Raw genomic sequence first — 50,930 nt, 5'->3', positions numbered from 1 at the left:
GCTGCAGCGAGACCTGAACAAATGGATCCAGTTCTACAACTACGAACGCCCCCACCGCGGGTATCGCAACATGGGCAAAAGGCCTGCAGATACCATGGGAGTGTTAGACATGAAGGTTAGCTGAACAGATGAGGTTCGTACGGATGCGCATAATACTGGCCGCTTCTGGCCTCGCCGCTCTGGCGACGTTTGCCATGCTGCTTTCAGGTTGTCGCAAGCATGAATCCGAATCCGTCGCCGAGGAAAATTCACCGCCGCCGCCGCATTTCAATACTCCGCCGAGCTACGTAGACGCGGTGGTTGTCGCTGAAGACGTCGAATTGATTAAAGACGCTCGTACAGCAATGCTAGATGAGGCCAAAGTCGACTATCAAACTCCATTGCGTCAGGAGATCATTCCCCAGCTTCGGAAGTTGGACATTGCGATGCACTCCGGGGATTTGCAGCAGGTGATTGGCTGCATATCTCCCGACGACCTTGCAGATATTACTGGGACCGCGGATCCGACGGAGCAAGCAGCGATATTAATGCCGCTCCTTCCGCAGCAGGAAAGCCTCGGTCCCGCCAAAAAACTTTCCAATCTATGGGCGTTGCGGACGCGCCTTAACGAGCGCCCGCTTCGCTGGTCGGTTTCGCCGTGGCCAGAGGGTAGACCGTCGACTCTGAAGGCGTTTGTCGTCTCCATGCGCATCGTGGAGAGCGATGCCGTACCCTGGCCGCCCTTAGCGCTGACTCTGGTCTATACCAGGCAAAGCAACGGTGAATACCGGATCACTCTGGACTACTCGGTGGAGAACCAACTGGAGGGGATTTGATTGCCGCGCCGGGCGGTGAGCGCACTGCTCAGCAACTCAAGGCCGCATCGACAAGCGCGGCCAGCTCTTGAGGATCATTAGCCGCCGTAGATTCATGCGGCGACAGACCGTGAAGCTGACCATGCGGCTGCCCGCTGCGGTTGGCGGCTTCGGCCATGGCGTTTATGACCGCACTTCCGCGGCAGGGATGCGCAGCATTGCAAGCGCCAGCGCAGCAAGACCCGCACGCAGGACTGACCAGGCGCAGGGGAGATTCTGGATTATCACAAAGTAATTTCAGAGTGCTCTGCGCGCGGGGCCGAAGCGAGAGCGGAGTGCGCAGCAGCCCGGCGCCGCTGGCCGAGCGCTAAGCGAGGCCAGGAAGCTGTATATATCACAAGCATCGAGCGGCGGCCGCCCTGAGAATGACCGGCGCAACGCGCCGCCGGAAGCGAGACCCTGGCTCGCTTCCGGGAGGAAGGCCAGAACGATAGTCTGGCCTGAGCCTAGCGCGCAAGAGTCCCCTGCTCGCACGCGACCATGGAGGTCGCGTGTGCAGGCGACTCGGGCATGGACGCCCGTGTCGCCTGCCAGGGGACTCTGAAGCGCCGATGGCTACATCGATCCGGAGACCGGCGAGTGGCGACAGAATACCTGCTTTGTGGCGGGGACGCTGGTGCTGGTGGATGCGAGCACCGATGGCGCCCGCTATGAGAACGGGGCCTGGTTCAAGGAGATCCAGGAGATTATTCCCGGCGACATTGTCCTCTCATACAACGAGTCCACACATACCGTTGAACCCAAACGAGTGGTCCAGACCTTTGTGCGTCAGACGGACCGCATCTACCATGTCCGCTACAGCAACGGCGCGGAATTTGAGACTACATTCAATCACGAGTTCTATGTAAAGGGCGAAGGCTGGGTGCAGGCGAAGCAGCTGCGTCCCGGAGATGTGAGCATTACCGCAAACGGCGCTGAGCAGACGATCGCCGGCGTAAACGGCGAGGCCCGCTACGAGACAGTCTACAACTTCGAGGTCCAGGACAACCACACGTATTTCGTGGGCCGTGATACGGTGCTGGTGCACAATCAGACTTATGTTCCACCTGCGGCCGCCCCAGATCTGCTTTGTGGCATATCACGAATCGTCGGGCGGGTGGAGAATGGATGCGACAATCCGGAATACATGGCGCAGCTGCGGGCTGCTGGAATGGCCCGGGGACTGGGCGAACTTGCTGGCAGTATCGCGGGAGGGGTCGGGGTTGTAACGCTTGCGACGTGCTTTGAAGGAGGCTGTGCAGCTGCCTACACAACTTGGTTACAATCCCATGTTGAGGTTACGGCATTCTTTGTCTCTCTATTGGGCGGCGACGCCTATCTTAACGGGTCAGGGGCCGTCACTGCGGAGGAGGCTGCACTCATTCGGCAAAAGCTACTCTCAGCAGATAGTAGAATGCTCGGGCAGTTGTGGAAGCGACTGCTCATTGCTGGCCGGAGCGCTCAAAGTAGTTCGGAAGTTGGAATCATCAATAATTTACGCGGTCGAGTGTTTGAAGCTGCAGCTCTAAAGGCACTTGGCGCTTCGCCAAACACTAGCGAAGCTCTATTCGGCAATACGCGGCGCGGGGGTCGTACGTGTTATTCCGGACTATCTTGAAAATGCTGTTGGCGAAATCAAAGATGTGCAGAATTTGGGGCTCACCGCACAGTTGGAGGCTGAAATTTCTGCTGCTGAACGGCTAGGCAAACCTTTTCACTTGATTGTCAGTCCGCGAGCGGTATTGAGTCGAATTCTGGAGCAGAAAATTCTACGAAGCGGTGGAAGGATAGCCGTGTTCGACCCGATTCGGGTAGAGATGCAGCCTTATATAAGGGTACAAAATTGAAATCCATTTCCGCCGGCCTTCTATTACATGGAGAACTCGATTTTGCACTAGCATCAAGTTTGCTGACGCACATTGGGAATTTGCACCCCGAGTGTGTTGCGCAACGCTGCGGTAATCACGAACCTCTCACTATTCGAGTAGATTGGACGAATCTTGAGTCGCTCCGTAGCATTTGGAGAAATACCCTCTATTGGTCGGCAGATGACCCATGGTGCGACGGATCTATCAGTCCCGAAATTGAGGGCCTAGCCTGCCATTCCGACTTCCATCTCAGAGTTCCTGACAAGCCGGGAGTCTTTGATTCACTAATCAAATTTATGTCCAAGTCCGCCTCCCGGCTACCTGTCAATTTTGGATTCATACACAGGCTTACAGCGGAAGAAGTCAGTCGCGCGGCAGCAGGCGGTTGGGCCGCCCAAGATCTGGGCATTGTCGGAGGCAAAGATCCTTCAATCTATATTAGCTCCATAGCTTTGCAATCGTACATTCCAGAAATATATCTGATAACGATTTTCGGCAAGCCGTATATTCAGCTGTTTGGACGGAAAAAGTTGGTTCAAGCTCCAGTTGCCCAAGCGATCGAACTTGAAAATGGCGCAATTATGCTTAAATTGATGGATGACCTGTCAATCATAGATCCGGTGGAAATGGAAGCGCGACGGCGCGAAGTCAAGATCCACCTGGGAAGTGAAGCCTTTTATGATCCGCAGATAGGCGCCACTGGCGGCTATCAAAAAGCCAACTTTGAGCTGCAGGTGTAGTTGGCAAATTCCTGCGGAATTGGCGGTTCAGCGGTAACGACGATTCCATGTCAAAGCTTTCACAACTGCGTATTGCAGCGTCCACGACGGGATGCGAGACAGTACGTAAGCGGACACGTTTTTTCAAAAGTATGACCGCGGCTAACTGCAAAGGGCGCGCGATTCTACAATTCTGACGGAGAACCGGCCTGCGATCGGCCGGAGTTGCCCTGAAATTGCAGTCAGCGACCGCATCATTGATGGCTCCCTATAGTCCAGCCAGAGAGGGTTCGCATGCGGGATACGAATAGCCTCCGACCGTGGCAAATCAATTCGGGAGAACAGGCAATTCCGCAGACGGCTGCGGAATCTAAAATTGGCAGCCACGCTTCCGCGGCAGGGATGCGCAGCATTGCAAGCGCGAGCGCCGCAAGACCCGCAGGCGAGATTACCGGGGCCGAGAGCGCTGTACCAGACATGACTGTCTTACCTGAAATCTCCGCCTGCGGGGCCGAAGCGAGAGCGGAGTGCGCAGCAGCCCGGCGCCGCTGGCCGAGCGAATAGCGAGGCCCGGAAGATATATATATATCACAAGCATCGAGCGGCGGCCGCCCAGAGAATGGCCGGCGCAACGCGCCGCCGGAAGCGAGACCCTGGCTCGCTTCCGGGAGGAAGGCCAGAACGATAGTCTGGCCTGAGCCTAGCGCGCAAGAGTCCCCTGCTCGCACGCGACCATGGAGGTCGCGTGTGCAGGCGACTCGGGCATGGACGCCCGTGTCGCCTGCCAGGGGACTCTGAAGCGCCGATGGTTGGGGCGCAAATCTGGGCCTGAGTTTCGATGGCAGCGGCAATTTTGCCGGCGCCAGCATCGGCGGAAACCTGAGACAGGGGCTACAGGATTCATGGGATCAAACGGCCAGCGCCGGTCTGCGTTTTGGAGCGGATGGCCGCTATGCCGGCTTTGATCTGAACTACTCGCTGTCTCGAGAATTTGACATCGATTACGGTCCCGGAGGCTTCCTGGGTCAGGAGCACTTCGCCAACAACTACACGACGGGAGTGGGACTTTCCTGGAATGCGGACAACAGCTTTGGCCTGAGTCTGAACAACAGCGTTGGGTCCAACAGTCTGCTCTCCAGCGGTCTGTCCGGAGTGGGAACGGACTTTTCGCATACCTTTAACTGGAATGCAGACGGCGGATTCGAAGGCGTAAGCAACAATATCACGACCTCGACCACCTGGCAGACCTGGGCGCAGGTTCACCAGAATCTGAAAAGGCTGCACAAAGAGGGGCGCATCTCTGACGAGGAGTATCAAACGCGTTCGGCCTCGGCCAGCAATCTGAACACAAAGGTGAACTGGCTGCTGTCCCACCGTGCAACTCTGGAGAGTCTGCGCGGCGAGATGACCGATGAGGAGCTGGCCGATCTGCTGAAAGACCCCGAGAAGCTTTCTGCGGCAATGCACGACGTAGGCCTGCAGCTGCAGGAGGAGAAGATAGCGGCCTTTGCGGCGGAAAACGGTCGTGCACCGACCGACGAAGAGCTGATGGCTCTGGCGCCGGAGCTTGGCCAGACGCGCGACTCCATCTGGGATAAGATCACCGGCGGCGTGAGCGATTTTGCCGACTGGGCATTTTTCAACAAATACTCCGACGACGACGGCTACATCGATCCGGAGACCGGCGAGTGGCGACAGAATACGTGCTTTGTGGCGGGGACTCTCGTTCGCGTGCACCACAGCACGCCCGGCGCCAGATTCCAGGGCGGCCACTACTACAAAGTGGTCGAGGACATTGTTCCCGGGGATCTGGTGCTTGCCAAAGACGAAGACTCCGGCGAGCTGCTCTACTCCCGCGTGCAGCAGACCTTCATCCGCTCCGCGGACCGGATCTACCAGATCCGCTACGAAGACGGGACGCTGATCGAGACGACATGGTCGCATCCCTTCTATGTGCGCGGCAAGGGCTGGATCGAGGCGCGCTATCTGCGTGCGGGCGACGTCGGCGAAACCGCCGCCGGCCAGGGCCTGATGATCTCGAGCGTGGAGATCGACCCGCGCTACGAGACGGTCTACAACTTCGAGGTAGAGAAGCATCACAATTACTTCGTCTCCGAAGCGGGTGTGCTGGTGCATAATGAGGATGACTACGGCAAGTCAATTGTCGCACAGTACGCGAGAATCGTCCTCTGCGCAATAGTCTTGAATTTAGCCTGTGGGGCGGTTAGTTCGACTACTGGACTTCTTGGTCACCTTACAGGCGTTGATCCAGTCAGAGAAAAACTGGATGAGCTGGAACAACAGCTATTGCACTACGAGGACTTGAGCGCCGTCGAGCAGGGAAGGCTGCATTATTCGCTCGCGGAGATGGGCTTAGAAATCGTCGCCGGCGGACCGGAAGGCGTTGAGGGCGCTCTTTCAAAGCTGCGGTATCTGCGCACGCTTCTGACTGGAGGACGCGTCGCCACCCTCAGACCGCTTCCCAACCTTGCTGGCGGCAGAAGATTTTTACAGTTTACTTACAACAACATTCGTGAAAATCTGGCGCGGCTGACCGGTCGCAATCCCGCCAACTCGCACGCCCATCATATTTTCCCCGAAAAATTTGCAGACAAATTTGAGAGAATATTTCAAGAAAGTGGGCTCTCCATTCATGATCCGCGTTTTGCAACGTGGTGGGAAAAAACAGACCATTTACGGCACGCCGTCGAATACAATCGGCGCTGGGAGAGATTCTTCCGTGAGGGAGGGAATTCAGCCGATGATGTACTGCGATTTGGAGATACGCTTGCAAAGGAGTTTGGATTTGCCACACATTACTGATGCAAGCTTTTCAATTACCGGTCTAGCCTGCGGATAGGTTCAGACATTGACTCCAGTTGCCGTTCGGTTCAAGGTCGTCATGGCAAATACTGGAAGCTCACAAAGGATGCGCTGTGGTGGCATTGGCGACTTGCCGCCAGTTGGAGCCAATCAAACAGATTAAAACCAGATTGCAAATAATCATGATTCTATGTCGTATGCATCATCCGTGAATTCGCCTGGCGCGTAGCAGGCATACTTGAATGTTCCGATTTAGAAAAATTGAACCGATGACAGAATTGTATCTCATGGGATCGGGGAGGTCCCGTGGAGCATACTGGTTGAAGGGATCCGTTCCGGATGATTTCTTTGCAGTCCTGCGAGCGCAAGCCGGTACGCCGGGCTGGAGATTTGGGCGGCACTCCGGGACGCGGTTCTATGATTTTCACGGCTGCACGGCTGCAGTCCTGTATTTCATTTCCGAGTATGCGGCTAGCGAATTTCAAAAGCATTCGATTACCGGCTGGCAGTACCTGCCGGTTCAGATCGATTTGCCTAAAGCGCCGAACTTCGGCATTCTGCAGATCACAGGCCGCGGCGGTCCATTGGAACTGAGCCATACGAAGGTACTCGCGAAGGACTATTTTACAGAATATCGGGGGCTGGTACTCGACAGACGCTTGTGGGATGGGAGCGATCTGTTTCTCCCGCGAGACAGCGGCTTCATTTTGGCGCGCCCACGAGTTCGCGAGGTTGTAAAGCAGTGCAAACTCAAAAATTTCGAGTTCGAACCCGTTTCGGAGATCACATTCCATAGAAAGTAGTCGCAGGCAGCACGCTGAGCAAATGGATGAACAAATTGACTTGGAGGTTACTGGTCGCAGTCAAAACCGCGCATGAAGCGCTCAGTGGCGCCTTGTCCGTCGGATCCACTAAGAATGGGCTGATTATTTGCAAACCTGGCGACGAAGCCGACCTTCCATAACCAAATCACTTTGACTTCAACGTCGGCGACACCAGGAATATCCGCGCCCTGCAGCGTCCACGACGACTCCAGGGAAGAGCGTTCGCAAATGCGGACACTACGGCCACAGTGTCATACAGGGTCACTGTGAGAGAGGGCGAGGCGATGAAACCGCGTCCCGCCCTCATGCGGGAAGCGTCTGCAGGAAGTCATGTTAAGCTTCAACCATTGGCGGCGACATCTCACCGGCCTTGCAGGACCGGCAGTCGGTCTGCTGGTTGGCAGCCACCAGCGCAGCGCGTGATTTCTATAATCTTACGGAGAAATGGTGAGGATCGGCGATGGCGCCGTTCCAGACTTCATTTAAGCGGCAGGGATGCGCAACATTGCAAGCGCAAGCGCAGCAAGACCCGTACGCAGGACTGACCGGGCGCTAAGCGAGGTCAGGAAGCTGTATATATCACAAGCATCGAGCGGCGGCCGCCCAGACAAATACCGGCGCAACGCGCCTCCGGAAGCGAGACCCTGGCTCGCTTCCGGAAATCGCGACCAGAACGATAGTCTGGCCTGAGCCTAGCGCGGAAGAGTCCCCTGCTCGCACGCGACCATGGAGGTCGCGTGTGCAGGCGACTCGGGCATGGACGCCCGTGTCGCCTGCCAGGGGACTCTGAAGCGCCGACGGCGCGGAGTACCACAACGGCCGCTGGTTCAAGGAAATCCAGGAGATTGTTCCCGGAGATATCGTTCTCTCATACAATGAGCAGACACAGGCCGTAGAACCCAAGCGAGTGGTCCAGACCTTCGTTCGCCAGACGGACCGCATCTATCGCGCCCACTATTCCAACGGCGCTGAATTTGAGACCACATTCAATCACGTGTTCTACGTAGAGGGCGAAGGCTGGGTACAAGCCAAACAGCTGCGCGCTGGCGATGTGAGTCTTCTGGCCAGCGGAGGCCAGCAGCTGATCTCCGGCGTGAACGCCGAGGCCCGTTACGAAACGGTCTACAACTTCGAGGTGCAGGATAACCACACGTATTTCGTGGGCCGTGATGCGGCGCTAATGCATAATCAGAATATATACCGCACCGCGCTCCTCGCATTCACCGGACAAAGCTTCTCAGATGCTGAAATCCGGGACACCTACGGAGCAGCAGGTCTGGAACGCTACCAGATGATGCAGATAATGGGCCGGGAACTCATGTACCCGCGCATTCATTCATTGATGCTCCAGGGTGCGAACTTTGAGGAAGCATTGCGGCAAACAGTGACTGAAATGAGCGGTCTGCTATCGAGTTTGGACCAGGCGGCGCTACTTGGAATCTCCGATGGGATTGGCAGTCGTTATAGCGACAATTCCAGGAATACAGTTCTGGGACTTGCGGTCTTAAATGCGCTGACGCATCGCGGAGGCGGCGCCTTCGCCAGATCTGGTGCAGCTCCGACAGTAGGTGTGATTGCCGCCGAAGAAGCGGCTGCAGCCGGTCGCGCCGCAAATCGCGAGTACGCCCTTGGCGGACAATCGACGTCATCCGGCCCATCGGCTTCATAAAGCATTGCCGCAAATTCGGAGTACGCAACATCCTCGCCTGTCAATGTTGAACGGCCTGCACCGGATGTGCAGCCAGCGCAGGCAAATGGGGTTAGACCCGCCGAGCCGGCGGCGAGTGCCGGAACTCGCGCACTGCCTATTGATTCAACCCGCCCGGTACACGGAAGCCCAGCTCATGATGCGACGGCCTTTAATCAGGCGCGCGCATGGCAGAACGATCCGGCCTCCCAGCATGTTCGTTTCAATCAAGAGCTTGTCGATGCGAATGGGCAGCGGTTGACTACGCTCAGGCCGGATGCCTACAGAATCAGGCAAGATGGGAAAATCGACATTCTTGAAGTTCGCAGCAGAAGCCAGACGGCATCCGAAATGAACGCTAAACTTGCGGAGTTTCGGCGCATCCTCGGAGCAAGGGCTGGAGATATAAAGTGGGTTGACCCAATTCCCGCTGCTCAAAGGATGCAGTAGCAGAGGCGATGGATGCTCAGGAAATCATTTGAAATCCAAAGACCGGGGCAGACGGAACAGCATGGATAAGGGAGACGGCGTAGAGGTCAAACGACTTGATTTACCTGAACTCATTCAACTTCTTACTCATCCAAAGAAGAGCGTTGGAGACTTAGCTGCAGAAGAACTTGCAGCGCGCTCCATAACAGCGGAAGTTGCAAAGGCAATCATTTCTGGCGCCTTACTTACGAAACCTTCCAAGATTCGCGCGCTATCCATCCTCCGTTCTCAGGGATCAAGATCCGAAATAAGCCTGCGGGCTTACCAAGTTTTAGCTGATGATAAGGATGATGATGTAGTAGCAGACGCACTTTTTGGCTTAGTTTTTTCTGAAAATCAGAGTTCCCTACCGAGCCTACGAAGACTGGAAGATCAATCGGAATCTGGCACGCGGAGGCGAAATCTCTACACTACTGCGATCCGGGCAATAGAATCGGCGAACCCAGGGGTTTTTGCGCCGGACTACTATGACATCGGAAATGTTTGGGGCAGGCGATGAGCATACGAGGCCGAGGGGACTTCCAGCTGAAGAAATTGGACCAATGAAACTCCGCGATTAACATCCAGCAGCAGACCTGAAGCTGCAAACCATCGAGCGGCTCAGAAGATGAAGCTCAGCGCGAAATCGAGGGCCGCTGAGATTTCGCTGATTGTATTCGCGCAGACTCTGGTTTCGCCAGATATTCTGGCGGCATCAACAAACAGCCACAATATCCAATATGCACAGAACAGCTTGAATTCACAATTTCCGCCGGGCACCGTCCACGCCGAGTTGCAAGGATACCGTACGCAAATGCGTACGCTTTCTTAAGATGTTCAGCTAACCTTCATGTCTAACACTCCCATGGTATCTGCAGGCCTTTTGCCCATGTTGCGATACCCGCGGTGGGGGCGTTCGTAGTTGTAGAACTGGATCCATTTGTTCAGGTCTCGCTGCAGCTGCCCGACGCTTGTATACATCTTCTTTCGGAAGGCCGGGCGGAAAAATTCATCGAGAACTGTGCGATTGAAACGCTCGACGAATCCATTTGTTTGTGGCCGGCGAACTTTTGTTTTACGATGCTCAATATCGCACACGGCACCGTCCACGCCGAGTTGCAGGGAGATCGTACGCAAATGCGTACGGTATTTCAAGAGTATGACCAGGGGTAACTCAAAGACCAGAACAGGCGGCGAAGCCGCCTGTCTATTGCCTGAAGGGACTTACGCGGACGTTCTATTCCGGCAATGGGGCGGTGACTGCGGAAATCTCACCGGATTTACAGACCTTGCAGTCGAAGTTTCGATTCGCGGCAATGCGGAGCGCCCGAGCTTCGACTATTCTGGCAGCGAAGCGGTGGCGATCGGGGATTTCGCCTTGAAATGCCTGCAGAGGTCGCGTGCCGTGAAGGGATCCGTGGCAACGGTTATTGTAGTCCTTAACCGCATCATCAATGGCTTCCTGGAGTCCAGCCAGGGTTGTGAAGACGCGCCCTTGAATGTACTGCCCTTTCAGCATTCGATTTATGGCTTCGGCCATCGAGTTCGAGAAGGTGATGTCCTTCTGCGCGACCAGCCGACGAACACGATCGGGAGCGCTGTCGGCCAGTGCGACGACATCACCTTTGTTTTCGGAACCGTTGTCGACGATGAGATCAAGAGGCGAAGCGAGAATCGCTGCATGGCGGTCCAGAACGCCTTCGAGGATCGAGCGCCAGAGTACGGCGGATGCCGAGAAGCTGGCCACAGCAGCCAGAATGCATCTGGAGAAGTTGTCCATCAGGACATGCACATGCACCATGCGATGATCGCCAATAAAGATGCGGGTGCCATCGGCATGCAGGATTTGACCCGGCGATTCTGCTCGAATTCCGATTGGATGCTTGCGACGGAAGCTCCTGAATACCCGGGAAAGACCGAGTGCGCGACAGAGACGGTAGAAGGCGGATTTTCCGCAGTAGAGAGCGCCATCTTCCAGCATCTGGAAGTAGATGGAAATGAGCGGCCAGCACTTGAATTGTGGATTGTGCGCGTAGCGCACAATCGCCTGCCAGCAATACGAGGATGGCGCTCGCTTGATCAGCGAAGACTCAGCGAACCGTCTGCGCGAGAAGCTGGAAAGCTTTGGAACTGGACCGGAGGCGGGCCTGCGTCGGGACGCCTACATCCATAACACGATGATCGAGGGCTCTGCGAACTTCCAGCTGTCCGTGGAGCTGGCTCGTATTGCCATATGTAGCAAGCCTATGGCGCTATTGTTCGCGGCGTGCTCCGCGAGGCAGCAGCTACTCCTTCGGCAATGTCCGGGGCTGCAGCCAATACGCTTGAAGAATCTGCGGCGCGCGCCGCCGCAATGCGATCGGGCCCAGCCAGCACAGAGCAGGCGCTCGCTGCCGAACTCCGCGGAGGGACGGCGGAAAGCCGACCGCCGGTCCCCAATGGAAGCACGCCGCGGCCGCCAACGCAGCCGCAGCCAGTGCAACAGCAGCAGGCGCATGCGGGGGTCAGGCCGACGGCCAGCGTGCCAACCGGCAACCAGTTCAATTACCGCGGTGAGCCAGTATGCGCGCCTGAGGGACATAGGTTCAACTCACTCGATCCACCAATGTCGCGACCGCCGAAAGTAGCGCCCGGACCTTTCACTGCAGCGCAGCGGGCTGAATTCTTGGAAGGCAGGGGTGGCCATAGCGGGCTTGCACCACACCACCGGCATCAATTGCCTCTGCGCGACGGTGGAGTGATTGATGAGATACCCCGCGTCGAACACAATGTCTCAGGCCGGCATCCAGCAAGTTCAGTGTTTAACAATGAAGCCGGCGGGAGTAGCTTGCGTCAGCGAGAAATCTATCAACATTGGAGAGCCAAGGGCCTACGCCTTGTGGAGCGGCCGCCTGGCAGCGGTAGATGGCTAGATCCAGGTTTGTAGAGGCAAAGATGGAGATACTACCCAGACGGTTGGAGATGGCAATGAAAGCTGCGCATGAATTTGTCGGCGCTACCTTGTCGGTGGTATGCTCCGACAGCGGCGCGATAATCTTCAAGCTTGGTGACGAATCCGAACTTCTGTATCCGGAACACTTTTCTTTCACCTTCGGTGAGTCTAAGAAGATCCGCATCCTCTGGGAGAGTCTGGGCAAGGCGCTTCTACCGCGGCTGTTTCAGCAGGGCAACCTAAAGCTTGCTGTAACAATCCGCGGCGGTTTTCTATTTGGCGTATACGTTGTCAATCAGCGATCAACCATGGATTCCTACTCAGATTTCGAGGCGTGGGATGAACGCTTGGCCAATGCCGTCGCGGACTGAGTCGAGGAAAGCTGTGGACAATCCCCGGGCACCGTCCACGACGAGTTGCAGGGAGATCGTACGCAAATGCGTACGCTTTCTTAAGAGTATGACCAGGGGTAACTCAAAGACCAGAACAGGCGGCGAAGCCGCCTGTCTATTGTCCGAAGGAAGCTACGCGGACGTTCTATTCCGGCAATGGGGCGGTGAGGGCGGAAATCTCACCGGATTTACAGACCTTGCAGTCGAAGTTTCGATTCGCGGCAATGCGGAGCGCCCGAGCTTCGACTATTCTGGCGGAGAACCGGTGGCGATCGGGGATTTCGCCGTGAAATGCCTGCAGACCCCGACGACTCCCTGCCAAAGCGTTCGCAATCACGCCGCCGTCGCCCTTTGACCCCTCCTGCGGCCAGTACGCAGTGAATCGCAGAAAATTGTCGCAAGCAAGGCAGGCGCCCTTGAGTCCTGTCTGAAGAGATGAACCATAAGTATTTACAACTGTTCGCCTTTCGAAGCCCGGTCGTGTTGGCAGCTGCAGCGCTTGCTGCCTGCCTGTCGGCACCCTTTGCAAGTCCGCTGACCGTGGATCTTGCGGCGCCTGCCCTGCCCCGTTTGAGCATCGCCAGTGTGGCGGACCGCACGACGGGCAGCCATTGCTACTACGCAGAAGACGAAGGAAAAATTGAGCGGGAGCGTTGCCTGAGCAGCGAGGAGCTCCGCGATCTGAGCAATGCGCTGCGGCAGTCGGCGCGCCTGAGCGGTCTGGCCCTTGCAGTTTCGGCTGCAGAAAATCCAGGCGACGCTGTGCTTCAAGTAGAGATTCAGGAGCTGATCGCCGCCGGCGGCGGGATTGCCAGTCTGATCAGTCTGACGATGCGGACCGGCGGCGAAGGCGCCCGATGCAGCGCCAGTTTTGCACTGTCCTTTGACCCGCGAGACGCCGGAGACGAGGGACAGCGCCGACCCTGGTCGATCTATGTCGAGACCATCCAGCTGCTGGCTCTGCACTTCGCGGCGCAGCGCTGCGCCCGACCGATGCCTGAGCAATCGCTATCTTCCGGTATGATGTTAACGCACGACTTTGCAGAGGCGCGGCGCAGGTTGCCGCATTCGATCGATTTCTGGAGTTGTGCGGTGTACAGGAATACGCCCTACGGACCGCAATGCGCAAGCTATCTGCGCCGCCCCGTGCCTTTTGACATCGACGAGATGGAGTAGCAGCAACGCGCTGTCATCGTCGCGCGACCTCGTCGCTCCGCAGCCTGTTGCAAAAGCCGCATTGCGGTCAATTTCAATTGAGTTGACTTGAATTGGCCAGCACACCGGTAAGAACTTAGTGCATGGCCGGCGGGCTCTCCTGCAGGCGCGAGAGCGCCTGCACTGTGCCATGATCGACCAGATGACGCTCTTCCAGAATTTCCAGCGCCGTTCGAAAGGACTCGTCGCCGGCGTTTTCAATCAGCCGAGCCACGACCGGCAGCGGTACGCGGCCGTGGGAATCCAGTCGTCCGGCCACCTCGGCGGCGATGGCGCGCGCTGCTCGCAAATGAATGATGCGATCAGCGTGTACATCCAGACGGGCCAGGAAGGCGTTGTCCTCTCTGGAACGCGCAAGTCGGTATACAAAATCAAACAGGTCAACGCGGGCGCCAAGGCCCTGCAATTCAGCATTGTCCAGTTCCCGGAAAAACTGCAAAGCGCGAGCGCCATCAAATACTTCGTTCTCTAATAGAGCGCTCAAACGCGCCAGATCGACCACTTTGAGCCATTCGTAGGCGTCCTCGTCGTCAAGTCGCTCTGTGTTCACCAATTGACAGTAAAGCTCAACAAATCCAGGTTCGCTGAGAAAGCGCCAGTAGGAATCGATCAGTTGGCCCGGCGGACCGCCGCGCAGCGCCTCGGCGGCGGCAATGTAATAGCGCGCCAGCTGACAGTTGAACAGGTGAATCCGGGTGGGCAGATCGAACTCGGCGGATTCTATGAAACGCAGCGCCAGATTCTCCGGCAGCAGGCGAAAGTAGTAGTCGACCATGATGGCCGCCGGAGCGCCGCGATCGATGACCGTTGCCAGTTCGGCGGGCGGCATGGTCTCCAGGGCACGCTCGATCCGTGCGATGGGCGGCGGGCTTTGCTCCAGCAAAGCCATGAATGATTCGCCTGGCTTCATGGCGGCGGCCTTCTCAGTCGCTGCGGACTGATCTACAGGTCATGCTTGGCCGGCGCGCGCCACTGTCGCCTCTTTCCTGAAGCTTCCGGCCTCGCCTATCTGGCGGCTGCTGCATCAATTCAATCAGCGCCGTAGAAATTCGCGCACCTCTTGCAGCGCCGCCTCCGGCCGAATGGTGAACATGTTGTGTCCTTGCCCTTTCAACAGGCGATGCTCGGCGCGCGACCCAAAGTAATGGAGATGATGATGTTCCTGAAAATCAAAGCCGATAAAGCTGCACTGCGTCGACAGGAAAAGGGTCTTGCCGCGGTAGTCCTCAATCCCCGTTGCCAGGCGGAATTGAAAAGCTGCCGGATCGTCCAGCACTGGCCCAAGCATTGATCGAAAGGAGGCGTATCCGGCGCGGCCGAAGGCGCCCTCCGGCAAAACGTCGCCTTCGCACTGGTAGGGCGGCCCCTTGCCGGATCCAACCATGCGACTCATCACATAATCGCCGCGCTCGTAGCCGTCCTCGGTTTCAACTGCGAGGGCGCCAATCAGCGCCGGAACAATGCCAAGCAATTGTCCAATGGTTTGCGAAGCCTTTAGCTGCGTGATGAAGTCCACTGCAGCTTCCGGATCGAGCATCCCCGGTTCAGCCAGCACAATGTGTGACACCTTTTGCGGATGGCGAGCCGCGTATGCCACGAGCAGCATGGCGCCCCAGCTGTGGCCAAGCATGCGCAGCGGACGGCCTCCAGAATGGGCGTCTACTACGGCGTCCAGATCGGCAACAAAGCGTTCCAGCGAATGACCGGAAGGATCTTCGCGCGCGCTGAGACCGGTCCCCCGTTGATCGTAGTAGATTATATAGTATGTATCCGATAGCGCGTCCAGGCTGCGCAGATAGCTCATGTCAGCGCCGGGCCCGCCGTGGATGACAATCAAAGGCGGCTGCTGCGCCGAGCCAACGCGTTCCACATGCAGCGGATAGCCATCGACCAGAATTCGCGGCAGCCCGGCATCGAGGGCGGTAGTCTGCGGTATCCTGATGCAAGCGAAGAGGCAGAAAAACGGGAGCAGTGTAGCCAGTGCACGCATAGCAGGTCGCTTGGTTCAGGGCTGCGAACATGTCAACAGCCAATCCCGTCCTCTCCTGTGCTGAAATCCGCCGCAGTGTCGACGAACTTCAGGACCGGCCTCAAGGCCAGAGACTCAACGGCCCGGAGCCAAAATGCAGGATGATCAGCGCGCCGCCGATCATGCTCACATTTTTGATAAAATGCGCCATCTGGACATGATGCTGGATCGGATCGCTGACGTTCCAGAAGCCGCCCATCAGGAGGTCGTAGAGCGAGCCGCTAAAGCTGCCGGGCAGAACAAAGGCCTTGTTGTATTCCGAGCCCTGGGCGGTGATGAAGTATTCGCGCACCACGCCGCTGGCCACAAAGGCGATCTGTTCGGCTGGCTGGCCGGCGCGCAGAAAGTATTCGCCATCGCTCAACGAGCGCAAACGCAACTTTGCCGCAAAAGACTGCCAGGCCGGCTCTGACAATCGTACCAGGCGATCGAGGGCGGCGCGGACTTCAGGCAAAAGATCGGTCAGCGACATCGCGGTGCATTCAGAATTCTTTTGAAGCGCGATCCAGAAATGCTTTCTCCTTACGGCTGAGCGAGTTCATACCCTGGCGGGAGATCTTCTCCAGCAAACGATCGACTTCATTTTTCATTTCTATGCGCTGATTGATTACCTGCTGCTTCTTGCGCAGCCGACGCTTGCGCCAGTACTCATCCCAGCGTTCGCGCAGTCCGGGGCGGACGCGCTGCGGCGCATTGGCCGATGCATAGGTCGATTGATTGCGGCCGCGTCGCGCATAGTAATAGAGAAACAGGGCGCCAGTTACGGCGCCGCCACAATAGAGAACAACGCGCATGGCGCTGCCCAGCAGCGCTGTCAAAACAAGCATGGCGGGAACCAGCCATTTCATCTTGATCGGAAAGAAGAAATAGAGACGCGCCTCGCGCTCCGGCCACAAAATGGCATAGGCAGTCATCAACGCCGCAAGCGAACCGTCGACGCCAAAGTAGCTGCGGCTTTCAAAGAACGAAGCGGGCAACAGCGCCAGCGCCAGACCAAGGCTCAGACCGCCAAGTTGTCCAAGCAGAAAAAAGCGCAGAAAATTATGACGGCCCCAGGCTCGCTCCAGCTCCGAGCCAAAGAAGTAAATCATCAGACAATCAAAGATCAAACCCAGCAGCGAGTAGCCGAAGCTGACTGGCTGTGCGACAAGTGCATGGGTTAGAATCTGCGTCGGCTGGAAGGCAGCGTCCATGTGCAGGGCGTTGTCGGCCCAGATATGTGCAATCGGCTGGCTGAAGCCGGCATTGGGGTAAAAAAGACTGGCCGCCGCCCATTGAACGACAAATGCTGCAATCAGGAGCGCAATCAGCCGGAAAACGCTGTCGGTCGCCGGGGGAAAATAGAGCTGCTGCTCGGACCACCGCTGTTGCATCACAGGAAGACTCCGACAGCCGCTGGATCTGGCAAGCAGAACAAGCAGCCCTCTTCCGCTCCCGAATCACATCATGAACCTGAATCTGAAAAAGGTCCTGCTGACCGCCGAAGGCATCGTCGTCGCCGGAATCTTCTCCGCAGCTCTGATTGGCGGCCTGGTCTTTGGATTGATCCTCTCCCAGGTGCAGGGTCGCCAGGAATTGCAGCTACTGGCCAGCTACCGGCCGTCGACGCCCACCCGTCTTTATGACCGCAACGGCGAGGTCTTTGCGGAGTTGTACCGCCACAAACAGGAGTTGGTGCGGCTGCAGGACATTCCGCCGCATGTCGTACAGGCCTTTCTGGCCGTGGAAGACGACAACTTCTACAACCACTTCGGCCTGGATATACCCGGAATCTTTCGGGCGATGGTGAAGAACGTCCTGGCCGGCGATATTGTGCAGGGCGGTTCCACTCTGACGCAGCAGCTGGCCAAGGCCATCTACCAGGGTGCGGAGGGCGAACGTAAGCGCAGCTTCTTCAACAAGATCCGCGAAACGATTCTGGCCCTGGAGATCGAGGAGAACCTGTCCAAAGAAGAAATCCTCGAGGTCTACTTCAACGTCATCTACCTGGGTCACGGCTGCCAGGGCATTGCTTGCGCCTCGCGTCTCTATTTTGACAAGAATGTTCAGGACCTTACCATCGCCGAGGGCGCGCTGCTGGCGCGCATGCCAAAGGCGCCTAACGACTACTCGCCCTTCCGCTATCCGGGCGCGGCGAAGAAGGCGCACATTGCCGTTCTGCAGCGCATGGTGGCCGCCGGCTATTTGCGTCAGGATCAGGTGGCCGGGATCCACAATGATTTCTGGGCCAGGTACTGGGACCGCGTTGTGGTCGAGTCGCCCAATCGCTCGCTGTGGGGACAGCGTCTGGATCGCGCGCCTTACTTTACGGAATACGTTCGTCAGATTCTGGAAGCTACGCCGGAGGTTGGACCGGAGCTGCTCTATACCCAGGGCCTGAGAGTCTATACCACGCTGGACATGAACCACCAGCGCATCGCCGAAGAGGAGATGAAGAAGCAAATCGACGAGGTCAACCGTTACAGCCGCGCCAATGCCCAGGCCGGCGGCCGCGGCGGCGTGGATTTCAGTCTCTTTGGCATTCGCAACAGTCTGGCCATGTTCGTGCCAGTTTCCGCGCCCTACTCCCGCGGACTGGATGATCGCGGACAATTGCGCAAAGAAATGGAGGCAGAAATGCTCGATGGGGCGCAGCTGCTCAGCTTCCTGACTCCGGCCAACAATGAGGCCTCGGCCTTCGAGGAATTTCGTAAGGATACCTATACTTATACCAGCAACCTTACGGTGCAGGGCGCCTTCGTTTCCATCGAGCCGCGCAGCGGCTACATCACATCAATGATTGGCGGCGCCGATTTCAGTCCCAAAAATCAATTCAATCGCGTGCTGCGCGCCCGCCGTCAGCCCGGATCGGCCTTCAAGATTTTTGTCTATGGCGCCGCCCTGGAAACGCGCGCCTACAGCTCCACCTCCGCCGTCAATGATGCGCCCTTCTATACGATCGCGCCTGATGGCAGCGCCTGGTCGCCTGGCAACTACGACCAGGGCTTTATGGGCCTGGTGCCGGCCAAGCGCGCCTTTGCCCTGTCGCTGAATACGCCGGCGGTTATGACCTTCTTCCGCGTCGGACCGGAGCCGATCATCGACCTGGCAGCGCGTCTGATGAAAATCAGCGATACCTCGCGCTTCAATCCAGATCCGGCGATGGCCCTGGGTTCCAGCGAGATCACGCCGATGGAGCTGGCCACGGCGGTTTCGATCATTGCCAACAATGGCAAGGATGTCTTTCCCTTTCCCGTTCGCTACGTGACCGACCAGAGCGGCGAGACAATCTACAATCAAGAGGATCGCTTACGTCGCCTGATTGCGCTGCGCACTCGTGAAAACCGCATTCAGGTCATTGAGCCTGGACTGGCTTACATTCTGCGAACGATGATGAAAGAAGTGGCGAATGCCGGCACTGCAGTTCACGGCGTTCGCGGCGACGGCGGCTTTCGCGGCGATCTGGCCTGTAAAACAGGGACGACCTCCAATTTCTCGGACGCCTGGATCACCGGCTTCAATCCGGAATATGCCAGCGCTATCTGGTTCGGCTTCGACAAATCAAGCATCACCATGGGTTCGGGAATGGCCGGCGGTCAGATTGCTGCGCCGGTGATGGGCAGCTTCTACCGTCGTATCTATCAACAATCCAATCGCGCCTATCCCGAATTCAAACAATTGCCCGATCGCGACCAGCCGCCGCCCGACGTGCTGCCCACGCCCTGCGATGGCTTTGGCCTTCGCGAGCGAGAAATCGATGGCGTCGTAATCCAGGCGGCCACAGATGGCAGTTGTGGCGGCGAACGAATCTATGACTACCGCGAGCTGCTGATGCAACAAATGGGCATTTCGCCGGAAGACATCGGCCGCGAGGGCCATGTTCGCTTTCGCAGCGATTGAGCGCTGTCGCAACCATACAGGAATAGCCTGAAAGCCAGTTGAGCTTCGGATAGAGAACGATGAAAAGCAGACAGATCGGCAAAGACCGCAATGAACAGAGCGCCTTTGCGAAAATGCTGGAAGCCGACTTCCAGCGCTCGGGACAGATCGAGCCGGGCGCAGCCGTGGAACTGCGCGTCCAGAACAATCAGGACAAAGAGTTTGTGATCGTCAGCAGCGATTATGGACCGGGCGTCATTCGCCGCGAGGAGCTGCTGGATCGCGAGGGCCGCATTACCGTCAACAATGGCGAGCGGCTGCGCGCCTTTTTTCAGGAAGTGCATGGCGGCGAGAAGTTGTTCACGCTGACGCCAAGCGGTCGTATTCGCCAGGCGGCCTTGCAACAGGCCTTTGAGCAGCGCATGCCAGTACGCGGACGCGTCGCCAGCAAGATCAAAGGCGGTTTCGAAATCCAGATCGGCGATGCTATGGCCTTTTGCCCGGCATCGCAGATGGACAACGAAGATCAGGCAAAGGGCGAAATGGAGTTCCTGATTACCGAGGTCTCCGGCAAGCGCGTGATTGCTTCGCGTCGAGCTTTTCGCGACGAACAGCGGCGCAAACAGAAGGAAGAACTCTCCACTCGATTGCAGATTGGCGATGTAGTCAGCGGCGTTATCGCCTCGCTGCAGGACTTTGGCGCCTTTCTGGACCTTGGCGGCGTACAGGGATTGATTCCCATTTCAGAATTGAGTTTTACGCGCCTGCAGCATCCCTCGGAAGCGGTCAAAGTTGGACAGGAACTGCGCGCCCAGGTGCTCAGCGTCGACTGGAAAGAGGATCGCATTACGCTTTCGCTGCGCGCGCTGCTGGATAATCCCTGGAAGGGAAAATTGCCGTTCAATGAAGGCGAAATACTCGAAGGCGAAGTCGATAGCGTAAAGAACTTTGGCATCTTTGTAAAGCTGCCGGGCGCCTTCCACGGTCTGATTCCGCCGGCGGAAAGCGGCGTGCCGCGCGGCCAGCGTCTGGAACAATTCTTTCAGAAAGGTCAACAACTGCGCGTTATGGTGGCGCGCATCGATCGCGATCGAGAGCGTATCAGCCTGTCCGTCAACCGGGTCCAGGATGCCGACCAACGTCGCGAATTCGAACAGTACATGCAAAAGCAAGATAGCGACCAGGGCGGGATGAGCAGCTTTGGTCGACTGCTGCAGCAGTCGCTGGATCAATCCGATCGCAAGCAGCGTAAGTAAAGCGTAGCGCTATGCGCCGCGCAGAATGTGCGTAAACAGGCTGACGCCGGCGCCGCCAATACTTTGCAACATGCCAACATCAGCCCGGCCAAGCTGGTTGGCGCCGGCCCGGCCGCTGATTTGTAAGTAGGCCTCCAGCGTTTGATAGATGGCGGTGGCGCCGATCGGATGGCCGCGACCGAGCAAGCCGCCCATCGTCTGCAGCGGCAAACCGCCGTCGGCAAAAATGGCGCCGTCCGCTGCCAGCCGCCAGCCTTGCCCGCGCTCGGCAAATCCACAGGCCTCCAGCGCCATGACCGCCATGATACTGAAGGCGTCATGCAATTCGAAAAAGTCAATATCCTGAGGACCCAGTCGGGCCATGGCGTAGGCGCGCGCGGCGCTGATGTGAGCTGCAGAAAGGGACAGCAGATCGGGGCGCTCGGCAACCGCCATATGGTCCGCTGCCGCCGCCGAGGCGACAATGCGCACCTCCCGTCGCTCGCGGCGCTGCGCCTTGTGCGACGCCGCGCCCAGAACAATGGCCGCCGCCCCGTCGCAGATTGGCGCACAATCATAGAGGCGAAGCGGCGCAGCGACGACGCGGCTTTCGTTCACCGTGCAGGCATCCACCGCTTGCTGAAAAAGGGCCTGTGGATTGCGAGCGGCGTTGGCCCTGGCGTTGACTGCAAAATTAGAAAAGGCCTCGATGTCGGGCCCATTGAGCTTCAGATATTGCTCCATGATCTCGGCCGCCGCCGTCAGCATCGTGCCGCCGCGCGCCGTCTCCAGACGCGGATGCAAGGCTTTGGCCAGGGCAGCCTGAACGCCCTCCCTGCTCATTTGTTCCACGCCCACCACCGCGACGCTTGTAGCCTGCCCGCTTTCAATCAGCAAACAGGCGGCGCGCAGGGCGGCAGCGCCGCCAGCCATAGCCGCACGTATTTCCATCGCCTCGGGAAAGCGAAGGCCGGCCTCGCTGGCGATCAAGGCCGCGAGGTGCTTGACCTGCTGCAGTTCGTCGCCAAGCATATTGGAGCTGTACACTGCATCGACGGTCTCCAGTTCGGCATCTTGCAAAGCCTCGCGCAGCACCGCAGCGCCAAGCTCCCAGATTGATTCCCTGGTTTGCTTCTGTACCTGGCGCATTGCTCCGCCCAGAATGGTGGTCTTATCCATCTACTCCCTGCCGCGATTCAAAGGCCAATCAGGTCCAGCAGAATCGAAACTCGCTGCTGGTCGAGTGCAAAGCTACAGTCGCCAGCCGTTGTCAGGGGCGCCTAATCCTGGTTGCTAGTGCGGGCCGCTATCAGTGAGCTGTCGACGTGGAGGCGCCACAGCCATCGTTGCAGGACCTCGAAAGCCCTGAATTTCTTGAGCAGCTGCGCCGGGGCGAAGAGGCCGCCTTTCGCCGTCTTGTCGACGCCTACCGCGATCGCATCTATAACCTTACCCTGCGGCTGACGCGAAATCCTGATGACGCCGAGGAACTGACCCAGGAAACTTTTCTCGCCGTCTTCGACAAAATCGGCGGATTCGAAGGTCGCTCGCGACTATCGACCTGGATCTACGCCATTGCCTCCAACGGAGCGCTGAGCCGGCTGCGTAAGAAGGGCCAGAATTCTGTCGCCTTTGACGAAGAAATCCTGGCGCGCAGCGATTGGGAGCGAAACCCGACGACGATCTTCAGCGTCAGAAAGGAAGACGACCCGGTATTGCTGGAAGAACTGCAGGAAAGACTGGAGCGAGCGATCGGATCGCTGCCAGACGGCTATCGGGAGCTATTTATTTTGAAAGAAGTTCAGGAGCTGCCGATTAAGGAAATTGCCGGGATTTTTGGGATCAACGGCGGCGCCGTAAAGACCCGGCTGCATCGGGCGCGTCTGATGTTGCGCGCTCGCTTGAGCGACTACTGGGAAGAGCAATAAGCAACGTATATGGAAGCCATCGATTGCTACCACTTCGTCGACTTGATGACGGATTATATGGACGGCGAGCTCGACCAGGAGCTCAAGCGTCTGTGGCTCAAGCATTTTGAAGACTGCGTTGAATGCCGCGAGTTTTTTGCCAGCTTCCGGAGCAGCGTAGAATTGCTTGCTCATGTTCGCCGCTACTCCTGCCCGCCGAAGGTCCAGGCCCGCCTCAATCAGATCATAGCAGAGCGCTCCTGCAGCGCCGACGGCGACCGTCTCTAAGGTCGAACTGTGTGCGGCCGCTTTGCACTGCTCCTTTCGCCTGATCAGCTGGCCCGTCAGTTTGATTTGCCTCTGCTGGAGGATCTGATTCCGCGCTACAACATTGCGCCGGGTCAAGAGATTGCCGTGGTCCGTTCCTTAGCCGACGGCAAACGCATCTTAAGCTCGATGCTCTGGGGATTGATTCCGGCCTGGGCCCGAAATAGGGCCGAATCGGCGCGGCTGATCAATGCCCGATTGGAGACAGCCAGCCAGAAACCTTCCTTTCGCGAGGCCTTCTTGCGACACAGGGCGCTGATTCCGGCCAGCGGCTTTTACGAATGGCAGACCGCAGCGTCGGGACCAGTCAAATCAGGCAAAAACGCAAAGCAACCGTACTACATTGATCGCCAGGACGGCGCCACAATGGCCCTGGCAGCGCTGTGGACGCCTTCGCCGGAAAACGATGAGCAAGCCGGAAGCGGCACTTGCGCCATTCTCACCAGAGCGGCTTCGACAGCGATGCAGTCGATCCACGAGCGTATGCCCTTGATATTGCCGCCGGAAAGCTGGTCGGCCTGGCTGGACCCTGCCTTGCAGTCAGAAGCGGAAATTGCGAGCCTGTCCCAGACAGCGCTGGAAGATGGATTTCGATTTCGCGCAATCAGTCGTCTGATCAACAAGGCGTCCTTTGATGATGCCGCGGTACTTGCGCCAGTCGACGCCGCAGCGTCGGAAGCGAACTAGCATGGCGCGGCTTGGCGGCGAGCGGCATCCGCTCATGGATCGCGCCCTGCAAGCTGCACAGCGGCCGCTGGTGCGTCGGTTCTTGAGCGACTATGCTGAACTTGCGCCAGACCCGCTCTCGCCCGCAATTCTGGCCTTCAATACGCGCCATTTCTCCGAAATCTGGAAGCAAGTCGTAGCGGAGCGCGGGGCCCACGCGCCGCCGCCCTTCTGGTGTCTGGTATGGCCCGGGGCGCGCGCGCTGGCGCGCTATTTGTTTGAAAGCAAACTTCTGAACAAGAAACTGCGATTGCTGGACATCGGTTGTGGCAATGGTCTGGCAACCATCGCGGCTTCGCTCTGTGGCGCCCGCGCCCTTGGCATCGATCTGGACGCAGATGCCGTTGATCTGGCGCGCGCCATGGCGGCTGTCAACCAGTGCGAGGCGCAATTTCGCATCCAGGATGCCTTTGCGCTCAGCAGCAGCGAGCTTGCTGAATTTGATTTGATTGTTGTGGGCGATATGCTTTACGAACAGAAGCTGGCTGAGCGCAGCCTGAAGATGCTGCAACAGGCGGCCGATCAGGGCGCCAGAGTCGTAATTGCCGATCCGGGACGAAGCTATGCTCCCGCTGTCGGCGTGCGCCAAATGTCGCGCATCGTAACGCCAACCTACGAGGACATTGAGGGCGTCGCCAGCCGGGAAACCAACATACTTCAGCTGCTGCCAGGCGCCTAGCCGGAGGACGCAAAGCTCTGGCCATCGCAGCGGCGGCAAGCGACAGTTGACCTTTTTTCAGTGCGCTCTGCTAAGGGCAGCCTGACGCTGCGCCTCAAGCGCCTTGACCTGCTCGTCGCTCATGCTTCTGACGCGATCATACTGCTGACGAATTTCCGGCGACATAGCGTCGCCCTTCTCGCCAACTACAAACTCAATCAGTTCCAGACGATCGCGCCAGCTCTTCGCTTGAAAGTCATAGAATTCATTCACCTGGTCGCGGGAGGCCTGGCCTGTAGCAATACTGGACTGAAGACTCATGACACGCAAGCGCTCCGTATCCTCGGCCTGGCGTTCTGCGGCGCTCTGTCGTCTGGGCAGCAAACTGTTGGTAGGGAAACGATCGCGCAATCGATCGAAGACGCGCATTGCTGAATCGGGAAAGCGCTGGCCGGTCATCGGGTTGACCGGGTTGTCTGGATTTGCGGGATCCAGAATCTCCGGCTCCTCGCCATTGTCGGGCAATTCGCCCTCCTCTTCGGCGATCGGACGGCTGAGTTGCGCGCTGGAATAGAAAGGGGTATCGAAGATTGATTCGGGCCCGTCCTCCTCGCCGCCAGAATCCGCGCCAGCCCGACCGGCCAGTACTGCGCCAATCAGATCGGCATCCGAATGTCCGGCCGACTCCCGACTCGATGTAAACAAAAAGTAGAATGCCAGCGCCGCACAGCATGCCAGATAAATGGGATAGACCAGGGCGTTGGATTTCATAGCTGGAGCTTTGCTTGACCCGCAAGGGCCGCCTGCCACGCTACCAGCTGGAACGCGTGATGGCAAGAAAAGCGGCCATTCTGGCGGCGGCCCTGGGTCTATCCGCCTGCGGCGTGAACGCCGATGACGCCATCTACCCTCTGTACGTGGCGCTCACGCCCATCGGCGCCCCGGCAATTGTCTCCGTGCAGGCCGTCGAGATTCAAGCGATTGGCCAACCGCTGCAGTACGGCTTCGACTTACAATACTACCTTACAAATCAAGAAAGCGGATTTGTTGGCTACAACCTGTATATCAACAACACCGCAACCTCAGCCCAGGCCATTCTGGGCGGCGTCAGCGGTCAGCCCTACTTGCCTTCAGGGGTCCGCCCCAGTTTCAACCACGCCGACCAGCCGCCGGATACCACAAATCGCATCACGCAGCGCTTGAACTACTTCAAGGCGCCGCCCTCGCCAGAGTACTTTGCTACCTGCGAACGTTACTATTTTCGGATGAGCGCTTATACGCGCGAAGGCCTGGAATCGATTGCCGGCGCAGAGATCAGCGCCTGCGCCGCTGCCAATGTGGCCCTCTGTCCCTCGGGAACTCCGTGCAATCCCTGACGCTTACGCTTGATCCGGAGCTGCCGGCCGGGCCGGCCCTTTACATCGTCGCCACGCCGATCGGCAATCTGGAGGACATCAGCCTGCGCGCGTTACGCGTGCTGGCCGGCGTCGATTTGCTGCTGGCCGAGGACACGCGGACGACTTCGCGTCTGCTGCACCATTATGGCTTGAAAACGCCGCTCAAGTCCTATCGCGTCCATCGTCAGCAGGAAGACAACGAGGCCGCGTTGCGCGCGCTGCAGTCCCAACAGCGCCTGGCCCTGGTCAGCGACGCCGGCACGCCAGGCCTCTCCGACCCCGGTTCCTCCCTGGTTCGCATGGTCCGCGATCTGCTGCCCGATTGTCCGCTTGTACCCATTCCGGGACCCTCAGCCCTGACCGCCGCGCTTTCGGCCAGCGGTTGGCAAACCAATCCAACGCTCTTCACTGGCTTCCTATCGCATAAGGGCGGCCCCCGCCGCCGCTTTCTGGAGCAGTGGCGGGACTTTGATGGCGTCCTGGCCCTCTACGAAAGCGTCCATCGAGTCCAGGCCTTATTGCGCGAGTCGATGGAGTTGCTGCCAGAGCGCGAAATACTGGTATTTCGGGAGCTGACCAAGCGCTTCGAGGACATAAGGCGCTGGCAGCCGGGTCAGCCCCCGGAAAGGCTACTGGCAAATCTTGAGCTTCGCGGCGAATTTACGATCCTCTTAGGGCCGCCGGGGCGCAGCCGCGATGCTGCCCCGCCCTCCGGCCAGGATCTGCCATGAGACGTTGCCGGGGGCCCCGGGACCTGGCGCTTTCCGGAAAATTATTTATGTGGATTCTGCTGGCGGCCGATAATGCAAATGGAGAGGTACACTGTCATGATTATTGATAAAGTCGGGGGCGTCGGTCCCAACTACGGACCCAAAAAGAACGAGCCGACCGCTCGCGCCGAAACCCCCTTGCGCGCCGGCGATGCTGTAACCATATCAGCCGAAGGCGCCCGCGCAGCGGAAGCAGCCCGGGTTGCCAAAGCCGCGCTGCAAACTGAAGAACCGGATCGCGCCGAACGCTTGCGTGACATCAAGGAGCGCGTTGCTCGCGGCGAATACGATGCAGTAAGCGATGAGCAGGCCAACCGCGTGGCCGAATCTTTGCTTGGCGTCTTCTTTCGCGGCTAATTCACAGCGATTCCGTATCTCTCAACTGTGATTGGCGAAGAAGTTCGCAGACCAAGGGGCGCAAACCAGCGCCCCTTTTCTTTTTTATAGACCTCGCGCGCCTGGCCCTGCTACCGGGCAGACCTAGCGGTACTTCTCAATTTCGACGGCCAGACGATCGATGACTTGAAAGTAGGCCTCTACCATCGGACCTTCTTTGAGCGCTGCCGCCAGCGGAACGCCTTCTTCGCCGGACTGCATGATTGCTTCTGTAATTGGAATGTTTCCCAGCAGGGGGGCGCTGTACTTCGCTGCTATAGACTCGCCGCCATTGCGCGAAAAGATATGCGATACATGTCCGCATTCCGGACAGATAAACTCCGACATATTCTCGATGACGCCCAGAATCGGCATCTTAACATCCATGAACATACGGATGGCGCGGCTGGCGTCCTGCAGCGCCACATTCTGAGGCGTGGTGACAATCACGGCGCCATCCACCTCAACCAGTTGCGCCAGCGAAAGCTGCACATCGCCCGTTCCTGGCGGCAGATCTATGATCAGGTAGTCGAGCTCGCCCCAATTGACCTGAAACAGAAATTGTTCCACGGCCTTGCCCAGCATCGGACCGCGCCAGATAACAGCCTGATCATTCTCCAGCATGAAACTGAAGGAGACCAGCTTTACGCCATGCGCTTCCACCGGAAAGATACGATTCTTCCCATCGCCATGCAGCGGAATCTTCCCCTGCAGTCCAAACATGCGTCCCAGCGACGGGCCATAGATGTCCGCATCGATCAAACCAACGCGCAGGCCGCGCAGCGCCATGGCCGCCGCGAGATTGGCAGCAACGGTGCTCTTGCCAACGCCGCCTTTGCCCGAGCCCACCGCGATCAGGTTCTTTACGCCCCGGATTCGATTGCCATCGTCTCCCGGCTTCAGGCTCTCATCAACTTCAAAGCGGATCTTGAGCTTGGCCGGCAGTTCCACGGGTGAAAGCGCCTTGCGCACCTGCGCCTCAAGCGCAATCTGAGCTTTCTTATCAGCGTCGGGGCTGCGTAGCAGCAGGCGCAGGCTTTCGCCGTCGGCGCTCAATCCGCCGTACATGCCAAGGTCGGCAAGGCTGCGCTTATAGCCGGGGTGTTCGATCGTTTCCAGCGCTGCCTGGACGGCGCGCTCCAGTTCTGCAGTTATCATAGTTGCACTGACCGCTCATGGAACGGCTCGAGGCCAGAGTTTCCTCTATGGCCACGGCCGCTATTCCTTTTGCGGCGAAGCTGCGGCGCATTTCGCTGGCCGCCGCGGCGCACCGTCGTTCCCGTGTCTTGTGGACCCTGATCGCCGGATGAGACTCGCCTGGAAACTCTGTATTGGCATTACCGCTGGCAGCAGCGGCCTTATGGCGCTCATTGCCCTGATCATCTTGCTGGCTCGCCTGCTCAGCGCCCAGGGCGCCTCGCCGGCGATGCAAAATTTACCGCCCGTCTCTGCAATTGCCGCCGCCTCGGGCGTGCTGCTGGCACTGGCGTTGTGTGGTACGCTGGGCATCATTCTGCGCCAGCGCCGACCAGGGGCGATTCTGCTTATTGTGCACGCGCTTGGCCTGTGCCTGCTGGGCGCGGCCTGGCTTCTGGGAATGATCATAGCTGCTCGCAGCTCCGGCGGAGAGGGGGCGTTTGCGCTTGGGATCGTCTCCGGGATCGGGCTGTTGCTAGCTCTGGCCGGGGTTTGGAATCTACTGAGCGCGACTCACCCTCTGGCGCCGCCCTGGCAACGGTCAACGCAGGCTGTTAGCGCAGAGTAGCGCTGTCCCTGCCGCAAGTCCCTGCCGCAAGTCCCTGCGGCGAATTAGAGCCGGTCCCAAAACTCCACAGATGGGGTTTGGGGACGCGCTCTTAGAGGCGGCGTCGCTCGTCGCGCAGCGTCTTGCCGTCGCCCCACAGGCGTTCCAGATTGTAGAACTCGCGTTGTTCGGGCAGAAATAGATGTACGACAACGTCAATCAAGTCGAGGATCACCCAGCCGGAGGCGAAATCGGCGGGACGCACGTTCATTCCACGCGGAATCTGCTCGGCAAATCGCCGACTGAATTCGCGAACCAGCGATTTGAGCTGAACTTGAGAACCTGCCGTACCAATTAAGAAGATGCCAAAGTAGGGGTTCACTCCCTCCAGATCAATGGCGAGCAGGTCCATGACCTTCTTCTCGTCCAGAAAATCGATAATCTCCATGGCCAGTTTGCGGCGGGCGGCAAGCGCCGCCGACTGTTGATCGATAGCGTTCGCTTCTTTTTGCTTTTGAGATTCGGGATTGCGCGGCATGGTAATTTAATGTAAGTGTTTAGGATTGAAGTCCTCGCCAATCAACAAGGACACGCTGACATTTGCGGCGGCCCGCCCAAAGGCGACTCGGGTGCGATCCATCCCTGTCAATTCTAGAACCCGACGAGGGGCGTAGGTATTGCCGGATCGATCGACGATGTAACTGGAAGCAAGCGGCTTCAGCGGATAGTTGCCGGCGTTGAGTACTGGCAGGGCGCGATCCTGCAGGAATTGCTTCACGCGACGGGCCTGACCGCCAACCTCCGTGCCATTGAGCACCTCGACAGGGAATGTGTCCTGATTCAAGCGCCCGGCATTCAGATTCTCTACAAATTCACTGAAGAGCACTCTGGATCGCGTCTCCTTTACCAGCAACTTCCCGCCGCCAGGTCCTGGCACGAAGTCCAGCGGCAATTCAAGACAACTGATTTCGAGCTCGCTGCGCCCGACGATATAGCCAAAGAGGCTGGCCAGCTCCTCTGGATTCATGTTGGTATCCAGCAAACCAACGGCGCTGTGCTGGACGGCAGCGCTGTCCAGTTTGTGCGCAAATTCGGCTGCGTTCCAGAAGAGCGTTAGCAGCAACGACTCAACGCGGTAGAGGCGCTCCACTCCGGACAGGTACTCGCTGCCGCGCTCCATTTTCCTGCGCGCCAGCGCGTATTCCAGGGCCTGCTCGCCTGGCATGATGCGCAGACCATCGGGATACTGAAAACGCGCATTCTCGAAAACCAGCGGCGCCTCCAGGAACATCGACAGGCCCTCGCCCAGATCGAGCAGTCTGCCCAGCTGGGGCCGCGAAATATGAAGGTGATACTCGCTGCCAAGGTCGGTATACTGGGAGAAACGGTCGGCGCCAGAAGGACTCATGGACGACAGCAAATCGCCGGAGGCGTCAAAGCGGGCATCGGTGTTGGCAAAGTAGAGCAACAGGCGCTTTCGTGTTGGAAAGAAAACGGCCTGCCCTACCACCGGAAGCGAACCATCCTCTTCCGTGATTGCAAAGCGTACTGCAAAAGGCGCGCTTTCGCCCAGGCGGAGGTCGATGGAGTTCGATGTGGCTCGATTGTAAGCCATCAAGCCGAAGAAGACAGCCAGCCCGATGCCTGCGATCCACAAGGCGCGCTTTAGCTGCGGGGGCATGCGACCAGCTTCGGCTTGCCGGCGCCAGGGCCAACCGATTTCAGCATGTCAGGCGCTGCGCCGGTCGCCAGCGGCGGCTCGGTAGAGACCCTGTTGCCGGATGTGCTGCAATACCGCCGGACTCAACATGCGGCTCAAGGCCGGCGACTCCAGGCCCTCGGCCAGGGCCGCTCTGGTTTCCCGGCTGGACGCTTCAACCAGCGGGTTGTCCAGGATCCGGATCTCTGGTCCGCAGTTGCTGTACTGGTGCTTGAAACGGCGCGCCGTATTCTGCAACATTTCCTGGCGATCCTCTGATCGACGAAAAACCAGCAAGGTGTGATGAAACAGGATATCCTGGAAATTGCGCCAGCGTTCCAGGCTCAGAAAAGAGTCCGAGCCCAGCAACAGGCCGATGCGCGTATCTGGAAATTCCAGGCGTAGATCGCGCAAGGTCTGTGCTGTGAAGCTTGGGCCGCCACGCTGCAGTTCCAGGTCCAGAATACGGATGCGATCGCGATGCTCGTCGATTTCCAGAGCAATATCGCCAAGGGCGAGCTCCAGCATGCGTTTGCGCTCGGCAGCGGAGGCCGGCGGGGAGAGCGTCTTAAAGGGCGACAGGGCCGCCGGACAGATGTCCAGGTCATCGCACAGACCTTGCTGCAAGGCAAAGCGCACCATCGCCAGATGACCGCGATGCGGCGGATCAAAGGAGCCGCCAAAAAGCAGCCGTTCCACAGGCTTATACTTGCGCAGCGGTCGGCGCATGCGTTTCCAGAATAACATCTAAGTACCTCCGCCCCGTTTGCTCAAGTGCGAACTTGACCCTCGCCGCGCATCAAGTAGCTGGTCGTGGTCAAATCGCGAAGTCCCATTGGTCCGCGAACATGCAAACGACCGGTCGAGATGCCCACTTCAGCGCCAAAACCCATCTGTCCGCCATCATGGAAGCGCGTGCTGCAATTTACAAAGACGGCAGCGCTATCACAGGCCTTCTGAAAAGCCTCGATCGCCGCTGACTCCCGCGCCACAATGCCTTCGCTGTGCCCGCTACCGTAGCGGTATATGAAATCCATGGCTTCGTCCTGTCCATCGACGATCTTAACCGAAAGACGCTCATCGAGGAACTCCTCGGAGTAAGCGGCGTCTTCGTCCTCAATTGGCGTCGCCGCCGGAAAAAACGCGCGCGTTCGCGCACAGCCCAGCAGTACAGCCCCGGCAGCGGCCAGTCCCGCCAGAAGCTCGCGGGCCCAGGGGTAATCCTTGTGAATCACCAGGTTTTCGATGGCGTTGCAAACGGAGCTGCGTTGCAGCTTGGAATTGATTGCAATGGCCAGCGCCTGCTCCGGCGCAGCGCTCTGGTCGATGTACAGGTTGCAAACGCCCCGGTCGTGCTTGATCACCGGGATCCTGGTGTGCGCGTTAACGAAGCGAATCAGCTGCTCCCCGCCGCGCGGCACCGCCAGATCAATGAGATCATCGCGCAGCAGTAGCGCCTGCATCAAGTGGCGGTCAACATTGTCAACCAGCTGCACCGAGTCTGGCGGCAACCCGGCATCGCTTGCCGCCTGCGCAAAGAGCGCTGCCAGCGCACGATTGCTGTGGATCGCCTCTTTGCCGCCGCGCAGAATTGCACAATTGCCGCTTTTGACGCATAGCGCGGCGATATCGATCGTTACATTGGGCCGCGATTCAAAGATGGTAAAGACAACGCCCAGCGGCGTACGACGTTGCAGCATTTCGATGCCATTGGGCAGGGTGCGACCGAGGATCACTTCGCCAAGCGGGTCTGGAAAGGAGGCAATCTCCTCCAGCGAGCGCGCCATATCTGCCAGCCGCGACTCGCTGAGCTTCAGGCGATCGACAAGATTGGAGCGCAACTGATCGGCGGCAGCCTGAGCCAGGTCCCTTTGGTTGGCGGCAAGTACGCTCTGGAGGCCCTCGGCCGAAACCAGCGCCCCGGCCAGGCGCCGCAGCGTGTCATTGCGCATGGCCAGCGAAGCCTGCCGCAGACGGCGAAATGCTCCACGCGCGGCGCGAGCAATGGTTTCGGCCTGGGGCGCAAATTGACTGACGGAAGCGTCCGCTTCTGATGTAGCATTTTGTGTGATCGCCGTCATACTCATTGTGAACAATCGCGCTGCTTGAACGTCTATATGGCCAAACGAGAATCGCTTGCCACCCCGACGCCTGGCAATTCCTTTCTCAACATCTCTCCGCCATTGTGAGGTTTCCGCCAATGAGTGATTCGACCACGGAACGCCCCAGCCCAGTCTTTGTAATAGTACTCTCTATAGTGACCTGTGGGATCTATTTATTTTTCTGGTACTATCGAACCTACGAGGACCTGGGCAAACTCTGCGGGCGGACTCCTACCGGCAATGGCTACTGGATGGATCTGCTACTGACCGTCGTCACTTTCGGATTGTGGAGCGTCTACGTCGACTATACGATTTCAGAACGGCTCAACGAAATGCAGCAGCGCGCCAGTATGCCGGAAAATGACACGCGCATCCCGGTTGTCATCCTCGACGTTGCTGGAATCGTCACGGGTTATCTGACCGGCGTAATCTCCTGCGCCATCCACCAGGATCAAATCAACAAGGCTGCGGCCGCTTTGCAGGCTGCCGGTTTGTCGACGCCTCCGGCGAAGACGGCCGCCGAGGGCGGCGACGCCGCCGGGAGCAATCCCTGGGGCCGCTAGAACTCTGCGCTTCAATCGCGGCGTTCTAGAATCAAGTTGTTACGATGGATCAGTTCCCCGGCGCGCTGTAAGAGGCCGCGCGCTTGAATTTCTTTTCCAGAAAGCCCAAGCATGGCCCCTACCTCGCGGTAGCTGTAGTTGATGATGCCCCGTCCCAGCGGGGCGCCAGAAAGGCTTTCCATTTCGACCAGGTCGCCGGCCAGAAATCGACCGCGCAATCTGCGCACGCCGGCGGCCAGCAGCGAAGAACCGCGCTCGCGCAAGGCCTGTTCAGCGCCGGCGTCAATGCAGACAGCGCCTTCGGTGCGTGCAAACAACAGCCAGCGCTTGCGCGCACTCAGACGCGCCGGCGTCGCGCCATATACCAGCGTACCAATGTCCTGGCCCTGCAGCAAGGCGCTCAGCGGCCGCGGGGCCCGGGCCGGCAAGATAGCCAGCGCGGCGCCGGCCATCAGACAGAGCTCCCCGGCGCGCAGCTTGGTTTCCATACCGCCGCGACCGGGACCTTCCGGTCCGCCCGCCGCCGCCCGCACTTGCGCCGTGAAGTTGGTAATTTCTGGCAGGCGAGTCTGGCCCAACAAGAAGCCTTCTACGGAAGTCAAAATAACCAGCAGATCGGCGCGGAAAAGCGCAGCCACGGCCGCCGAAAGCATATCGTTGTCGCCAAACTGCAGCTCGTCGGTGGAGACGGTGTCGTTCTCGTTAACAATCGGCAGCGCACCCATGCTCTGCAATTCGTCAATAGCGTGACCGATGTTCAGATAGGCCCTGCGATCGCGAAAATCTCGCGCCGTGAGCAACAATTGTGCAACCGGAATGCCCGCCGGCTGAAAGGCGGCGCCATAGCGCGCCATCAGATGGCTCTGTCCGATGGCTGAAAGCGCCTGACGGCGAACAATGCCCGGGTTGGACGGAGCCGGCCGCTGGAAACTTTCTGCAATCAATCGTCGGCCGGCGCCCACCGCGCCGCTGGAAACCAGAATGACCTCAATACCTTGTTGCCGCAGCGAGGCAATCTCCTCGACCAGCGATGCCATCATTTGTGCGTCGATGCCATCGGACGCGGCGGCGCTGGTTATGCTGGAAGTTCCGACCTTGATGACCAGACGACGAATTCGGAGTTTTTCCAGATAGCTAAAGCGATCCATACTATTCCCCTTCCGCCTCGCCCAGCAGCGAATTGTGCGGCAGAGGCAGGGCCGGGGCTTCAGCCGGCGTAAGCTGCCGCGGCGCATCCTGCTGGGCCGAGGATCCGGGCAGCGCCTGTTCCGCCAGCGTTGATTCGGGTAGGAGTTCAAAAAGCGCCTCAATCAGCGCCTCAACGCCGCGGCGCTCCAGCGCCGAAATTGCAATGGCCTGAACTGCTTGCACCGCGTCCGACCAGAGCTCGGCGCGGCAAACTCGTGTCTTGATTTCTGCAAGAAACGCCGGGTCATAGGACGCCAGATCGCACTTATTCAGGACGACCAGCGCCGGTCGATGGAGCAGTTCCGCGCTGTATTGTCGCAGCTCGTTTTTTAACAGCTCAATTTCGGCGGCGTGATCCAGACTTGCAATATCGATCAAATAAACGATCACTCGCACGCGCTCAATGTGACGCAAGAAAGACAGCCCCAGGCCATGACCGCGACTGGCGCCCTCGATGATCCCCGGGATATCTGCCAGAAGCAAACGACGAAAATTGGCGCCCTCTACCACTCCGATATTGGGGATCAGCGTGGTGAAAGCGTAGTCGGCGATCTTTGGATGACTTCGCGATACTGCCGCCAGCAATGTGGATTTCCCCGCGTTGGGCAGCCCCACCAGACCAACGTCGGCCAGTAGTTTCAATTTCAACAGCAGCCGACGTTCCTCGCCGGGCAGGCCGCTTTGTGCGTAGGCCGGGGCCTGATTGACGCTGCTGGCAAAATGCTGGTTGCCCAGGCCGCCTTTGCCGCCGCGCGCCGCCAGAACGCGCATCTCGCTACGATCCAGATCTGCCAGAAGCTCGCCGCTTTCGGCATCGTAGACCGCCGAGCCAACAGGCAGTCGCAGTTCCGCGTCCTGACCGGCCGGTCCGCTGCATTGCAGACCGGATCCGGCTTCGCCGTCCGCGGCGCGATAAAGCCGGGCCTGGCGTAGATGGCCAAGACTTTGCAGGGAGGGATCGGCGCGCAGATAGAAATCCCCGCCGCGCCCGCCGTCGCCGCCGTCAGGCCCGCCATGCGGTCGGTACTTCTCGCGCAGAAAACTAACGCAACCGGGCCCGCCGTGTCCGGCTCGGATGCGAACTTCAATTTCGTCTACGAATTTCATTCAACCCGCCAGGCTACGGGCTCTTCGCTTGCGGCGGCGGCCCAGAGAGCGCGCCGCCGGAACGAGGGTGCAAATCAGTTTGCGGACGCAGCCTGCGGGATGATGCTGACTTGCTTCTTCTTGCGATTGATGTGCTCAAACTTTACCACGCCGGTAGCCAGCGCAAACAGCGTATGGTCGCGGCCAACGCCCACGTTCTTTCCGGCGTGAATCCTGGTTCCGCGCTGGCGCACCAGGATATTGCCGGCCAGTACATGCTGCCCGCCATAACGCTTCACTCCCAGCATTTTGGGATTGGAATCGCGTCCGTTTCGTGTAGATCCGCCGCCCTTCTTGTGCGCCATCTTCTTGCTTCCTCCGCGACTCCTGCCGCGCGCTTCCTGCGTCAGACTGAGAACCAGTCTGATCGCCTTCTTAATAAAACAACTTCAATCGCCCTCGGTTCTCACCTGCACCCTCAGCGGATGCTCAGCCGCCACGCTGCGCAGACCCAATGCAGCTGAAGCAAATAGCAACTCCGTTTCCGGCGTACTATCCTCCAGCGCAATCTGCAGTTGCAGATAGCCGCTGGCCGCTTGCCTGTCCAGCCGGACGCCACAGAGGCGCTCTAAGCCGGCCGCCAGATTGTCAGCCAGGACCGATGCTGCCGCGCAAACGATATCGCTTCCTGCCGCCGCCAGACCGGCATGGCCCCGCATACTGAGCGCGACCGCCCGCCCCTGATGGGTCTGGAAGCAAACCTCGATCAATCAGCCCTTGATGGCCACGACCTGTAGCTTCTGCAGCTGCTGGCGGTGGCCCAGACGGCGGGTAAAGCCCTTGCGACGCTTGAACTTCATTCCGCTGACCTTTGGCGAGCGAATGATTTCCAGAACCTTGAGCTGAACTTGAGCCCCGGCTACCGTCGGCTTGCCCACCTTTACAGACTCGCCCTCGCCTACGACCAGGACATCGCTGCAGGTAAATTCTTTCCCTGCCTCCTGCCCGCTGAGCTCAGCCAGGAGAATCATGTCTTTTTCTACACGGTGCTGATGGCCGCCAAGTCTGATGTAAGCGTACATAATCCTTTCTCTTCCGCGAGGCCAACGCCTGACGGCGGCCCGAAAAATTCCGGCCGAATGGTCATCTTCCGGCCCGGCGTCCGCCGGTCAAGCAGCCTTGACCGTCAACTTTGCCGGCCAAACGCGAATAACAGTGAAAAAATAGATTCTCTGCCGTGTAGAAAGATTGGCGCTCACCAATGACATACTGCGCCCCGTATCGATGAAGTCGCTTCAATATAAACTGCTGGCAGCTTGTCTGTCCCTTGGTCTTCTCCCGGCCTGCCATGCTGCGCAGGGCGACTGCGGCGACATCGATTGCATCAACCTGCTGCAGGGCTTGCTGGCCAGCGGCCTGCTCACGCCGCCAACGCGCTATGTGTATGTTCGGGCGTCGACTGGCGATATTGGCGCGCTGGCGCTCAGTAGCAACGGCGCCCTCTCCCGCTTGAGCTATTCTGGCTCAGGATTCGTACCAAGCCGTCGACCGCTGGGCTTTCAGCGCAATGGGCTGCTGCTGATTACAATATCCAATTCTGCGCTGGAAACGTATGCGATTGAGGGCAGCAACGGAGACCTGCGGCTGGCAAGCTATGCCGACCTGACGACCTTTGGCGGATTTACTGCGGCGGCCTACGACCCTGTTCAGAATGCAGCGCTCGTTTTGAATTCGGCGACAGGCGCTTTCAGAAGCTACTCGATTGCAAGTAGCGGGCTGATCACCCTGCGATTATCATTCAATACGCCCGAGGTCTTACAGATGCAAGGCGGCGAGACGCTTCCTTATTACGATTCCCAGCTCATTCATGGCTCAAATGCCGGAATATTTCTGACTCGCTTCGTCGCGGGCGGATTACCGTCCGCCTCTACTTTGCTAATTGCATCGCCGGCGTTTTTGACGCCTACTGCAATCAGCCTTCTCGAACCGCAAGGCTGCGCCTATGCGTTCCGGTTAGGGGTTTCTTCGCTCAATTCAGTCTGCTTCAGTTCGGGAGCGACTCCAGTGTCTGTGTCTTCTTCGATCTCACTGAGCGGACCACTTGCGGTGCTGCCCTCCGGCCTCCGCGGCTACGCTGGATTCAGCGCTGACCTGGCAATTTTCAATTTGAGCGGCCCCGGACTGGCAACCCAAGCCACAATTGTAACTGCAGGGAATGCTGTTTCGTTTCGCACTTTCATGCTACCTTCAAACGACAGTCGATACTTGATTGCAGCTGACGGACTGGACGTCGTCTATTCATACTCCGTTTCCGGATCGCCAATTAAAACCGGAATGACCGCCGCCGGTGTAGCCGACTTTGACTACCCTCCAGTCGGCGCTGCATTTTAGCCGGGCGTAATCAGCAGGAGGGCATTTGCCCAGCGACGCCGGGATTCAGTCCCACTCTGCAAATTGCGGCAAGCCATCTGTGAGCTGGTAATAGTCGCCCTTGCTCTCAACGAATATCGGTTTCTCAAGTTCTGTATCAGTGCGACCATCAAAGGCGCCCATTGAAATCGAAATATGCTCCTGATCTATTGGATCCCAGAACAGAGACGATCCGCACACCGAACAAAATCCCCTGCGAATCGCCGACGACGAGCAATACCAGCTCAGCTGTTCAGCGCCGAATATCTTCAAACTGCTTCGCGGCACGTTTGTGGAAACATCGAAGTGTCCCGAATGTTTTCGGCACTGGCGGCAATGGCAGGCTGTCGGTTCGGAGAGCGGGCCCTTGACCCTGAAACGGACGCGTCCACAAAGGCAGGATCCCTTATACACCGGCGGATACCCCCGGTTCAATATACAACAGATACAGACGCGGGCGCTAACATTTGTCGGACTGGAAGGCAGCGAGAGATGGATCGCGCTCAACCGCGGCGCATCAGGAATTTCTCCAGATACTCGGTGATGTCCATGATATTGCGATTGATCATGCGCTTGAATTCCGGCGGAATGTTTTGTGATTTGATGACGCGGTAGTAGTTCAAAGCGTTTTTTAGCATCTTGCGGCGCGTGAATTCCTGCGCCTTGATCAGCATTGGCTTGTACTTGTAGTAGGCATACTCCATGGTGTGGTAGTCGCGGCTCAACTTGAACGAGTCCGGAATCTTGGAGAAATCGTAGGTCAGCGTAAGGAAGGGCGCATCATCCTCTTCCGGCGGCTTGAGCTCGAGAATGCCATGGATTTCCTGTGGCGGCGGCTTTTTCTCTTCCTCCGGCAGTTCGATTTCCGGAAGTTCCGGTCCTTCCTCCAGCTCCTCTGCCGCCATTTCCGGCGGCGCTCCGCCTTCCGCGGCGCCGCCGCCAGCGCCGCCTTCCTGAGCGGCGGCGGCCATTGCGCCGCCGGCAAAATAGGGATCATCGGCGGAGGGCATGCCCACCGCGATCAACTCCGGAGGAATCAGTTCCGTTCTGGCCGGCCCCTTCTCTGCTTCTTCGGGCGGCTCCTCTGGTTTTTCCGGAGCGGGCGCCGGTTCCTCTTCCGCTTCCGCCACTGCCTCTTCGGGCGTCGGCTCTTCCTCGGGCGGCTGGGGCGGCGCCGGAATTTCTTCCGGCTCTTCTTCTTCCGGTTCCGGCGCTGCTATTTCCGTTTCAATTTCTGGCGGCTCTTCCTCGGGCAGCGCCTCGATCGGCTTTAGCGTTGCCTCCACTGGAATCCTGAAAAGCGGCTTCTCCGGCGGCTTTTCTTCTTCCTGCTTCTTTTTCCATTCCTCGAGCTGCTTCTTGCGCTCCTTGTGCCGCGCCAGTTTGTTGAGGAAATCCTCGCGCTCTTTGAAAAGATCGCGCTTCCGTCGATCAAATCCGCCGCGGCGATCCTTGCGATCGGGATCCTTTTCTCTCCTGCGATCCGGTTGCGTGCGCCTTTCCAGGCCGCTGCGTCGGTCTTTCAATGGAAGGTGTTTGAATTTCTCCCACTCGCGCTCAAAGTCCTGATCGCTCCAACCGTCGGTCAGCAATCGACCTTGTTCATCGACCTCAAAGCCGGGAGGCATCGCTGCGTCGCCAACCGCACCTTCCCGCGCCTGCTGCAACAGATCAGAAACTGTGACGGCAACGATTTCTCCCATCCCGGGGATGGCTGGCTGTGGCGCAAAACCAGGAGCAAATGCCGTCGGCGCAGCGGCGCTGGCCGGCGCCGCCGGCAACGCGCCGACAGTTGGAGCGCCGGCAACTGGAGCGCCGGGCGCTGCGCCCAGGCCAACGCTGCCGCTAATCGAAACCGGAATCGGCTGCTGCAGGACCTGCCCGATCTGCTGGACAAGCCCCTCTGAAATAGTGCGCAATCCCTGGCTGAGATTCTCCAGGGCAATAGCCTGAGTAGTCAGCGGAATGATGATTTCTGGAAATTGTAAGGTCTCATCCTCGACGTCCGCACCGGAAAGCCAGCGCTTGATGTCGTCGACGTTCACCTGGATTCGGCTCTGAATCTCCTCGTCATTGACGCGCCGCTGTACGCGTTCATAAACTGCCAGCGCCTCTTCGCCCTTTTGCTTTTCGACCAGTGTGTCTGCATTGAGCAGCGCGCGGCGGTGGTGGGCATGGCGCGAAGCTCGACCAATCAAGCCGTCGGCGTCGTAGGTGACTTTGAGCGGCCGGCGACGTGTACGCTGCGCCTTCGTTTTCTGAAGCGCCTCTTCGATCGTTGCGCCGGGAACCACATCGGGCCGTATCTGCTCCGGAGCGCGCTGCAAGGCCGCACGCAACTCCTCGCCCGGCCTGGAACCGCCAAGAACCACAGCCTTTCCGGCTTCGGCGGCCCCTGCATCGCGATTCGCCTCGGGCAATTCCGGACTGGAGCGCGGACCGCCGCCTCGCGACTCGCCATCGTCGTCCTTTCCGTCTTCAGCAGGACGCTCTCCGCGCGCCGCCCATAGACCGACGCCGGCCGTGAGGGCGCCCAGCAATGCAAGAATCAACAGCTCCATGGCGGTATAAAATCAGACGTAGCGGCGCTCGAGGGCCTTGCCCTCCAGCCAGGGCCTGAGGCCATGGCTGTCGCGCCGGCCAGGGTCTTCCGGGTACATATCGACCGGGCCGGGGGGCAGTTTTCACTATGGCCTTGCCAGTTGAGCGATTGAATGCAAGTTTAGAGGGAGAATTTCACTTCCGGGGGAAACGTGTCAGCGCCCCCTTTGCCCTCCCCGGAGACCTGGTCCAATTTCAAATGGGCCGTCACGGCTTCCGGATCCGGCATATCGAGCGGGCCGCAGCCTATCCGCCGGAGCTGCCATTGGCCAAAGCCTTCTGCACAGTTTATGAACGCTGCGGAGGCTGTCGCGGCCAGCACCTGCAGTATGAATTCCAGCTGCAATTGAAGACAGGCCCCATCCGAGAACAGTTGAGGCAAGCCTACGGCATTGAGGTTGAGGTTCGGCCTGCTCCGGCGTTGCAGGGACTGCGGGGCCGCATGGACTTTGTCGTTGATGGAGCGCTTGTTGGCCAGCGGGCGCCTGGCGAATTTGAAACGCTTGTTGATATCGATCGCTGCCCCATCCAGAATGAGGCTGCAAACCAGGCGCTGCAAATCTTCCGGCAGAGCCTCGCTCGCTTCCCCGAAGCTGGATTTCAGCGAGCAACTCAGAGCGGCAGTGTCAAATACTGTACGCTGCGCGCCGGCGCACTGAGCGGCTGCATGATACTCACGGTGGTCGAAGGACAGGAAGGCAGCCAGCACTATGGCGCCCTGCTGGCCGAATTGCAGGCGCGACTGGCTGAAGGCGGCGCAGAGGCGGATTATCCGTGGAGTCTGGTCGAGACCGCCGTTGAGATACAAAACGAAATGAGCGCCACGCCTGGGGGCCGGGCCATCTTCGGCGAAGCGGGATATCGCGAAAGGATGGGCGGTAGAGAATTCTTTGTACCCTACGATGGTTTCTTTCAACCCAGTCCGCGAGCCTTTGAAGTTGCACTGCAGGAGATGTTTTCCTGTCTGGATCAAGCTCTGGCCGAACGCGCGCAGCAGGGAAAGGCGGCCGCCTGTGCGCTGTACGACCTCTACTGCGGGGCCGGCATACTTTCTGCTTTGTGTCTGGAGCGCGCGACAGCCGCCTTTTCCAGAGTATTTGGCTACGAATTTAGCGCTTCAGCCGTGGCTCTGGCCTCGGCCAATATGCCAGACCAAACCTTGCCTTTCAGCTTCAAGGCAATGAATCTGGATCAGGCCCCGCGCGAACTGCTGTCGGCGGCGCAAGGCATTGCCATCATCGATCCGCCGCGCGCCGGCATCAGTAAGGCGCTGCGCCGCGCTTTACTGGATGCGCGCGGTCTCAGTCACATCATCTACGTGAGCTGTAATCCCAAAACTCAGCTTCAGGACTTCGCGGAGCTCAAGGAGTCTTACCAGCTGCTGCGAGCTCAAATCATTGATTGTTATCCGCACACGCCTCACCTTGAGCAGGTAGCGCTGCTTCGCCGCCGCGACCATGCCGGAATTTGACACTTATCAAGTTGGGAAGTGAACGATCAACGTCGTGATCGACGGACTGTGCGCCATCTTGCGAAACAGTTCGCTGTCGAGGGCAAGCAGATCAAACTGAGCGATGTAAGAGTCGTCTATGAGTCCCGGTTCGACTTCCTGGATCGCCCGAAGCTGAGCGGGCAAACGGCGGGCGCTTCGCCTATTCGGTCCGGCGAAGGCCGAAACGCATTCGATCCGAGAACGGGCCGCGCCCGCCGCAAAAAGCTCTAGCAATCGAAGGTCGTTCTCATCGCCGCGCAACAGGAGGACGCGGCGCGGCGGAAGCAGGCCACGCACTGCCAGCACAGCGACCGGCTGGCGGGCGCGCTGAATGATTTCACGATTGGGTCCGGCCAGCAGGTCATCGGAAAATACGCTGCGCGCGCCGCCCAGCAGTACCAGCCTGGCATTCTGTTGTTCGGCCTGGGCCACGAGCGCCTCAGGCAGATTGGCCCCCGAGCGCATTTCGATTTGAGGGCTGAAGCCGTGGCGGGCCGCGTTTTCAAGTACGATGGCGCGCGTTTGAGCAAAATACATCTGTGCATCGGCTGGCGACAGGTCTCCGGCCTGCAGTAGATGCAGACCGCGCACCGGCTCGTTCCAGGCCAGGGAATGGAGCAGTGTGAACATTGCCTCCGCCGTGTCGCGTCGACCGAAGGCCAGCAGGGCGCCGCCCGGAGCGGACTTTGACGAAACTTCCGTGGCGCCAGCGTCGGGCGAAAGCCAGTTAAGCAAAGCCAGCGCCGGCGAAGTCATCACCGTCGTCGCCAGCGCCATGACAATCATCATGGCAAATAGCGATGGCGACAGCACGCCCAATTCGAGACCAATGTTCAGCACAACCAGCTCCATCAGTCCGCGCGTATTCATCAGGATGCCAATGGCTGCCGAGTCGCGCCAGCTTTCCCCAACCAGTCGCGCCGCGATGGCGCTGCCCCCCAATTTCCCCACGACTGCGGTCAGAGTAATCAAGCCGCAGGTCAACCAGGCGCTTGCGTCTTCAAGTAAACCAAGTTCGGTTCGCAGTCCCGTAAATGCGAAGAACAGCGGAAGCAGCAAACGCACGCTCACATCGGACAGCTTTTCGCTGAGCATGCGTCGCAGTTCGCCGCCGGCAGGCATGATTACGCCGGCCAGAAATGCGCCAAAAAGCGCATGGACGCCAATCGCTTGCGTGACCATGGCGCTGGCAAAAGGCGCCAGCAGAAATAGCGTCAGTACTGCGCCACGCATTCGCTCTTGCGATGCAAAGAGCGCTCCCAGACGCTGCATAATCGGTCGCGCTACAAATGCTATGGCGAATACAAATAAGCCGGCCAGCGCTACAACAATTGCGCCGGCGGCGGCATTTCCGGCGCGAACTACGGCCACTACAATCGCCAGCAAAGACCAGGCAGTTACGTCGTCCGAGGCCGCACAGGTAAGGACGATCGCGCCGAGGCGTTGCCTGGCGAGGTTGCGCTCTTGCAAAATCCGGGCAAGCACCGGAAATGCAGTGATGCTCATGGATATCCCGATGAACAGACTGAAGGCCAGGAAGGATACTCCGCGCGGCGCCTGCATCGGGTAGAGCCAGAGGGCCAGTGCAATCCCCAGCAGAAATGGCGCCGCGATGCTGGCATGGCTGACAAAGACCGCCGCCTGCGCCTGTTTGCGCAGCAGGCTGATATCCAGTTCCATTCCGATTACGAAAAGGAATAGAACCAGACCAATCTGACTTAACAATTCCAGCGGCAGCAGTGTGGGCTGGGCAAAGAGAAATTCCCGGGCTGCGGGCCAGAGTAAGCCCAGGGCGGAGGGTCCTAAAGCAATACCTGCCAGCACCTCGCCGATGACCGCCGGTTGACCTATCCGTCGACAGAGGGCGCCGCCGATACTGGCAACGCTGACAACTACCACAATCTGCATCAGCAGTGCGGCCAGCGGCGATCGAATCCATTGCAAGGACAAATCGCTCAACGCGTTAGAAGAGTCGCCCTGTCCGGCGCCAACGATTGCCGACGAGGGGAAGGCGGAATTGCCAGCATACAGCAGAACAAAGGCCAGGACGATGGCGCCAGCGGCCAGCAGTCCGTAAAGGATGAGGGAACGGCTATGCACAATCGCCCCGTTTGCTTTTCCGAGCGGCTGCGCCCTGGCTGACTGCCAGATTTTACATGGCTCGACGTCGCGCGAGCACCGGCAGCGCCGATGGCGCTGTCAATCAGTTCCGGCAGGACAGTACGCGGTTTTCGACCGAGCAATTGCGATTGTGTTCATCGCCGACTATGGTGCCCTCGCCGCTGTCGCCGTTGCCATCAAATCGACCCTGGTATTCTACGCCGTCGGCAAAGAGGTAGGCGCCAAGGCCCTGCATTCGCCCGTCGGTAAATTCGCCAACATAGATGTCGCCGTTCTGAAAATCGTAGCGACCAATTCCGTGACGCTGGTCATTCTGAAAAGCGCCCTCGTAGAATTCGCCGTTTGAATAGCGCAGGATGCCGTTGCCCTGTCGCTTGCGCTCGCGGAAGTTTCCGCTGTAGGCCTCGCCATCCCTGTAGACATAGACTCCGCTGCCATTCTCGCAATCGCCGGAGATACAGCCGCGCTGGATGCCGGAGCTGGCGTCGCCCAGCTCTTCGCGCACGCGCTTGCTCTCAGCGCTCAGAGGCGGTCCGATACTTCGTTCGACGCCTTCCACTTCCGCGCTCGTCGGCGGGGGCGTCGCTGGCGCTGCAGCCGTTGGCGCCGCGGGCGCTGGAGACTGTGCTTCGTCTGCGCTGCGGCACGCGCTTGCCAGAGCAGCGCACAGCATTACGAAAAGAATCCCTCGCCACAGTCGACTATGCCCCATTGTGTATCCGCCTTTCGCTCCGCCTGGAATTCGCAGCTGTGCGCTTCTCGCCGATCGGCGATTCATCCGACGTAAGAAGCGCGGCCATTCCTATTGAAGATCGGCGCCAGCGCTCCGATCGTGTAGGTCGCTTTGCCAGAAGTAGCGTTCGTAGGGCGGGTCCGCCTCGCGGATGCCAACCTGCCCGCGCGCAATCAATTCCAGCAGTATGGCGTGAACCGTTGCCAGAGCAGTGATGTAGTGGCTGCTCATTTGCGCTTTCTCGCCAAGCGCGGCCCGCGTCAATTCAGCCAGATCGTACTCCGCGTCCCGCAATCGACGCACCACTCCCCGTTCCAACAATGATAGTGTTTTTGATATTAACTTGATGGCCTTCTGCGGCGAGGCCGGTTCGGCGCCGTGACCCGGGAGCAATCGCTTGATAGGCAGTTTCAGCAGCCGCGAAAGGGAGCGATGGTAGTGTTGCAGGTTGCCATCCAGTTCGGCGTAAATCGACGAGATATTCTCCAGCACCAGGTCGCCCGTAAAATAGAGCCCCTCGCCCAGCAGGTAGGGCGTGAGGTGGTGTCGATTGTGACCCGGCGTATGCAGGAAGCCCAGTTCTCGACCGCCAATGTCGATGACATCGCCCTCGACCAATTCTACGTCCATCCGCAGGCGGTCGTCATAGCGACCCTGACCGCTGGTCGAGCTGAGAAAACGGACCCAGGCGGCGCGGGTCTTCTCCAGCATTTCGAGGCGAAGGGAGCGCTCCGGATGAGCCTTGTAAATCAGACGCTCCATGGCGCGCTGGTGCAACTGGATGTGGAGGCTGTAGTCGCCAACCCAGGCCGCCATACCCTTCATCCCATAAAACTTCGCTCTTGTATAGTGACGCAAGGTCAGCGCGCCGCTGATATGATCAATGTGTTCGTGCGTATAGAAAATGTGCGCCAGGTCGCGAAATCCAAGGCCCAGTCCGCGCAGCGCCCGCTGCAACATCCCCAGACTCTGAATATAGCCGCTATCTATCAGCGTCGGCTGATCGGAAAGTATCAGATAAATGTTGTTAGGAGCATAGAATGGCTGCGGCACGGAGGCGACGTACAGCTGCGCTCCAATTTCACGAAATTGCGGCGTCGCTTCGTAGCGATGAACCTGCACCGGTCGTTACCGGCCCTGCGCCTGAAAGTCAGCGAGGCCCTGCTCAAACAAATCCATACCTTCGGCGGCTCGATCAAGACTGAGATTCAGCGGCGGCATGATGCGAATGACGTTGCCCGCCGTGCAGTTAACCACCAGCCCGCGCTCCAGGCAGGCGTTGACCAGGGCGCCGCCCTCGCGATCCAGTTCCACGCCAATGTGCAGTCCGATGCCGCGTACTTCGCGGATGCAGGAAAACCGGTCGCGCAGCAGGCGCAGCCGACGGAAAAGATACTCGCTGATGCCGGCGGCATTCTCCAACAATTCGCGACCAACAATGATCCGCAATGTTTCGAGCGCAGCTCGCGCCGCCAGATGATTGCCGCCAAATGTAGATCCGTGCTGCCCTTTGCCCAGATAGGGCGCAAATTCCTCGCCGATTAACAGCGCGCCAATCGGCAGTCCGGAGCCCAGCGCCTTGGCGAGGCTCATGACATCGGGGATGATGTCATAGTGCTCGTAGCCCCACAGTTTTCCGGTGCGACCCATGCCCGTCTGGATTTCATCCACAATGAGCAAGGCCTTGTACTCGCTGCAGAGTTCCCGGGCCAGGCGTACAAATTCGCGATCGAGGACATGGATGCCGCCCTCGCCCTGCACCAGTTCCAGAATGACTGCGCAGATGCTGCTTCCGTTTTCGTCGAACTCCTTGCGCAGCAAGTCCTGGTCGTTGCGGCGCAGATAAACCATGTCTGACAGCAGCGGCCCGAAGCCGCCGTGGATCTTGCTCTGGCCGGTCATGCTCATGCCAGCGGTAGTGCGCCCGTGAAAGGAGTTCTCGACGCTGACAATAGAGGTTGCGCCGCCGCGCGCCTGCTGGCCATAGCTGCGAGCCAGCTTGAAGGCTGCTTCGTTTGCTTCCGTCCCGCTGTTACATAAAAACACGCGCGAGGGAAAGCTATGGCCGACCAGCGCCTCAGCCAGCAGCGCCTGCTCCTGGCTGTAGCAGAGATTGGAGGAGTGGATCAGTCGCTCCGCCTGATCACGAATGGCCTCAACGATGTCGGCGTCGCTGTGTCCAATGTTAGTGACCGAGATGCCGCAGTGAAAGTCCAGGTAACGCTTTCCTTCGCTGTCGAAGAGGTATTCGCCCTGCCCAAAACTGAAGGCGCGTGCAATCGGCCGGCCGTAGTTGCCCAGAAGAAAGCGATCGCTTTTGGCCTTTACTTCATCGAAGCTCAAGGCACGGAAGAAATCAACGCTCATGGGCGCCTCCGCGGGGTGTGCTGCTGACCGGGGGTCTGCAGGCCAGGCTTTTGGCCAGGCCTGCAGCCGCAATCAGAAAGGAAGCAGTTTGCTAGCCCGCAAGGCCGGTGCGCGCGATGAAATGGCCGGAGACCGAAGCCAGCTCGTCTTCCAGGGCGGTACGCGCTCGAGCCAACTCCTCCAGACTGGTGGGTTGCTGTGCGGCGCGCAGACTGGCGTAGAGTTTGACCTTGGGCTCAGTTCCCGAAGGCCGTATGGTCAGTTTCCCTTCCGGCTCCAGCTCCAGCTGGATGACATTGGAAGCAGGCAGGCGTCCAAATATTTCCGGCGCTGGCTTGCCGTTTCGGGTCTGTCGCTCGTAATCGCGCATTGCCACAACAGTGCGCTCGCCAAGTTTCCAGCCGCTCAAATCCTGAGTACGCAGACCATTGATCAATTCCGCCATCTTTGCCTGACCGGCGGATCCTTTCATTGTCACGGACTTGAGGTCTTCCAGGTAGAGGCCGTACTTCAAATAGACCTCGTTGAGGTATCCGACCAGATCGCCGCGCGCCGCAAGTATCTCGCAAAGCAACAGCGAAGACGCCAGCGAGTCTTTATCCCGAACAAAGTCAACCGGCAGATAGCCGTAACTTTCTTCGCCGCCAAACAGATAGCGATCGGTCTTGCGCTTGTAACCGTGGGATGACTCATCCATGGCGCGCAGCTGCTCGGCGATGTACTTGAACCCCGTAAGAACATCGAGAATCTGCACGCCGTGTTTACGAGCAATCTGAGTCTGCAGGTCGGTGGTCACGATCGTTTTGAAAACGTGCCAGCGCGACTTGCCGTTGCTGGCGGCGCCGCTTTCGCTGAGCCGTTCACAGAGGTAGGCGCACATGATGCTTCCCAGCTGGTTGCCGTTCAGGTAGGCATAATTTCCATCGGGCTGGCGAACGCCGGCGCCCATGCGGTCGGCATCCGGATCGCTGGCCAGAAAGATGTCGGCCTGCAATTGTCGAGACCGCTCTTCGCAGAGCCGCAGCGCTTCGCGCTCCTCCGGATTGGGCAATTTCACAGTGGGAAATTCGCCATCCGGCTTGGCCTGCTCCGGAACCAGGTCGACATGAAAGCCATAGCGTTCCAGCAGGCCAGGCAGCCAGGCGCCGCCAGTGCCATGCAATGGAGAATAGACAACTTTCAGTTTTTTCTTGGATTCCTGACGCGCCGGGCTGACCCAATCCAGCGCCTTGAATTCGTCGTAGTAAGCTTTGCGAATATCGGCGCCGATGCGTTTGACCAGCTTCTTGAACGCTGCTGAATTTTCGTCTACAAAAGGGATGGAACCCCAATCCGCAACAGCTTCGATGGCCGCCTCCAGTTTACCCTGATCTTCGCCAGTCAGTTGCGCTCCGTCATCGCCGTAGACTTTATAGCCGTTGTATTCCGGCGGATTGTGGCTGGCTGTAATTACAACGCCGCCGGTAGCCTTCAATCGCCGAACGGCATAGGACAGCAAAGGCGTTGGCGTCTCCTGATCAAAAAGAAAAACCTGCAGACCCATGCTGGCGGCAATACCGGCGGTGATCGTTGAAAACTGTCGACTCATGCGACGGCTATCGTAAGCAATAACCAGCGCCGGTTTGCGCGAGGCCTGCTTCAGAAAGTTGCAGAGGCCGACAGTAGTGCGACCCACTGTCCACTGATTCATGCGTCCGGCGCCGTTGCCGATGATGCCGCGCAAACCGCCCGTGCCAAAACGCAAGGGGTGCGCGTAAAAATCGATCAACTCGTTTGGGCGTTGCTGCAGATAGTCGGCCAGGGCGACGGCCGCCTCCTCGCGAACGGCCAGCGGAAAAGCCGGTCCGGCCCAATCCAGGATCGCGCGACGAACGGCCTGCTCGGCCGGGGAGTTCACAGTGTCTAACTCGCTGGTACTCATAGCTACGAAGGATGGCGAAGGCAAGCGCGTCGCAGGGCAAGAACAAATGGCCGGTCTGTGTCCTGGCATTTGCAGTAACGCACCGTCGTCCAATCGATAGCGGCCTCGAAAATTGTATTGACCCAAGCGGCCAGAAAACAGAGAGTTCGCATGGTATGATCGCTTCCGAGACTCGTGGCAACGTGCTGGTCCTGCACGTGCAAGAGCCCCGGGTCGATATGGTAGTTGCCCGTAAGTTTCGCGAGGGCCTCTCCAGCTACCTGAAGGACAAGCCTGGCCGCATCGTCCTCGACCTCAAGGAAACTGAATATTTCGATAGTTCCGCCCTTGGCGCGCTTGTGGCCTTCATGAAGGACGTCAAAGCCTACGGCGGCCGCCTCACTCTCTGCAATCTGTCGCGCTCGCTCTTGACCCTCTTGAAGCTTTCCAAGCTCGATCTGCTATTCGAGATCTCCGAAAGCCTCGAAAAGTCGCTGCAATAGGGCCACGCCGGCCAAAAAGCGCCATCGGCGCTTTCAATTCAAGGGCGCACTGATTTCGATACTCAATCCATGGCCCTTGCCGTCGCCGACTCTGTGCTGAGCATGGAGGAATCTCTGGTACGCTCGCTGCAGAAGATTCTGCGCTCCGAGGCTGAGGACTTTACTGAAGATACCATTCTGAACTCGGATATCAATCAGATCCGCCATCTCTTTTACTGGCTGCGCGCCGAGCAGCGAGCGATCCAGGTCAGCTACGCCAATGAGGTCTATACCGGGCACGTTCACGATGTGGACGAAGCCAGCGTAACGGTCGACGCTCCCGGCTTTCAAGAGGAATCAATGCGGCGCTGCCGGCTGAAGTTTGAAAGCCTGAACACTCTCTATCAGTTCGAAGTCCCGATCTTGCAGCTGCGCGACGAGCAGCTGGTAGTCCGACTGCCGGCCTACATTCAATCGGCCAAACGTCGCAAGCACCGCCGTGTGTTTGCTGATGATCTATTCATGCGTTTCGGCATCCTCTATCAGCCTTTGCATGGGCGACGGGGCGCAGGCCAGCTGATTGAGCAACGCTATCCCTACATTGTGTCGGAACTTCGGCGCGATGAACCGGATCTGGCGCTGATCAATCGAATTGTTTCCGAGGAGATCAGCAAAGTCTCGCGCGACTTCTTGATATTTTTTTATCCGCCGGAATACCGCAAGAATCTGATGGAGTCGTTGATTGCAGAGGAAAAGAAATCCCTGTTTCTGCGCGATGTCAGTCGCTTGCAAACTTATGTTGAATCGCAATCGCTGCTGGGGCCGATCAACTACAACCGAGAATACAGATCGCAGATGCGTAACAGCGAATCCGAGGATGAAGCGCTCGGACCGTTTCGGCAAATCCAGCGTCAGGACATGGAACGTCTGATCGCAAACTATGTTTGCTCGCCATTGATGATCTTTGATGAAGTCGTCGGACACATCTATGTAAGCACCGCCGTGCTCGACAGGCATTTGATCAGCTACGACGAGGCCTACCGCATTGACCTGCTGGCGCAACTCCTGAGCTATGCGATGAGCAAAACGGTAATTGCCCGCAGCTACTTTCGCCACACCTATACGCGGGTGATCAATATTAGCATGGGCGGGCTGCTTTTCGAGCTGACCAATCGACAGATATTCGACTTCCTTACCTTTCATGATAAGCTGAATATGCTGACGCCGGTACGACACTCCTTGCTGAATTTCAAGGGCGAAATTACCCGCTTCTATCCCTCTCGCGATGGCTTCAATATCGGCGTCCGGTTTTTTCACGCCGGACCGGATGATTACCGGATGCTGGAGAGCTTCATTTACGATCGCAACAAAGTCCGCTTTGGCTAGGATGCAACGATGAA

Annotated in this window: 50 protein-coding genes; 25 read left to right on the top strand and 25 right to left on the bottom strand. The window is 58.6% G+C overall.

Annotated features, from left to right (window positions below; all coding sequences use genetic code 11):
* Positions 1-143 precede the first annotated feature (143 nt).
* From K1X75_16895 to K1X75_16860, 8 genes are all read left to right on the top strand, one after another.
* A complete protein-coding gene (locus K1X75_16895) occupies positions 144-815 on the top strand; it encodes a hypothetical protein (GenBank protein MBX7059745.1) in 672 nt (223 codons plus the stop codon).
* A gap of 640 nt (positions 816-1,455) precedes the next feature.
* On the top strand, positions 1,456-2,451 hold the full coding sequence (locus tag K1X75_16890; protein MBX7059744.1) for an HINT domain-containing protein: 996 nt from the start codon (positions 1,456-1,458) through the stop codon (positions 2,449-2,451).
* The gene (locus K1X75_16885) at positions 2,369-2,680 is read left to right on the top strand and encodes a hypothetical protein (protein ID MBX7059743.1); all 312 of its coding nucleotides are present in this window, start codon (positions 2,369-2,371) and stop codon (positions 2,678-2,680) included. Before K1X75_16890 ends, K1X75_16885 begins: the two co-directional genes overlap by 83 nt.
* A complete protein-coding gene (locus tag K1X75_16880; protein MBX7059742.1) occupies positions 2,677-3,441 on the top strand; it encodes a hypothetical protein in 765 nt (254 codons plus the stop codon). The genes K1X75_16885 and K1X75_16880 overlap by 4 nt, the downstream gene beginning before the upstream one ends.
* Positions 3,442-4,479: 1,038 nt before the next feature.
* Positions 4,480-6,243: an HINT domain-containing protein gene (locus tag K1X75_16875; GenBank protein ID MBX7059741.1), complete on the top strand. Its 1,764-nt coding sequence runs from the start codon at positions 4,480-4,482 to the stop codon at positions 6,241-6,243.
* A 320-nt stretch (positions 6,244-6,563) separates the two neighbouring features.
* Positions 6,564-7,046, top strand: coding sequence for a hypothetical protein (locus tag K1X75_16870; GenBank protein MBX7059740.1), 483 nt, complete (start codon positions 6,564-6,566; stop codon positions 7,044-7,046).
* A gap of 856 nt (positions 7,047-7,902) precedes the next feature.
* Positions 7,903-8,736 carry an HINT domain-containing protein gene (locus tag K1X75_16865; GenBank protein ID MBX7059739.1) on the top strand — a complete coding sequence of 278 codons (834 nt, stop codon included), beginning with the start codon at positions 7,903-7,905 and terminating at the stop codon, positions 8,734-8,736.
* Positions 8,737-9,265: 529 nt separating this feature from the next.
* Entirely contained in the window at positions 9,266-9,742 is a 477-nt protein-coding gene (locus K1X75_16860; protein ID MBX7059738.1) for a hypothetical protein, read from the top strand.
* A gap of 317 nt (positions 9,743-10,059) precedes the next feature.
* Here the strand turns inward: K1X75_16860 and K1X75_16855 are convergent, their stop codons facing one another.
* Together K1X75_16855 and K1X75_16850 are read right to left on the bottom strand one after the other, a co-directional pair.
* A complete protein-coding gene (locus tag K1X75_16855) occupies positions 10,060-10,377 on the bottom strand; it encodes an integrase core domain-containing protein (protein ID MBX7059737.1) in 318 nt (105 codons plus the stop codon).
* Positions 10,378-10,459: 82 nt separating this feature from the next.
* The gene (locus K1X75_16850; GenBank protein ID MBX7059736.1) at positions 10,460-11,263 is read right to left on the bottom strand and encodes a DDE-type integrase/transposase/recombinase; all 804 of its coding nucleotides are present in this window, start codon (positions 11,261-11,263) and stop codon (positions 10,460-10,462) included.
* 926 nt (positions 11,264-12,189) lie between these two features.
* Here K1X75_16850 and K1X75_16845 point away from each other — a divergent pair.
* A complete protein-coding gene (locus K1X75_16845; GenBank protein MBX7059735.1) occupies positions 12,190-12,525 on the top strand; it encodes a hypothetical protein in 336 nt (111 codons plus the stop codon).
* A gap of 456 nt (positions 12,526-12,981) precedes the next feature.
* Entirely contained in the window at positions 12,982-13,722 is a 741-nt protein-coding gene (locus tag K1X75_16840; GenBank protein MBX7059734.1) for a hypothetical protein, read from the top strand.
* 115 nt (positions 13,723-13,837) lie between these two features.
* Here the strand turns inward: K1X75_16840 and K1X75_16835 are convergent, their stop codons facing one another.
* The 4 genes from K1X75_16835 to K1X75_16820 form a co-directional block, all read right to left on the bottom strand.
* The gene (locus tag K1X75_16835) at positions 13,838-14,671 is read right to left on the bottom strand and encodes a hypothetical protein (GenBank protein ID MBX7059733.1); all 834 of its coding nucleotides are present in this window, start codon (positions 14,669-14,671) and stop codon (positions 13,838-13,840) included.
* A 123-nt stretch (positions 14,672-14,794) separates the two neighbouring features.
* Entirely contained in the window at positions 14,795-15,751 is a 957-nt protein-coding gene (locus tag K1X75_16830; GenBank protein ID MBX7059732.1) for an alpha/beta hydrolase, read from the bottom strand.
* Positions 15,752-15,851: 100 nt separating this feature from the next.
* The gene (locus K1X75_16825) at positions 15,852-16,262 is read right to left on the bottom strand and encodes a hypothetical protein (GenBank protein ID MBX7059731.1); all 411 of its coding nucleotides are present in this window, start codon (positions 16,260-16,262) and stop codon (positions 15,852-15,854) included.
* A 10-nt stretch (positions 16,263-16,272) separates the two neighbouring features.
* On the bottom strand, positions 16,273-17,163 hold the full coding sequence (locus tag K1X75_16820; protein MBX7059730.1) for a rhomboid family intramembrane serine protease: 891 nt from the start codon (positions 17,161-17,163) through the stop codon (positions 16,273-16,275).
* Positions 17,164-17,236: 73 nt separating this feature from the next.
* Here K1X75_16820 and K1X75_16815 point away from each other — a divergent pair, with 73 nt between their 5' ends.
* Together K1X75_16815 and K1X75_16810 are read left to right on the top strand one after the other, a co-directional pair.
* Positions 17,237-19,669: a PBP1A family penicillin-binding protein gene (locus K1X75_16815; GenBank protein MBX7059729.1), complete on the top strand. Its 2,433-nt coding sequence runs from the start codon at positions 17,237-17,239 to the stop codon at positions 19,667-19,669.
* Between the two features lie 59 nt (positions 19,670-19,728).
* Positions 19,729-20,904, top strand: a complete 1,176-nt coding sequence (locus tag K1X75_16810) for a S1 RNA-binding domain-containing protein (GenBank protein MBX7059728.1) — start codon at positions 19,729-19,731, stop codon at positions 20,902-20,904.
* Positions 20,905-20,913: 9 nt separating this feature from the next.
* Here the strand turns inward: K1X75_16810 and K1X75_16805 are convergent, their stop codons facing one another.
* On the bottom strand, positions 20,914-22,062 hold the full coding sequence (locus K1X75_16805; GenBank protein ID MBX7059727.1) for a hypothetical protein: 1,149 nt from the start codon (positions 22,060-22,062) through the stop codon (positions 20,914-20,916).
* 146 nt (positions 22,063-22,208) lie between these two features.
* Between K1X75_16805 and K1X75_16800 the strand changes: the two genes are divergently transcribed.
* From K1X75_16800 to K1X75_16785, 4 genes are read left to right on the top strand one after another with little or no spacing between them, the layout of a single operon-like run.
* On the top strand, positions 22,209-22,811 hold the full coding sequence (locus K1X75_16800; protein ID MBX7059726.1) for an RNA polymerase sigma factor: 603 nt from the start codon (positions 22,209-22,211) through the stop codon (positions 22,809-22,811).
* Between the two features lie 9 nt (positions 22,812-22,820).
* Positions 22,821-23,078, top strand: coding sequence for a zf-HC2 domain-containing protein (locus tag K1X75_16795; protein MBX7059725.1), 258 nt, complete (start codon positions 22,821-22,823; stop codon positions 23,076-23,078).
* A gap of 9 nt (positions 23,079-23,087) precedes the next feature.
* Positions 23,088-23,804, top strand: a complete 717-nt coding sequence (locus K1X75_16790) for an SOS response-associated peptidase (GenBank protein ID MBX7059724.1) — start codon at positions 23,088-23,090, stop codon at positions 23,802-23,804.
* 1 nt (position 23,805) lies between these two features.
* Positions 23,806-24,522 (top strand): methyltransferase domain-containing protein, encoded by a 717-nt coding sequence (locus K1X75_16785; protein MBX7059723.1) that lies wholly within the window; start codon positions 23,806-23,808, stop codon positions 24,520-24,522.
* 57 nt (positions 24,523-24,579) lie between these two features.
* Here the strand turns inward: K1X75_16785 and K1X75_16780 are convergent, their stop codons facing one another.
* Positions 24,580-25,272 carry a hypothetical protein gene (locus K1X75_16780; protein MBX7059722.1) on the bottom strand — a complete coding sequence of 231 codons (693 nt, stop codon included), beginning with the start codon at positions 25,270-25,272 and terminating at the stop codon, positions 24,580-24,582.
* 14 nt (positions 25,273-25,286) lie between these two features.
* Here K1X75_16780 and K1X75_16775 point away from each other — a divergent pair, with 14 nt between their 5' ends.
* From K1X75_16775 to K1X75_16765, 3 genes are all read left to right on the top strand, one after another.
* Positions 25,287-25,877: a hypothetical protein gene (locus tag K1X75_16775; protein ID MBX7059721.1), complete on the top strand. Its 591-nt coding sequence runs from the start codon at positions 25,287-25,289 to the stop codon at positions 25,875-25,877.
* Positions 25,865-26,629 (top strand): 16S rRNA (cytidine(1402)-2'-O)-methyltransferase, encoded by a 765-nt coding sequence (gene rsmI / locus K1X75_16770; GenBank protein ID MBX7059720.1) that lies wholly within the window; start codon positions 25,865-25,867, stop codon positions 26,627-26,629. The genes K1X75_16775 and rsmI overlap by 13 nt, the downstream gene beginning before the upstream one ends.
* Positions 26,630-26,725: 96 nt before the next feature.
* Positions 26,726-27,025 (top strand): flagellar biosynthesis anti-sigma factor FlgM, encoded by a 300-nt coding sequence (locus K1X75_16765; GenBank protein MBX7059719.1) that lies wholly within the window; start codon positions 26,726-26,728, stop codon positions 27,023-27,025.
* Positions 27,026-27,148: 123 nt separating this feature from the next.
* On the opposite strand, the gene K1X75_16760 is transcribed toward K1X75_16765, so the two are convergent.
* Positions 27,149-28,201, bottom strand: a complete 1,053-nt coding sequence (locus K1X75_16760) for an Mrp/NBP35 family ATP-binding protein (protein ID MBX7059718.1) — start codon at positions 28,199-28,201, stop codon at positions 27,149-27,151.
* A gap of 148 nt (positions 28,202-28,349) precedes the next feature.
* Between K1X75_16760 and K1X75_16755 the strand changes: the two genes are divergently transcribed.
* Positions 28,350-28,808, top strand: coding sequence for a hypothetical protein (locus K1X75_16755; protein MBX7059717.1), 459 nt, complete (start codon positions 28,350-28,352; stop codon positions 28,806-28,808).
* Positions 28,809-28,899: 91 nt separating this feature from the next.
* Here the strand turns inward: K1X75_16755 and rsfS are convergent, their stop codons facing one another.
* Genes rsfS through K1X75_16735 form a run of 4 tightly spaced genes read right to left on the bottom strand, consistent with a single transcriptional unit; the run spans position 28,900 to position 32,567 of the window.
* Positions 28,900-29,325, bottom strand: coding sequence for a ribosome silencing factor (gene rsfS, locus K1X75_16750; GenBank protein MBX7059716.1), 426 nt, complete (start codon positions 29,323-29,325; stop codon positions 28,900-28,902).
* 6 nt (positions 29,326-29,331) lie between these two features.
* Positions 29,332-30,468: a LytR C-terminal domain-containing protein gene (locus tag K1X75_16745; protein ID MBX7059715.1), complete on the bottom strand. Its 1,137-nt coding sequence runs from the start codon at positions 30,466-30,468 to the stop codon at positions 29,332-29,334.
* A 48-nt stretch (positions 30,469-30,516) separates the two neighbouring features.
* Positions 30,517-31,233, bottom strand: coding sequence for a nicotinate (nicotinamide) nucleotide adenylyltransferase (nadD, locus tag K1X75_16740; GenBank protein ID MBX7059714.1), 717 nt, complete (start codon positions 31,231-31,233; stop codon positions 30,517-30,519).
* Between the two features lie 23 nt (positions 31,234-31,256).
* Positions 31,257-32,567: a glutamate-5-semialdehyde dehydrogenase gene (locus K1X75_16735; GenBank protein MBX7059713.1), complete on the bottom strand. Its 1,311-nt coding sequence runs from the start codon at positions 32,565-32,567 to the stop codon at positions 31,257-31,259.
* Positions 32,568-32,686: 119 nt separating this feature from the next.
* Between K1X75_16735 and K1X75_16730 the strand changes: the two genes are divergently transcribed.
* Positions 32,687-33,151: a DUF4234 domain-containing protein gene (locus K1X75_16730; protein MBX7059712.1), complete on the top strand. Its 465-nt coding sequence runs from the start codon at positions 32,687-32,689 to the stop codon at positions 33,149-33,151.
* A gap of 11 nt (positions 33,152-33,162) precedes the next feature.
* Here K1X75_16730 and proB read toward each other — a convergent pair whose 3' ends face one another.
* The 5 genes from proB to rplU all read right to left on the bottom strand — a co-directional run bounded on the left by proB (position 33,163) and on the right by rplU (position 36,507).
* Positions 33,163-34,299, bottom strand: coding sequence for a glutamate 5-kinase (gene proB, locus K1X75_16725; GenBank protein MBX7059711.1), 1,137 nt, complete (start codon positions 34,297-34,299; stop codon positions 33,163-33,165).
* 1 nt (position 34,300) lies between these two features.
* Positions 34,301-35,446 carry a GTPase ObgE gene (obgE, locus tag K1X75_16720; GenBank protein MBX7059710.1) on the bottom strand — a complete coding sequence of 382 codons (1,146 nt, stop codon included), beginning with the start codon at positions 35,444-35,446 and terminating at the stop codon, positions 34,301-34,303.
* Between the two features lie 74 nt (positions 35,447-35,520).
* Positions 35,521-35,790: a 50S ribosomal protein L27 gene (gene rpmA, locus K1X75_16715; protein ID MBX7059709.1), complete on the bottom strand. Its 270-nt coding sequence runs from the start codon at positions 35,788-35,790 to the stop codon at positions 35,521-35,523.
* 84 nt (positions 35,791-35,874) lie between these two features.
* Entirely contained in the window at positions 35,875-36,195 is a 321-nt protein-coding gene (locus tag K1X75_16710; protein ID MBX7059708.1) for a ribosomal-processing cysteine protease Prp, read from the bottom strand.
* Positions 36,196-36,507, bottom strand: coding sequence for a 50S ribosomal protein L21 (gene rplU / locus K1X75_16705; GenBank protein MBX7059707.1), 312 nt, complete (start codon positions 36,505-36,507; stop codon positions 36,196-36,198).
* A gap of 202 nt (positions 36,508-36,709) precedes the next feature.
* Here rplU and K1X75_16700 point away from each other — a divergent pair, with 202 nt between their 5' ends.
* On the top strand, positions 36,710-37,816 hold the full coding sequence (locus K1X75_16700) for a hypothetical protein (protein ID MBX7059706.1): 1,107 nt from the start codon (positions 36,710-36,712) through the stop codon (positions 37,814-37,816).
* 45 nt (positions 37,817-37,861) lie between these two features.
* On the opposite strand, the gene K1X75_16695 is transcribed toward K1X75_16700, so the two are convergent.
* Both K1X75_16695 and K1X75_16690 read right to left on the bottom strand, forming a co-directional pair.
* Complete coding sequence (locus tag K1X75_16695) at positions 37,862-38,269, bottom strand: GFA family protein (protein ID MBX7059705.1); 408 nt, start codon at positions 38,267-38,269, stop codon at positions 37,862-37,864.
* A gap of 68 nt (positions 38,270-38,337) precedes the next feature.
* A complete protein-coding gene (locus tag K1X75_16690; protein MBX7059704.1) occupies positions 38,338-40,395 on the bottom strand; it encodes a hypothetical protein in 2,058 nt (685 codons plus the stop codon).
* A gap of 128 nt (positions 40,396-40,523) precedes the next feature.
* Here K1X75_16690 and K1X75_16685 point away from each other — a divergent pair, with 128 nt between their 5' ends.
* Positions 40,524-41,906: a hypothetical protein gene (locus K1X75_16685; GenBank protein MBX7059703.1), complete on the top strand. Its 1,383-nt coding sequence runs from the start codon at positions 40,524-40,526 to the stop codon at positions 41,904-41,906.
* Positions 41,907-41,912: 6 nt separating this feature from the next.
* Here K1X75_16685 and K1X75_16680 read toward each other — a convergent pair whose 3' ends face one another.
* From K1X75_16680 to K1X75_16660, 5 genes are all read right to left on the bottom strand, one after another.
* Positions 41,913-44,027: a cation:proton antiporter gene (locus K1X75_16680; protein MBX7059702.1), complete on the bottom strand. Its 2,115-nt coding sequence runs from the start codon at positions 44,025-44,027 to the stop codon at positions 41,913-41,915.
* 103 nt (positions 44,028-44,130) lie between these two features.
* Positions 44,131-44,607, bottom strand: a complete 477-nt coding sequence (locus tag K1X75_16675) for a hypothetical protein (GenBank protein MBX7059701.1) — start codon at positions 44,605-44,607, stop codon at positions 44,131-44,133.
* A gap of 243 nt (positions 44,608-44,850) precedes the next feature.
* The gene (locus K1X75_16670) at positions 44,851-45,903 is read right to left on the bottom strand and encodes an MBL fold metallo-hydrolase (GenBank protein MBX7059700.1); all 1,053 of its coding nucleotides are present in this window, start codon (positions 45,901-45,903) and stop codon (positions 44,851-44,853) included.
* A 6-nt stretch (positions 45,904-45,909) separates the two neighbouring features.
* Positions 45,910-47,148, bottom strand: a complete 1,239-nt coding sequence (locus K1X75_16665) for an aspartate aminotransferase family protein (protein MBX7059699.1) — start codon at positions 47,146-47,148, stop codon at positions 45,910-45,912.
* A 91-nt stretch (positions 47,149-47,239) separates the two neighbouring features.
* Positions 47,240-49,069 (bottom strand): phospho-sugar mutase, encoded by a 1,830-nt coding sequence (locus K1X75_16660; protein ID MBX7059698.1) that lies wholly within the window; start codon positions 49,067-49,069, stop codon positions 47,240-47,242.
* A 155-nt stretch (positions 49,070-49,224) separates the two neighbouring features.
* Here K1X75_16660 and K1X75_16655 point away from each other — a divergent pair, with 155 nt between their 5' ends.
* Together K1X75_16655 and K1X75_16650 are read left to right on the top strand one after the other, a co-directional pair.
* Complete coding sequence (locus tag K1X75_16655; protein ID MBX7059697.1) at positions 49,225-49,551, top strand: STAS domain-containing protein; 327 nt, start codon at positions 49,225-49,227, stop codon at positions 49,549-49,551.
* Positions 49,552-49,620: 69 nt separating this feature from the next.
* Positions 49,621-50,916 (top strand): DUF1577 domain-containing protein, encoded by a 1,296-nt coding sequence (locus K1X75_16650; protein ID MBX7059696.1) that lies wholly within the window; start codon positions 49,621-49,623, stop codon positions 50,914-50,916.
* Positions 50,917-50,930: the final 14 nt, after the last annotated feature.

The organism is Leptospirales bacterium, assembly GCA_019694655.1.
Lineage (GTDB): Bacteria > Spirochaetota > Leptospiria > Leptospirales > Leptonemataceae > SSF53.
The sequence above is the reverse complement of the archived record's forward strand: the minus strand, read 5'-3'. Positions and strand labels throughout refer to the sequence as shown.

Bases quoted from the DNA above. Each gene is read 5' to 3' on its own strand.
- K1X75_16735 (MBX7059713.1), bottom strand. From the start codon at position 32,567: ATGACGGCGATCACACAAAATGCTACATCAGAAGCGGACGCTTCCGTC.
- proB (MBX7059711.1), bottom strand. From the start codon at position 34,299: ATGGATCGCTTTAGCTATCTGGAAAAACTCCGAATTCGTCGTCTGGTC.
- nadD (MBX7059714.1), bottom strand. From the start codon at position 31,233: ATGTTATTCTGGAAACGCATGCGCCGACCGCTGCGCAAGTATAAGCCT.
- rplU (MBX7059707.1), bottom strand. From the start codon at position 36,507: ATGTACGCTTACATCAGACTTGGCGGCCATCAGCACCGTGTAGAAAAA.
- rsfS (MBX7059716.1), bottom strand. From the start codon at position 29,325: ATGCCGCGCAATCCCGAATCTCAAAAGCAAAAAGAAGCGAACGCTATC.
- K1X75_16805 (MBX7059727.1), bottom strand. From the start codon at position 22,062: ATGGATAAGACCACCATTCTGGGCGGAGCAATGCGCCAGGTACAGAAG.
- obgE (MBX7059710.1), bottom strand. From the start codon at position 35,446: ATGAAATTCGTAGACGAAATTGAAGTTCGCATCCGAGCCGGACACGGC.
- K1X75_16785 (MBX7059723.1), top strand. From the start codon at position 23,806: ATGGCGCGGCTTGGCGGCGAGCGGCATCCGCTCATGGATCGCGCCCTG.
- K1X75_16780 (MBX7059722.1), bottom strand. From the start codon at position 25,272: ATGAAATCCAACGCCCTGGTCTATCCCATTTATCTGGCATGCTGTGCG.
- K1X75_16830 (MBX7059732.1), bottom strand. From the start codon at position 15,751: ATGCGTGCACTGGCTACACTGCTCCCGTTTTTCTGCCTCTTCGCTTGC.
- K1X75_16655 (MBX7059697.1), top strand. From the start codon at position 49,225: ATGATCGCTTCCGAGACTCGTGGCAACGTGCTGGTCCTGCACGTGCAA.
- K1X75_16665 (MBX7059699.1), bottom strand. From the start codon at position 47,148: ATGAGCGTTGATTTCTTCCGTGCCTTGAGCTTCGATGAAGTAAAGGCC.
- K1X75_16895 (MBX7059745.1), top strand. From the start codon at position 144: ATGCGCATAATACTGGCCGCTTCTGGCCTCGCCGCTCTGGCGACGTTT.
- K1X75_16765 (MBX7059719.1), top strand. From the start codon at position 26,726: ATGATTATTGATAAAGTCGGGGGCGTCGGTCCCAACTACGGACCCAAA.
- K1X75_16745 (MBX7059715.1), bottom strand. From the start codon at position 30,468: ATGCCCCCGCAGCTAAAGCGCGCCTTGTGGATCGCAGGCATCGGGCTG.
- K1X75_16700 (MBX7059706.1), top strand. From the start codon at position 36,710: ATGAAGTCGCTTCAATATAAACTGCTGGCAGCTTGTCTGTCCCTTGGT.
- K1X75_16815 (MBX7059729.1), top strand. From the start codon at position 17,237: ATGAACCTGAATCTGAAAAAGGTCCTGCTGACCGCCGAAGGCATCGTC.
- K1X75_16825 (MBX7059731.1), bottom strand. From the start codon at position 16,262: ATGTCGCTGACCGATCTTTTGCCTGAAGTCCGCGCCGCCCTCGATCGC.
- K1X75_16650 (MBX7059696.1), top strand. From the start codon at position 49,621: ATGGCCCTTGCCGTCGCCGACTCTGTGCTGAGCATGGAGGAATCTCTG.
- K1X75_16840 (MBX7059734.1), top strand. From the start codon at position 12,982: ATGAACCATAAGTATTTACAACTGTTCGCCTTTCGAAGCCCGGTCGTG.
- K1X75_16795 (MBX7059725.1), top strand. From the start codon at position 22,821: ATGGAAGCCATCGATTGCTACCACTTCGTCGACTTGATGACGGATTAT.
- K1X75_16760 (MBX7059718.1), bottom strand. From the start codon at position 28,201: ATGATAACTGCAGAACTGGAGCGCGCCGTCCAGGCAGCGCTGGAAACG.
- rpmA (MBX7059709.1), bottom strand. From the start codon at position 35,790: ATGGCGCACAAGAAGGGCGGCGGATCTACACGAAACGGACGCGATTCC.
- K1X75_16660 (MBX7059698.1), bottom strand. From the start codon at position 49,069: ATGAGTACCAGCGAGTTAGACACTGTGAACTCCCCGGCCGAGCAGGCC.
- K1X75_16755 (MBX7059717.1), top strand. From the start codon at position 28,350: ATGAGACTCGCCTGGAAACTCTGTATTGGCATTACCGCTGGCAGCAGC.
- K1X75_16730 (MBX7059712.1), top strand. From the start codon at position 32,687: ATGAGTGATTCGACCACGGAACGCCCCAGCCCAGTCTTTGTAATAGTA.
- K1X75_16690 (MBX7059704.1), bottom strand. From the start codon at position 40,395: ATGGAGCTGTTGATTCTTGCATTGCTGGGCGCCCTCACGGCCGGCGTC.
- K1X75_16820 (MBX7059730.1), bottom strand. From the start codon at position 17,163: ATGCAACAGCGGTGGTCCGAGCAGCAGCTCTATTTTCCCCCGGCGACC.
- K1X75_16845 (MBX7059735.1), top strand. From the start codon at position 12,190: ATGAAAGCTGCGCATGAATTTGTCGGCGCTACCTTGTCGGTGGTATGC.
- K1X75_16685 (MBX7059703.1), top strand. From the start codon at position 40,524: ATGGCCTTGCCAGTTGAGCGATTGAATGCAAGTTTAGAGGGAGAATTT.
- K1X75_16810 (MBX7059728.1), top strand. From the start codon at position 19,729: ATGAAAAGCAGACAGATCGGCAAAGACCGCAATGAACAGAGCGCCTTT.
- K1X75_16835 (MBX7059733.1), bottom strand. From the start codon at position 14,671: ATGAAGCCAGGCGAATCATTCATGGCTTTGCTGGAGCAAAGCCCGCCG.
- K1X75_16860 (MBX7059738.1), top strand. From the start codon at position 9,266: ATGGATAAGGGAGACGGCGTAGAGGTCAAACGACTTGATTTACCTGAA.